This window comes from Corynebacterium sp. A21 (genome assembly GCF_052266655.1).
In the GTDB taxonomy this organism is placed as follows: Bacteria; Actinomycetota; Actinomycetes; order Mycobacteriales; family Mycobacteriaceae; genus Corynebacterium.
Genome location: NZ_JBQPQY010000002.1, coordinates 340,570 through 398,240, shown reverse-complemented (window position 1 = coordinate 398,240; position 57,671 = coordinate 340,570). Strand labels below are relative to the sequence as shown.

At 60.6% G+C, this 57,671-nt stretch carries 53 protein-coding genes (2 of these 53 only partly in view); 31 read left to right on the top strand and 22 right to left on the bottom strand.

The window, feature by feature from the left end:
- The 4 genes from mca to ACTU46_RS05990 form a co-directional block, all read left to right on the top strand.
- On the top strand, positions 1–129 hold the final stretch of the coding sequence (gene mca / locus ACTU46_RS06005; RefSeq protein WP_443380324.1) for a mycothiol conjugate amidase Mca. 741 nt of this gene lie to the left of the window's left edge; the window shows 129 of its 870 coding nt (coding positions 742–870); the start codon falls outside the window, past its left edge; its stop codon occupies positions 127–129.
- A 64-nt stretch (positions 130–193) separates the two neighbouring features.
- The gene (locus tag ACTU46_RS06000) at positions 194–499 is read left to right on the top strand and encodes a hypothetical protein (protein ID WP_443380323.1); all 306 of its coding nucleotides are present in this window, start codon (positions 194–196) and stop codon (positions 497–499) included.
- Positions 500–756: 257 nt separating this feature from the next.
- Positions 757–1,869 carry a 3-deoxy-7-phosphoheptulonate synthase gene (locus ACTU46_RS05995; protein WP_443380322.1) on the top strand — a complete coding sequence of 371 codons (1,113 nt, stop codon included), beginning with the start codon at positions 757–759 and terminating at the stop codon, positions 1,867–1,869.
- Positions 1,870–1,947: 78 nt separating this feature from the next.
- A complete protein-coding gene (locus ACTU46_RS05990; RefSeq protein ID WP_443380321.1) occupies positions 1,948–2,718 on the top strand; it encodes an isoprenyl transferase in 771 nt (256 codons plus the stop codon).
- 15 nt (positions 2,719–2,733) lie between these two features.
- Here the strand turns inward: ACTU46_RS05990 and coaA are convergent, their stop codons facing one another.
- Entirely contained in the window at positions 2,734–3,657 is a 924-nt protein-coding gene (coaA, locus tag ACTU46_RS05985; protein ID WP_443380320.1) for a type I pantothenate kinase, read from the bottom strand.
- 247 nt (positions 3,658–3,904) lie between these two features.
- Between coaA and glyA the strand changes: the two genes are divergently transcribed.
- Positions 3,905–5,209 carry a serine hydroxymethyltransferase gene (glyA, locus tag ACTU46_RS05980; protein ID WP_443380319.1) on the top strand — a complete coding sequence of 435 codons (1,305 nt, stop codon included), beginning with the start codon at positions 3,905–3,907 and terminating at the stop codon, positions 5,207–5,209.
- Positions 5,210–5,380: 171 nt separating this feature from the next.
- Here the strand turns inward: glyA and ACTU46_RS05975 are convergent, their stop codons facing one another.
- From ACTU46_RS05975 to mdlC, 4 genes are all read right to left on the bottom strand, one after another.
- Positions 5,381–6,763, bottom strand: a complete 1,383-nt coding sequence (locus ACTU46_RS05975; RefSeq protein ID WP_443380413.1) for an MFS transporter — start codon at positions 6,761–6,763, stop codon at positions 5,381–5,383.
- A gap of 550 nt (positions 6,764–7,313) precedes the next feature.
- A complete protein-coding gene (locus tag ACTU46_RS05970) occupies positions 7,314–8,765 on the bottom strand; it encodes an aldehyde dehydrogenase (RefSeq protein WP_443380318.1) in 1,452 nt (483 codons plus the stop codon).
- 48 nt (positions 8,766–8,813) lie between these two features.
- Complete coding sequence (locus tag ACTU46_RS05965) at positions 8,814–10,160, bottom strand: MFS transporter (RefSeq protein WP_443380317.1); 1,347 nt, start codon at positions 10,158–10,160, stop codon at positions 8,814–8,816.
- Positions 10,161–10,211: 51 nt separating this feature from the next.
- A complete protein-coding gene (gene mdlC / locus ACTU46_RS05960; RefSeq protein ID WP_443380316.1) occupies positions 10,212–11,861 on the bottom strand; it encodes a benzoylformate decarboxylase in 1,650 nt (549 codons plus the stop codon).
- 103 nt (positions 11,862–11,964) lie between these two features.
- On the opposite strand from mdlC, the gene ACTU46_RS05955 reads away from it, so the two are divergent.
- Positions 11,965–12,882: a LysR family transcriptional regulator gene (locus ACTU46_RS05955; protein ID WP_443380315.1), complete on the top strand. Its 918-nt coding sequence runs from the start codon at positions 11,965–11,967 to the stop codon at positions 12,880–12,882.
- Between the two features lie 206 nt (positions 12,883–13,088).
- Positions 13,089–13,661, top strand: coding sequence for an ABC transporter ATP-binding protein (locus ACTU46_RS05950; RefSeq protein WP_443380314.1), 573 nt, complete (start codon positions 13,089–13,091; stop codon positions 13,659–13,661).
- Here the strand turns inward: ACTU46_RS05950 and ACTU46_RS05945 are convergent.
- A complete protein-coding gene (locus tag ACTU46_RS05945) occupies positions 13,658–14,023 on the bottom strand; it encodes a DUF5997 family protein (protein ID WP_443380412.1) in 366 nt (121 codons plus the stop codon). The genes ACTU46_RS05950 and ACTU46_RS05945 overlap by 4 nt on opposite strands.
- A 63-nt stretch (positions 14,024–14,086) precedes the next feature.
- Between ACTU46_RS05945 and ACTU46_RS05940 the strand changes: the two genes are divergently transcribed.
- From ACTU46_RS05940 to ACTU46_RS05925, 4 genes are all read left to right on the top strand, one after another.
- Positions 14,087–14,800 carry a LysR family transcriptional regulator substrate-binding protein gene (locus ACTU46_RS05940; RefSeq protein ID WP_443380313.1) on the top strand — a complete coding sequence of 238 codons (714 nt, stop codon included), beginning with the start codon at positions 14,087–14,089 and terminating at the stop codon, positions 14,798–14,800.
- 116 nt (positions 14,801–14,916) lie between these two features.
- On the top strand, positions 14,917–15,588 hold the full coding sequence (locus ACTU46_RS05935) for an LGFP repeat-containing protein (RefSeq protein ID WP_443380312.1): 672 nt from the start codon (positions 14,917–14,919) through the stop codon (positions 15,586–15,588).
- 233 nt (positions 15,589–15,821) lie between these two features.
- Positions 15,822–17,195, top strand: a complete 1,374-nt coding sequence (locus tag ACTU46_RS05930) for a PhoH family protein (RefSeq protein ID WP_443380311.1) — start codon at positions 15,822–15,824, stop codon at positions 17,193–17,195.
- A gap of 57 nt (positions 17,196–17,252) precedes the next feature.
- Complete coding sequence (locus ACTU46_RS05925; protein WP_443380310.1) at positions 17,253–17,786, top strand: GNAT family N-acetyltransferase; 534 nt, start codon at positions 17,253–17,255, stop codon at positions 17,784–17,786.
- A gap of 127 nt (positions 17,787–17,913) precedes the next feature.
- Here ACTU46_RS05925 and ACTU46_RS05920 read toward each other — a convergent pair whose 3' ends face one another.
- Together ACTU46_RS05920 and ACTU46_RS05915 are read right to left on the bottom strand one after the other, a co-directional pair.
- Complete coding sequence (locus tag ACTU46_RS05920) at positions 17,914–19,527, bottom strand: MDR family MFS transporter (RefSeq protein ID WP_443380309.1); 1,614 nt, start codon at positions 19,525–19,527, stop codon at positions 17,914–17,916.
- Positions 19,524–20,177 (bottom strand): TetR/AcrR family transcriptional regulator, encoded by a 654-nt coding sequence (locus tag ACTU46_RS05915; RefSeq protein ID WP_443380308.1) that lies wholly within the window; start codon positions 20,175–20,177, stop codon positions 19,524–19,526. Before ACTU46_RS05915 ends, ACTU46_RS05920 begins: the two co-directional genes overlap by 4 nt.
- 190 nt (positions 20,178–20,367) lie before the next feature.
- Between ACTU46_RS05915 and ACTU46_RS05910 the strand changes: the two genes are divergently transcribed.
- Positions 20,368–21,366, top strand: coding sequence for a hypothetical protein (locus tag ACTU46_RS05910; RefSeq protein ID WP_443380307.1), 999 nt, complete (start codon positions 20,368–20,370; stop codon positions 21,364–21,366).
- A gap of 84 nt (positions 21,367–21,450) precedes the next feature.
- On the opposite strand, the gene ACTU46_RS05905 is transcribed toward ACTU46_RS05910, so the two are convergent.
- Positions 21,451–22,854, bottom strand: coding sequence for a class II fumarate hydratase (locus ACTU46_RS05905; RefSeq protein ID WP_443380306.1), 1,404 nt, complete (start codon positions 22,852–22,854; stop codon positions 21,451–21,453).
- A 267-nt stretch (positions 22,855–23,121) separates the two neighbouring features.
- On the opposite strand from ACTU46_RS05905, the gene ACTU46_RS05900 reads away from it, so the two are divergent.
- The gene (locus tag ACTU46_RS05900; protein WP_443380305.1) at positions 23,122–23,868 is read left to right on the top strand and encodes a GntR family transcriptional regulator; all 747 of its coding nucleotides are present in this window, start codon (positions 23,122–23,124) and stop codon (positions 23,866–23,868) included.
- Positions 23,869–23,937: 69 nt separating this feature from the next.
- On the opposite strand, the gene ACTU46_RS05895 is transcribed toward ACTU46_RS05900, so the two are convergent.
- Positions 23,938–25,197 carry a CaiB/BaiF CoA transferase family protein gene (locus tag ACTU46_RS05895; RefSeq protein WP_443380304.1) on the bottom strand — a complete coding sequence of 420 codons (1,260 nt, stop codon included), beginning with the start codon at positions 25,195–25,197 and terminating at the stop codon, positions 23,938–23,940.
- Positions 25,198–25,423: 226 nt separating this feature from the next.
- Here ACTU46_RS05895 and ACTU46_RS05890 point away from each other — a divergent pair, with 226 nt between their 5' ends.
- From ACTU46_RS05890 to ACTU46_RS05860, 7 genes are all read left to right on the top strand, one after another.
- A complete protein-coding gene (locus tag ACTU46_RS05890) occupies positions 25,424–26,185 on the top strand; it encodes a glucose 1-dehydrogenase (RefSeq protein ID WP_443380303.1) in 762 nt (253 codons plus the stop codon).
- Entirely contained in the window at positions 26,179–27,642 is a 1,464-nt protein-coding gene (locus ACTU46_RS05885; protein WP_443380302.1) for an aldehyde dehydrogenase family protein, read from the top strand. The genes ACTU46_RS05890 and ACTU46_RS05885 overlap by 7 nt, the downstream gene beginning before the upstream one ends.
- Complete coding sequence (locus tag ACTU46_RS05880) at positions 27,639–29,027, top strand: MmgE/PrpD family protein (protein WP_443380301.1); 1,389 nt, start codon at positions 27,639–27,641, stop codon at positions 29,025–29,027. Before ACTU46_RS05885 ends, ACTU46_RS05880 begins: the two co-directional genes overlap by 4 nt.
- Positions 29,020–29,910 carry an amidohydrolase family protein gene (locus ACTU46_RS05875; RefSeq protein ID WP_443380300.1) on the top strand — a complete coding sequence of 297 codons (891 nt, stop codon included), beginning with the start codon at positions 29,020–29,022 and terminating at the stop codon, positions 29,908–29,910. The genes ACTU46_RS05880 and ACTU46_RS05875 overlap by 8 nt, the downstream gene beginning before the upstream one ends.
- Positions 29,911–30,014: 104 nt before the next feature.
- Positions 30,015–30,338: a 2Fe-2S iron-sulfur cluster-binding protein gene (locus ACTU46_RS05870; protein ID WP_443380298.1), complete on the top strand. Its 324-nt coding sequence runs from the start codon at positions 30,015–30,017 to the stop codon at positions 30,336–30,338.
- 19 nt (positions 30,339–30,357) lie between these two features.
- A complete protein-coding gene (locus ACTU46_RS05865; RefSeq protein ID WP_443380296.1) occupies positions 30,358–31,212 on the top strand; it encodes an SDR family NAD(P)-dependent oxidoreductase in 855 nt (284 codons plus the stop codon).
- Between the two features lie 33 nt (positions 31,213–31,245).
- Positions 31,246–32,466 (top strand): cytochrome P450, encoded by a 1,221-nt coding sequence (locus ACTU46_RS05860; protein ID WP_443380294.1) that lies wholly within the window; start codon positions 31,246–31,248, stop codon positions 32,464–32,466.
- A 249-nt stretch (positions 32,467–32,715) separates the two neighbouring features.
- On the opposite strand, the gene ACTU46_RS05855 is transcribed toward ACTU46_RS05860, so the two are convergent.
- From ACTU46_RS05855 to glpX, 5 genes are all read right to left on the bottom strand, one after another.
- A complete protein-coding gene (locus tag ACTU46_RS05855; RefSeq protein ID WP_443380292.1) occupies positions 32,716–33,561 on the bottom strand; it encodes an SDR family oxidoreductase in 846 nt (281 codons plus the stop codon).
- An 84-nt stretch (positions 33,562–33,645) separates the two neighbouring features.
- Positions 33,646–34,479, bottom strand: a complete 834-nt coding sequence (locus ACTU46_RS05850) for an N-acyl homoserine lactonase family protein (RefSeq protein ID WP_443380290.1) — start codon at positions 34,477–34,479, stop codon at positions 33,646–33,648.
- 28 nt (positions 34,480–34,507) lie between these two features.
- Positions 34,508–35,737, bottom strand: a complete 1,230-nt coding sequence (locus tag ACTU46_RS05845; RefSeq protein ID WP_443380288.1) for an NAD(P)/FAD-dependent oxidoreductase — start codon at positions 35,735–35,737, stop codon at positions 34,508–34,510.
- A 2-nt stretch (positions 35,738–35,739) separates the two neighbouring features.
- Positions 35,740–37,152, bottom strand: coding sequence for an MFS transporter (locus tag ACTU46_RS05840; RefSeq protein ID WP_443380286.1), 1,413 nt, complete (start codon positions 37,150–37,152; stop codon positions 35,740–35,742).
- A 421-nt stretch (positions 37,153–37,573) separates the two neighbouring features.
- Positions 37,574–38,587 (bottom strand): class II fructose-bisphosphatase, encoded by a 1,014-nt coding sequence (gene glpX / locus ACTU46_RS05835; RefSeq protein WP_443380284.1) that lies wholly within the window; start codon positions 38,585–38,587, stop codon positions 37,574–37,576.
- Between the two features lie 218 nt (positions 38,588–38,805).
- Between glpX and ACTU46_RS05830 the strand changes: the two genes are divergently transcribed.
- Entirely contained in the window at positions 38,806–39,375 is a 570-nt protein-coding gene (locus tag ACTU46_RS05830) for a DUF4245 domain-containing protein (protein WP_443380282.1), read from the top strand.
- Positions 39,376–39,711: 336 nt separating this feature from the next.
- On the opposite strand, the gene ACTU46_RS05825 is transcribed toward ACTU46_RS05830, so the two are convergent.
- Positions 39,712–40,779: an AbrB family transcriptional regulator gene (locus tag ACTU46_RS05825; protein WP_443380280.1), complete on the bottom strand. Its 1,068-nt coding sequence runs from the start codon at positions 40,777–40,779 to the stop codon at positions 39,712–39,714.
- A gap of 646 nt (positions 40,780–41,425) precedes the next feature.
- Between ACTU46_RS05825 and ACTU46_RS05820 the strand changes: the two genes are divergently transcribed.
- From ACTU46_RS05820 to ACTU46_RS05805, 4 genes are all read left to right on the top strand, one after another.
- Positions 41,426–42,577: a C4-dicarboxylate TRAP transporter substrate-binding protein gene (locus ACTU46_RS05820; RefSeq protein ID WP_443380278.1), complete on the top strand. Its 1,152-nt coding sequence runs from the start codon at positions 41,426–41,428 to the stop codon at positions 42,575–42,577.
- 25 nt (positions 42,578–42,602) lie between these two features.
- Entirely contained in the window at positions 42,603–43,199 is a 597-nt protein-coding gene (locus tag ACTU46_RS05815; protein WP_443380276.1) for a TRAP transporter small permease, read from the top strand.
- On the top strand, positions 43,196–44,695 hold the full coding sequence (locus ACTU46_RS05810) for a TRAP transporter large permease (RefSeq protein WP_443380275.1): 1,500 nt from the start codon (positions 43,196–43,198) through the stop codon (positions 44,693–44,695). Before ACTU46_RS05815 ends, ACTU46_RS05810 begins: the two co-directional genes overlap by 4 nt.
- Before the next feature lie 433 nt (positions 44,696–45,128).
- Complete coding sequence (locus tag ACTU46_RS05805) at positions 45,129–45,878, top strand: hypothetical protein (RefSeq protein WP_443380273.1); 750 nt, start codon at positions 45,129–45,131, stop codon at positions 45,876–45,878.
- A gap of 276 nt (positions 45,879–46,154) precedes the next feature.
- On the opposite strand, the gene ACTU46_RS05800 is transcribed toward ACTU46_RS05805, so the two are convergent.
- The 3 genes from ACTU46_RS05800 to xseA all read right to left on the bottom strand — a co-directional run bounded on the left by ACTU46_RS05800 (position 46,155) and on the right by xseA (position 49,166).
- On the bottom strand, positions 46,155–47,558 hold the full coding sequence (locus ACTU46_RS05800) for an L-lactate permease (protein WP_443380271.1): 1,404 nt from the start codon (positions 47,556–47,558) through the stop codon (positions 46,155–46,157).
- A gap of 76 nt (positions 47,559–47,634) precedes the next feature.
- The gene (locus ACTU46_RS05795) at positions 47,635–47,895 is read right to left on the bottom strand and encodes an exodeoxyribonuclease VII small subunit (RefSeq protein WP_443380269.1); all 261 of its coding nucleotides are present in this window, start codon (positions 47,893–47,895) and stop codon (positions 47,635–47,637) included.
- A 29-nt stretch (positions 47,896–47,924) separates the two neighbouring features.
- On the bottom strand, positions 47,925–49,166 hold the full coding sequence (gene xseA / locus ACTU46_RS05790; protein ID WP_443380268.1) for an exodeoxyribonuclease VII large subunit: 1,242 nt from the start codon (positions 49,164–49,166) through the stop codon (positions 47,925–47,927).
- 85 nt (positions 49,167–49,251) lie between these two features.
- Here xseA and ACTU46_RS05785 point away from each other — a divergent pair, with 85 nt between their 5' ends.
- Positions 49,252–50,220, top strand: coding sequence for a 4-hydroxy-3-methylbut-2-enyl diphosphate reductase (locus ACTU46_RS05785; protein ID WP_443380266.1), 969 nt, complete (start codon positions 49,252–49,254; stop codon positions 50,218–50,220).
- Positions 50,221–50,316: 96 nt separating this feature from the next.
- On the opposite strand, the gene ACTU46_RS05780 is transcribed toward ACTU46_RS05785, so the two are convergent.
- From ACTU46_RS05780 to ACTU46_RS05770, 3 genes are read right to left on the bottom strand one after another with little or no spacing between them, the layout of a single operon-like run.
- Entirely contained in the window at positions 50,317–50,985 is a 669-nt protein-coding gene (locus ACTU46_RS05780; RefSeq protein ID WP_443380264.1) for a DUF6542 domain-containing protein, read from the bottom strand.
- Between the two features lie 11 nt (positions 50,986–50,996).
- Entirely contained in the window at positions 50,997–52,166 is a 1,170-nt protein-coding gene (locus ACTU46_RS05775) for a DNA recombination protein RmuC (RefSeq protein ID WP_443380262.1), read from the bottom strand.
- A 34-nt stretch (positions 52,167–52,200) separates the two neighbouring features.
- On the bottom strand, positions 52,201–53,664 hold the full coding sequence (locus ACTU46_RS05770) for an AI-2E family transporter (protein WP_443380411.1): 1,464 nt from the start codon (positions 53,662–53,664) through the stop codon (positions 52,201–52,203).
- 121 nt (positions 53,665–53,785) lie between these two features.
- On the opposite strand from ACTU46_RS05770, the gene ychF reads away from it, so the two are divergent.
- The 5 genes from ychF to ACTU46_RS05745 all read left to right on the top strand — a co-directional run.
- Positions 53,786–54,886, top strand: a complete 1,101-nt coding sequence (ychF, locus tag ACTU46_RS05765) for a redox-regulated ATPase YchF (RefSeq protein WP_443380260.1) — start codon at positions 53,786–53,788, stop codon at positions 54,884–54,886.
- Positions 54,887–54,919: 33 nt separating this feature from the next.
- Entirely contained in the window at positions 54,920–55,438 is a 519-nt protein-coding gene (locus ACTU46_RS05760) for a hypothetical protein (RefSeq protein WP_443380258.1), read from the top strand.
- Complete coding sequence (locus ACTU46_RS05755; protein ID WP_443380256.1) at positions 55,438–55,878, top strand: hypothetical protein; 441 nt, start codon at positions 55,438–55,440, stop codon at positions 55,876–55,878. Before ACTU46_RS05760 ends, ACTU46_RS05755 begins: the two co-directional genes overlap by 1 nt.
- 195 nt (positions 55,879–56,073) lie before the next feature.
- Positions 56,074–56,988, top strand: a complete 915-nt coding sequence (locus ACTU46_RS05750) for a hypothetical protein (RefSeq protein ID WP_443380254.1) — start codon at positions 56,074–56,076, stop codon at positions 56,986–56,988.
- Positions 56,989–56,999: 11 nt separating this feature from the next.
- Positions 57,000–57,671: the 5' portion of a DNA-methyltransferase gene (locus tag ACTU46_RS05745; protein WP_443380252.1), read on the top strand. Its footprint extends 339 nt past the window's final position; the window shows 672 of its 1,011 coding nt (coding positions 1–672); it begins with the start codon at positions 57,000–57,002; its stop codon lies beyond the right edge, outside the window.

Genomic DNA, 57,671 nt, shown 5'->3' with positions numbered 1-57,671 from the left:
GCGTTTTTTGGGACTCCGGTGGATGTGCAGCGTAAACTGTGGCCAACGGAGGAATTTGAGCTTGCCAAGACTCGGGTGACTACCTCCCTCCCTGAGGATGACCTCTTCGCAGGTATCGATCCGGAGTAGAGATCCGGACCTGAACCTCGGGGCGAATCCCACCGCAGGGTCGACGATTTAGGAAGTGCATGCAGTGATTCTCGAGAGCTTCAACACCCTCAACTACGCCGCCTCCACGGTGCTGTTGGCACAGCAGGAGCGGGGCGGCCCGTTGGGTCCGGAGTTCGGTAAGGCCTCGCCGGTGGGCCTATTGGTCATCGTGGCCCTGTTGGCGGTCATCCTGATCGTTGGATGGCGTTTCCACCGCCGTTTCAGTCGTTATAACCGTCGGCTGCTCTTCGCACAGGAGCACGGTCTGGATGTTTTCGATGAGGCGGCGATGGATCAGGCGATGGCTGAGGCGGGGGTATTGGACCGTCGGAAGAAATCGTGGTTCTAGCGGGATCCCACGGAGACTGTTAGGATCGTCGGCATGTTCGTATGGCGATTTTATTTTAGTGGGGCTCCGGGAGCATGCCTCACCCCTTCGCCTACGCGGAATTAATTTTCAGCGCCAACGCGAACAACGCCCGGAGCCTCAAGCAGCACTCCACCTTCACCGGTGGGAGCGCTGCTTTTTTGTTTGCCGGACATAACCACCATCATTCGATACTGCTTCCACTATCCGAATACCTTCCAGAAAGGCTCATCTGCGCCATGAGTTCCCCGGTTTCCCTTCACAATTCGGCATCTACCTCCAATAAGCGCGTCCGTGCCTTCCACGACCTGCCGAGCCCGGCTCAGCTCCTGGCCGAGATGCCGCTGACCGACGTTCAGGCCACCAAGGTGGAGAGCGATCGACAGGACATCGCCGATATCTTCGCCGGCGAAGACGATCGACTCGTTGTGGTGGTCGGTCCCTGCTCGATCCATGATCCGAAGGCCGCCCTGGATTACGCCAACCGACTGGCACCACTGGCCAAGCGCCTCAATGATGATCTGAAGATCGTCATGCGGGTCTACTTTGAGAAGCCGCGCACGACCGTCGGATGGAAGGGCCTGATCAACGACCCATACCTGAATGAGACCTACGATGTGGTCCACGGACTGAAGCTGGCACGGAAGGTGCTCACCGATGTGGTCAACCTTGATCTGCCGGTCGGCTGTGAATTCCTGGAGCCCAATAGCCCGCAGTACTACGCCGACACCGTCGCCTGGGGCGCCATCGGTGCCCGCACCACCGAATCTCAGGTCCACCGCCAGCTGGCTTCGGGTATGTCTATGCCCATCGGTTTCAAGAACGGCACCGACGGAAACGTCCAGGTCGCCATTGATGCGGTACAGGCGGCGCAGAGCCCGCACTTCTTCTTCGGTACCTCCGACGACGGCCGACCGGCCGTGGTGGAGACCGCCGGCAATGACAACTGCCACATCATCCTCCGTGGTGGTACGTCCGGCCCGAACTTCGATACCGCTTCGGTGGCCGCCGCAGAGGCCGCCATCGGTGAGGGAGCCCGACTGATGGTCGATGCCTCCCACGCCAACTCCGGAAAGGACCATGTCCGCCAGGCCGAGGTGGTCCGTGAGATCGCCGGGCAGGTCACCGCCGGGGATGCGGGTATCGCTGGGGTGATGATCGAGTCCTTCCTGGTGGGAGGTGCTCAGAACCTGGATCCGGCGAAGCTGAAGATCAACGGTGGTGAGGGTCTGGTTTATGGCCAGTCCGTCACTGACAAGTGCATCGACATTGACACCACCGTCGACCTGCTCGGCGAACTGGCGGCCGCGGTGCGTGGGCGTCGTCAGGCGCAGGCAGCGGCACAGGTATAAGTGCGGCAGTGCTCCCCGGGTGGCGGCGGAGGGGAACTGGTTCCCCAACTGCTCCCGGGGAGCGCTAGACTGTCAGCTGTGAAACTCCTTCCCCGACTGCTCTACCCCCTGTATGAAGCTCGCCTGCGTCGCGAGCTTAAGGGTTGTGAGCAGCCGAAACACATCGCGATCATGTGTGATGGGAACCGGCGTTGGGCCAGGGAGGCGGGCTTCGCCGATGTTACCCACGGCCACCGTGTCGGGGCGAAGAAGATCGGCGAGGTGGTGGGCTGGGCCCGGGAGTCCGGGGTTGAGCTGGTCACCGTCTACCTGCTGTCCACGGAGAACCTCTCCCGGGAGAGTACTGAGCTGGAACTTCTCTACGGCATCATCATCGATGTCGTCGCTGAATTGGCCCATGGCCCGAATGATTGTCAGGTGCGGCTGGTCGGTCACCTGGATCTGCTGCCGGATGAGGTGGCGAAGCGGCTCCGGGAGGCTGCGGTGGGTACTGACGGCAAACCCGGTATCGCCGTCAATATTGCGGTGGGTTATGGCGGCCGTCAGGAAATTGTCGACGCCGTGCACAACTTCATTGATGAGGAGGCCGCCGCCGGTACCTCGATTGAAGAGCTCAAGGAGAAGGTCACCATTGACTCACTCTCCGGGCACCTCTACACCTCAGGGCAGCCGGACCCGGATCTGGTGATCCGGACCTCGGGGGAGCAGCGGCTATCCGGTTTCCTGCTCTGGCAGGCGGCTTATTCGGAGATCTGGTTCACCGACACCTATTGGCCGGCGTTCCGGCGGATTGATTTCCTCCGCGCACTGCGAGACTATTCCCATCGTTCCCGAAGATTCGGCAAGTAGCCCTACCTTCAGTAGCTACACCTTGCGCATGCGTACGCGCTGTACCAGGTGATCGGCGTCTTTGGTCAGCACCAGTGAGGCCCGCACCCGGGTGGGCAGGATATTCTCCACCAGGTTAGGCAGGTTGATGGACTGCCAGATCTCGCGGGCCTCGGTGCGGGCCCGTTCCTCGCTCAGGTCAGCGAAGTGGGAGAAGTGTGCGCCGGGCTCCTTGAAGGCGGTGCGTCGCAGTTGCAGGAAGCGTTCGATGTACCAGTGTTCGATAACTTCGGTGCGGGCATCAACGTAGACACTGAAGTCGAAGAGGTCGCTGATCATCAGGGTCGGCCCGGTCTGCAGTACATTCAGTCCCTCAAGAATGAGAATGTCAGGCTGTTGGATGGACTGCACTTCAGCGGTGCGGTCGTAGAGCTTGTGGGAGTAGACGGGGGCGTCAACCCGGGCTTTCCCGGACTTCACGTCGGTGACAAAACGCAGCAGGGCCCGCTGGTCATAGGATTCGGGGAAGCCCTTGCGCTGCATCAGGTGGCGGGCACGTAGTTCGGCACCGGGGTAGAGGAAACCGTCGGTGGTGACCAGATCCACCCGCGGATGGGAGTCCCAGCGCTGCAGTAGTACCTGGAGGAGCCGGGCGGTGGTGGATTTTCCCACCGCGACGGAGCCGGCGACACCGATGATGAAGGGAATGTGACCGGTGGAGCTGCCGAGGAAGGTTTCGGTGGCCTGGGTCAGTTCCTGTCGGGCCCGGACCTGAAGGTGGATGAGACGGCTGAGGGGGAGGTAGACCTCGGCGATTTCATCGAGGTTGATGTTCTCACCCAGACCCCGGAGCTCGAAGACCTCTGCCTCGGTGAGCACCTGGGGCATTGATTTACGGAGTTCCTGCCAGGATTCGCGGTCGAAGTCCAGATAGGGAGTGGTGTCTTGGGGACGCGCCATGGATTCCATTGTGCACCTGGGGCCCCGGGAGGTCATGATCCGGGGGTGCCCAGAGCACTTAGGTGATATCAATTGGCTAACCGGTATCCGGGGGTAGGCGGCGACGCGGGCAAAAGACGGAAATTTCGGGGGAGGGAAGTGAATCGCGCTAAACTCTTGATCTGTATGTCGTCCCCGTCGGAAGCCTCTGCCCGGGGACTCCACCGGACGTGGTTCCACTTTATGCGAAAGGCAAGGCGGTTCTGATATGACAGACGCACAGCACAACGACGGCCTACACAAGCTTCCCCTGGATCAGCTTGATCCGGATGTGTACGGCGCCATCCAGGGAGAACTCGCCCGTCAGCGCGAGACCCTGGAGATGATCGCCTCCGAGAACTTCGTGCCTCGCGCCGTGCTGCAAGCACAGGGTTCGGTGCTGACCAACAAGTACGCCGAGGGCTACCCGGGCCGCCGTTACTACGGTGGTTGCGAGAACGTCGACATCATTGAGGACCTGGCCCGCGACCGTGCCAAGTCCCTCTTCGGCGCAGAGTTCGCCAATGTGCAGCCGCACTCCGGTGCCCAGGCCAACGCCGCAGTGCTGATGACCCTGGCTAACCCGGGCGATAAGATCATGGGTCTGGCCCTGGATCACGGTGGACACCTCACCCACGGTATGAAGCTGAACTTCTCGGGCAAGCTCTACCAGGTCGCCGCCTACGGGGTGGACAAGGACACCATGCGTCTGGACATGGACCAGGTTCGTGAGCAGGCCATCGCCGAGCAGCCGAAGGTCCTGATCGCCGGTTGGTCCGCCTACCCGCGTCAGCAGGACTTCGAGGCCTTCCGTTCGATCGCCGATGAGGTCGGCGCCAAGCTGTGGGTTGATATGGCCCACTTCGCCGGTCTGGTTGCGGCTGGTCTGCACCCGAACCCGGTGCCGCACGCGGATGTCGTCTCCTCCACCGTGCACAAGACTCTCGGTGGCCCGCGCTCGGGTCTGATCGTGGCCAAGCAGGAGTACGCCAAGAAGCTGAACTCCTCGGTGTTCCCGGGGCAGCAGGGTGGTCCGCTGATGCATGCGGTGGCTGCCAAGGCCATCGCCTTCAAGCTTGCCGCCACTGAAGAGTTCAAGCTCCGTCAGGAGCGTACTCTCGAGGGTGCGCGCATCCTGGCTGAACGTCTGACGGCCAAGGATGTCGCAGCTGCCGGCATTTCCGTCCTGACCGGTGGCACCGATGTGCACTTGGTGATGGTTGATCTGCGCAACTCGGCACTCGATGGCCAGCAGGGTGAGGATCTCCTCCACCACGCGGGCATCACCGTCAACCGCAATGCCATCCCCTTCGACCCGCGTCCGCCGATGGTCGGTTCCGGCCTGCGCATCGGTACCTCCGCGCTGGCTACCCGTGGTCTGGATGCCGCGGCCTTCACCCAGGTTGCCGATATCATCGCCACGGCCCTGGTGCAGGGCCAGGCGGCTGACACCGAGGCACTCTTCGCCCAGGTCCGCAAGATTGCCGATCAGTTCCCGCTCTACGAGGGCATGGAGGACTGGAAGCTGCTCTAAGCTTCCTTCCCTGGCTCCACTGTCTGAATGAGGCCCTGCCACCGTGAGGTGACAGGGCCTTCGCCATGCTTATCGACGCCGCGCACCCCGTGCCGCGGGCGTCGATAAGCAACCGCAAACCCCCGGTCCCACCTGGTGTGGGGCCGGGGGGCCGAGTGCTGGAAACAGATCTTAGGAGTTGCTGATCTCAGGCTTGGCGCGGTTGAGGCCGGGCTCGATCGGGCCGTCGACGCGGGCGGGGATCTCCTCGATGGTTATTTCGGCGGATGCCGGGGACCGCGGGATCAGGGAGGTGCAGATGGCACCGATGACCGCGACACTGGCGAAGAGGTAGAAGGCGGTGCCCGGGCCGAAGCCGGCGGAGATGATCAGGCCACCGATCAGCGGGCCGAAGATACCACCGAGTCGACCGAAGCCGGCGACCCAGGCCACGCCAGCCGCACGGGCGGAGGTGCCGTAGTAGTTGGAGGCCAGGCCGTAGGTCAGGACCTGGGTACCGAGGACACCGATGCCGGCGAAGCCGATGAGGAAGTAGACCGCGACGATCGGCAGCGGGAAGGGCAGGACGAAGAGGCAGGCTGCGGCGATCAGGAAGGTGGTGACGATGACCTTCTTGGCACCGATCCGGTCAGCGACTGCGGAGGCGAAGAGACCACCGATCACGGCGCCACCGTTCAAGGCGAGCAGTGAGTACAGGGAGTTGTTGGCGCTGGTGCCGTTGGCCTGCATGATCTGCGGCAGCCAGGTGTTCAGGCCGTAGGTGGAGAGCAGGCCGATGAAGCTCATGGCGCCGATCAGGAGGGTGCCCGGCAGGTAGGCACGGGAGAAGAGGCCCGCGAAGCCGGTACGCTGCAGCGCCTTCTCCTGCTCGCTGGCAGGGACTCCCTTGTTTGCGGACTCCTTCGAGACAGCCTCAATGGCCAGGAACTGGCTGGCGGGCAGGTCGTGCTTCTCGACGAGGGCGGCAGCCTTCTCGGTCTGACCGCGGGAGACGAGCCAACGCGGGGACTCCGGCAGGAAGAAGAAGGCCATCGGGAGCAGGAACACCAGCGGGGAAGCACCGATGAGGAAGAGACCGCGCCAGCCGATGGAATCCTCGAGCAGGATGGCGAGGATAGAGGCCAGGACACCACCGGCGGGGACACCGGAGTAGACGATGGCATTGAAGAGGTTGCGGCGGTTGCGCGGGGCGAACTCCGCGACCACGGCGCCACCGGTGGCGACGATCATGCCGACACCCAGGCCGGTGAGGAAGCGGAGGAAACCGAACATCGCGATGGAGTTGACGAAGGCGGTCAGCGCCATGCCGATGGAGAACCAGGCGATCGCGGTGAGCATCACCTTGCGGCGGCCGATGCGGTCACCGACGGCGCCGGCGGACAGTGCACCGATCATCACGCCGATCATGGCGTAGGAGCCGAGGGTGCCGGCGATTGCCGGGCTGAGCTCACCGATGTGGGAGGGGTCAGCGATCAGGGTCGGCAGGACTGCGCCGTAGACGACGAGATCATAACCGTCGAAGAGGATGGCGAGGCCGACAATGGCCAAGACCATGTAGACGGTCCGCTTATGTTTCGGGGACTGCCAGCTGTCACTGTCGTTGACCGGCCGGGCCGATCGGGTCTGGGGTGCGTTCACTGGTCTGCTCCTTGGTGCACTCTAAATACTGGTATTCTCTGTTTTGAGATCTGCCACACAGTTAAGTCCCGGTTCAGGATAGATAACACTAGGGTACCCCCTAAATACTTCTAGGGGGGTCTTGTCCGGGGCGATGAATGCACTTAGTATTCGGGTCCTCGATTCCCGAGGAAAGGGCCAATGTACTGCGAGGATAGAATATTGGCAGGACCTGTCAACTCCATAATGGAACCCTCCCGTGTCTCGTGCCGGATTGAGAACAGGAAGGTCACGGTTTCACCGAGGGGGGGAGATACTCCCCCTGAAGGGTGGGAAAAGGTGCAGTGGGCGAACTCGCCGGACCTGTGCCGCAGCCCTTAATAAAGGTGTTCAGCCGCGGGAATCAGACTGTTGAGGCTACGGCGAAGGCCCTGATGCAGTCATGGCTGCATCAGGGCCTTCCGGCGCCTCAGAGGGGGACTCCCTCTTAGATCGGGTACTGCTGATCGGAACGTTCGATGGTGACCCACTTCAGTTCAGTGAATTCATCGACGACTGCGGAGCCATCAAACTTGCCGTAGCCACTGGCCTTTACACCCCCGAAGGGCGCGTTGGCATCATTTTGAACGGTGGCACCATTGATGTGGACATGGCCAGCTTCGATACGTAGGGCGGCATCCAATGCGCGGGTCACATCAGCGCCGTGCACTGCCGCAGCCAGACCGTACTCGGTGTCATTGGCGGTGGCGATGGCCTGCTCGGAGCCGGAGACCCGGACGACGATGGTGACCGGACCGAAGGTCTCCTGATCGTAGATATCCATCTCCGGGGTCACATGGTCGATGATGGTCGGGGCCAGGGCAGCGCCATTGGCACGGCCACCGGTGACGATGACCGCGCCCTTGGCCACCGCATCGTCGATAAGCGTGTTGATCCTTTCGCCGGAGCGCGGGCTGAACATCGGGCCCACCACGACCGAGGGGTCCTCGGCGGGATCGCCATGATGGAGCCCGGCGGCCCGCTCACCGAACTTGCGGACGAATTCATCCGCGATCTTCTCATCGACGACGAAGCGTTCCGTGCTCATGCAGATCTGACCCTGGAACATGAAGGTGCCGAAGATGGCGGCGTTGACGGCCCCATCGATGTCGGCGTCATCGAGGATGACAAAAGGGGCCTTTCCACCCAGTTCCAACAGCGGCTTCTTCAAATAGCGGCCACACTTTTCCGCGATGATCCGGCCGACATGGGTGGAACCGGTGAAGTTGACCCGGCGCACCGCCGGATGGGCGATCATGGCTTCGACCACGGCATCAGCGTCCTTGGGGGTATTGGTCAGGAAATTGAGCACGCCCGCCGGGACCCCGGCCTCATGGAGGGCCTCCACCAACAGCTGGTGGGTTCGGGGGCTGGCTTCGGAAGCCCGGAAGACGACTGTGTTACCGCAGGCCAGCGGGTAGGCGATTGAACGCATTCCCAACACCCCAGGGGCATTCCAGGGTGCCATGCTGAGCACAACCCCGGCTGGCTGGCGAACTGTCATGGAAAAGACCCCGGGGCGATCAGTCGGAATGGTCTCGCCGACGATGTGGCTGGTCAGACTCGCCGCCTGACGGAGACATTGGGTGGTGAGGTAGACGTTGAACTGGGACCAGCCTTCATTCGCAGAAACCTCGGCATTCATGGCCTCGATGAATTCCCCGGCCCGGGATTCGAGTACTTCAGCTGCGCGGAGCAGGATATCTCGCCGGTGGCTCGGGCCAGTCTTGGACCACTCTGCCAGCGCCCGCTCGGCGGACTCGACGGCGTCGATGGCATCCTGCACGGTGGCGGCGGCACTGGTGGTGATGGTCTCACCCGAAATCGGATGGACATGGGTGAACTGTTCCTGGCTGGCAGCGGGGCGGGCGACATTGTCGATGAGGAGCTGGGTCTGCATGGTGGGGTTCCTATTCTTAGAGGTCATTGAAGGGGGAAACGGGGTGGTTTAGTCATGGCCCTTGGCGGAGCGTGACATGTTCACGAAGGCCATGGCCAAGAGGCCGATCAGGCCGGGGACAGCTACCGCGAGGAAGTTCTGGGAGAAGGGGAGTGCAAGTCCGAGCAGCGCACCACCGAGGACCGGGCCTGCGATGGCACCGATGCGGCCGATACCGGCGGCCCAGCCGATGCCGGTGGAGCGGATGGCGGAGGGGTAGTACTCAGCGGCAAGTGCATGGATCACCGAGAGGGTGCCGACGGTGGTGGCTCCCGCGAAGACCAGCAGAATGTTGACGAAGATGTCGTTCTGGGTCAGGGAGAGCGAGGCAAGGGAAACCGTGGCGACGAGGAAGTAGCTGAGGATGACAGGCTTGATTCCGAAGCGGTCGGAAAGATAGCCGCCGAGCACGGCGCCCAGGAAACCTCCGATATTGAGGACGACCAGGTTGAACAGGCCGCTGCCGAGGGAATAGCCGGCAGAGCTCATCAGGACCGGGAGCCAGGTGTTGAGCCCGTAGCTCAGCAACATGGTGGTGAGGAAGACCACCCAGATCAACACGGTATTCAGGCCATTCCCCCGGCGGAGGATCTCGACGAAGGGAGCGGAGCTCTCGGCACGTACCTCGACCGGCACCACGGAGCCCGGATCAGTTTCCGGGGAAACCCGAGCGATGATCGACTCAAACTCGGCGCGACGGTGCGGGAACCGGGAGAGGAATACCGGGGATTCCGGCAGGAAGAAGATGACCACCGGTGCCAGCACGATGAAGGAGACCGAGACCCAGAAGACGCTGGCCCAGCCGAAGGTCGGGATCAGGTACATGCCCAGCAGGCCAGCGATGATGCCGCCGATGGAATAGACGCTGCAGACGAAGCAGACCGCGAAGGAGCGGATGCGTGCAGGGGCAAACTCACCGGTCATGGCCACGAAGTTGGGGACCATGGCACCCAGGGCGATGCCGACGATGGTGCGGAAGAGGAAGAGCGTCTCGAAGTTCATGGCCAGGGCGCAACCGAGGGAGCCGGCTGCGGAGCCGATGAGACAAGCGATGAGAAGGGGTTTGCGTCCGAAACGATCCGCCAGCGGGGCGATGAACATACCGCCGATGAGCATGCCGATCAGGGCGGCGGCGCCGAGATATCCGCCCTGCTGGGTGGTCATCTCCCACTCCTTGATCAGGGTCTGGACCACTGAGCCATAGGAGATCATGTCATAACCATCGACGATCATGAGCAGGGTGCAGAGCGCGAAAACGCGCTTATGGAAAGGGGTGAGTGTGGCCTGGTTGACTACCTGCGTCACCGGGATCGTCCGGCTGGTCTCCCGGCCGGGCTCAATCTGGAGGTTGGTCATGGTGTTCTCCTGAAGGTGAAGGGGTCTGTATCGGAAGGAGGATCGAGGGGATCAGGGGGAGGTGAGAATGGTGTTGACCTCGATGAGCGTCGGGCGTTTCGAGTCAATGGCGGATTTCAGGGCGGCGGTGAACTCTTCATCCGTGGTGGCGCTGGCTGCCTGGACGCCATAGCCACGGGCGATGGCGAGAAAATCGATTCCGGGGACATCAACACCGGGAACGTCTTCGGTCCCCAGTAGTTCGGAGAACCAGCGGAGCGCGCCGTAGGTGCCGTTCTTTAGGATGATGAACACCACCGGAATGTTGTACTGTGCGGCTGTCCAGAGTGCCGTGATGCCGTAATTGGCGGAACCGTCGCCGATGATGCCGATCACCTGGCGGTCGGTGTACGCCAGCTGGACTCCCACGGCAGCGGGCAGCCCGAAACCCAGGGCCCCAGAGGCTGGCCAGAAGTAGGAGGCGGGGACCTGCAGATCCATCTGCTGCCAGAACGCGGTGTTGGTGGAGGTGGATTCCACGACATAGGCGGTATCGGCCGGGGTGTTCTCCCGGAGCAGGGCGAAGATCCGGGCTGGATCGAAGACCCCACCCACCGGTGCGGTGGTATCCGGGCACCTCTGCTGAGCTGCAGCCGGTGATTTCGAAGCCGGAACTGTTGCTTGGGCCAGGAGCTGCACCGCGGAAGCGAGATCGGCGATGATGGATTCGCCGAAGGGGGCGCGGCTGGCTTCATTGGGATCATCGGTGAGCTGCACCAGCGCGGTGCCCTCGGGCAGGTAATTGTCCGGTTCATATTGGTGGTAGCGGAAGACCGGGGCTCCGATGACCAGCGCCAGGTCATAGTCGGCGAGGGAGTTCTTGATGGCGTGGGCAGATGCCGGGAGAACACCACGGAACTGGGCATGTCTATTCGGGAAGGGCAGCCGATACGGCGAGGGGGCGAGGAAGACATCGGCCCCGGTGTTCTCCGCCAACTCGACAGCTGCGGCATTCGCGCCCACCGAGTCCACCGCGGAGCCGAGAATCAACGCCACCTTGGAGGCCTGGCGCAGACGTTCTGCCAGGGTGGCCACGGCCTGGGGGGAGAGCTGGTGTTCCACTGAGAGGCTTCGGCGGAACAGGAGTTCATCATTGCTACTGGCCGGGTGATCCCAATCGTCATAGGGGATGGAGAGATACACCGGCCCGGGGGCGCTGGCGGTGGCCTGGAAAACAGCTTCATTGAAACTTCGCGGAACATCGGCGGCGGCGGCGGGCTCATAGCTCCACTTGGTGAGTGGCCGGGTCAGCTGGGCGGCGTCCACATTGGAGAGGAAGGACTCCATGCCGATCGTCTCGCGGACCTGCTGGCCGGCGGTGACCACCAAGGGGGATCGGGAGTAGTGGGCGTTGGTCAGCGCACCCATGGCATTTCCGGTACCGGAGGCGGCATGGAGGTTGATGAAGGCGGGGTTTCCGGTGGCCTGGGCAAAGCCATCGGCCATGCCGAGGACCACCTGTTCGTGGAGACCGAGAACGTAGTCGATCTCATCCGGGAGGTCCTTGAGAAAGGGGAGCTCATTGGAGCCGGGGTTGCCGAAGATCCGGGTCATGCCGTGCTTGAGCATCAGCTCGTGGACAACGGTGCGAACTGAGCGCCAGCCCTCTGGAGTGGTGGCGGCGGCGGAGGCTGTGGCAGTGGCCGTGGTGGGGGAGTTCATTCTCATTCCTTCCTGTCGTGTGGAATGAGGTTAAGCTAATGGCCCAAGTCACAATCTGTCTAATGAATTCATTTCGACACTACATAGAGGATTTCTATACATAATGGATAATGACGTAAACCTGAACCTCATCCGGACCTTCTGTTTGATCTATGAGGTCCAAGGAATCAGTCGGGCGGCCGAGGAGCTGCAACTTTCCCAGCCAACCGTGAGCTATTCCCTCAAGCAGCTGCGAAAAACCTATAATGACCAGTTGTTTTACCGAGATCGGAATCTGCTGTACCCGACTGAACGGGCGAAGAAGATATATCCGGATCTCCGGGCGGCGCTCGACCTGATCCGCACCACCGAGATCTTCGGCGGTGAGTTTATTCCCGAGCAGACGCGCCGGGTATTCACCCTGATGCTCTCAGATCTGGGTGAGGTGGCTTTCCTGCCGTGGATCCAGAAAATGCTCGGGCAGCAGGCCCCGCAGGCACAGCTTCGGGTCGATCCATTGGACGTGTCCCTGGTTCACGAGAAACTGGTCTCCGGCGAGCTTGATGTTGCCATCCAGACTCCCTACCTGCACTCGGATCAGGTGGAACGGACGGTGATCTTCCGGGATGAGTACGTGGTGCTCGCCAGGAAGGAGCATCCCCGGATCCAGGGAACAATCACTCTCGAGCAGATGGCTTCGGAGCGATTCATGAAGGTCAACGCCTCGGTGGGGCATGCTGTCCCGGAAGAGAAGATCCTGCATGCGGGGCAGGAATTGGAGACCGGAATCATGGGGACCCGGATCACCTCAATCCCCCAGGTGGTGATGCATTCTGAACTGCTCGGACTGATTCCCTCTGCGGTGATCTACCGGATGGGTCTCAGTGGCCAGCTGCAGTTGCTGGATCCGCCGGGGCATGTCGCACCGATGGAGGTGTCCATGATGACGCGTCGGAAGCGCCGCCGCACCGCGCCCCAGGAGTGGTTTGCCCAGCTCATCAAAGCTGCGGTGCGGGAGATGGAAAGCGAGATCAGCAGGTAGAGCCAGTTGCCGCGCTAAGGCCAGCGGGACCCAAAGCTGGATCGCCGACCCCCTTTAGGGGAGAAATCAGGTCCTGCCCGGATGTCTCGGCAGGTCTTGAGCTGTGAGAATAGAAGTTGAACTCATATCGACTTTCGCGCCGCACCCACACCTCGCCACGAACGCCCAAGGTCGTGTCATGAAAGGCATCAGTTTCCGAGTTCCTGGTGGTGATGGGGGCTTCGGGCTCCGGGGAATCTACGCTGCTGCACTGTCTCGGCGGCCTCGATGCCCTCAGCGCCGGCAGTGTGGATATCGCGGGCCGGGAGTTGTCCGGGATGCGGGAGAAGGAATTGAGCAGGCTGCGGCTGACACAGCTGGGATTTATTTTCCAGCAGGCGCATTTCCTGGTGAATCTGAACATCCGCGACAATATTCTGCTGCCCGGGCTCAAGGCGGCACCCGGAAACCGGGCGGCGGAGTTGATGGTGCACCTGCAGCGTGCGGCCATCTGTCGTGGGTTGATCGCGCGGCCTGCGGTGCTCTTTGCCGATGAACCCACCGGGGCCTTGACGTCCGCGATGAGTGGGGAGGTGATGGAGGCGCTCAGCGCGGTGCCTGAGACAGGTAGCAGCATCGTCATGGTCGTCCATGCTCGGAGCTGTGCCGCCCACGGCGACCGGGTGAGCTATCTCCGCGATGGCCGCGTGGTGGCGGAAAAGCTGGTTACCTGGACCGCTGCGGCGCACTCTGCGCGGGAAGCCAAGCTCATCGCCTGGCTCGACCGTCAGAGCTTCTAGGCTTCGGGAGCCTCAGTCTCGGCGGTTGCCTCGCCCTCGACGGTCTGTTCAGCGCGGCCTTCCGCCAGTGCGGTGCGGGCCTTGCTCAGCCACTCGGGCTGGTTCTCCAGCAGCGCTTTGATCTCGGCGGTGGTCAGCGGCTGGTCCAGGTCATTGCGCTTGAGTGCGGCGATGGTGATGCCGAGCTTCTGGGCAACGATGGGGCGCGGGTGTGGGCCGGTGCGGCGCAGTTCGGCCAGCCACTCCGGCGGGTTGTCTTGGAGCGCCTTGAGGTCCCAGTGGGTCACAGCGCCGTTACGGAACTCCTCTGGGGTGGCCGGCAGATAGATGCCGAGTTTCTTCGCCGCGGTCTGCGGCTTCATCGCAATACCGGACGGGGTGCGGGCAGATTCTTCGTTCACGCTCACAACGGTAGCATTCCAAGCATGCTGACCTTAAGTTTCGTCACCGGCACTGAACCTGGCAAGTGGTTCGAGCGCTTCCAGGAGCGCACCCGCCACGGCCGTTTAGAGGCCTGGGAGTCCGAGGACCCCCTCGCCGCGCTTATCGACGCCTCCGCCCAGCTCGCCCTGGTGCGCCTGCCGGACCACCGCCTGGATCCGGAGCAGTTCCACGTCGTGGAGCTCTACCAGGAGGAATACGGGGTCGCGCTGCCCAGGGACAGCGAACTGACGCTGATCACCGGGCCAGTCTCGGCGGAGGATATCGCCGGGGAGATCATAAACTACCAGGTCCCGGACAACGGCGAGGTTGATGTTGTTGCCGTCCGCGATGCCCTGCAGATCGTCGCCGCCAATGTCGGTGTCGTTATCGCTCCCAAACCCCTGATCAAGGTGCTGAGCAAGAAACTGGTGGTACCCCGCACCTATTCCGCGGACGGCATTCCACAAACCCAGATCGCCCTGGCCTGGCGGCAGGAGGGGGACAGCGACGCGATCCAGGATTTCGTCGGGATCGCCAAGGGACGCACCCTCAACTCCTCCCGGCAGATAGCCCCCAGGCTCAGCGCCCGGGAGAAAGCTCTGGCCAAACAGGCACGTCGCGCTGCGGAGAAGCCGGCTGCCCGCAGCAATAACAAGGGCGGATTCAAGGGAGGTGCCAAGCGGGGGAATGCGCCGCGGCGACATAAGGGAAGGTGACACTTTAGTGTCAACTTGGTAGCGGGATCCTAACGATTTGGACCATTCGTGAAATTTTATGTGATCTACGTCAATAATGGGGATCACTTTCAACCCACTACGAAAGGCTCATGGAGATGTCCCAGAACCGAAAGACCTTGCGCACCCGGATCCTCGCTGGTGCTGCTGTGATGACCCTGTCGATGAGTGTGGTGGCCTGTTCCCAGGCAGAAGACGCCGCCAACCAGGCCGGCGATGCGGCATCTTCCGCCACCGGGGCAGCTGGCTCGGCCATTGACGATGCCACCTCAGGCAATGGTGCCGATTCTTCCGAAGGTGCTGAGCCGGCCGATGGTGCCGAAGGCGCGGACTCCTCCGAAGGTGCTGGGTCGGCCGATGGTGCCGATGGCGCGGACTCGGGAGCAGGTGAGGGAAGCGGTGGGTCCACCGAGGTTGAAGCTGCGGACGGCTCGATGCTCACGGTCCCCACCTCGGTGGTCAGTGCCGCTGAGCAAGCTGGGTTCAGTGCCCCCACCGCAATTGAGGAGGGGCCCAACGGCGAATCCCTGGTGACCTTCGAGGAGGGCTACATCGTCAACTCCGAGGAGGGTGGCGCGCAGCCGTTGATCGGCATGATCGCTGAGACCTGGATCGGTGAGGGTGGCCTGACCGCCGGGGTGGGACTGCCGACCGCTCCGGAGGAAGCCAACGCTGAGGGCACCGGCTGGACCCAGGAGTTCACCCAGGGTGTCATCAACTGGGTCAACGACGGCTCCGGTAACTTCAGCGCCGATATTCAGACGAACTAAGTCTCTTTACCGAGGGTTCATCTTCCAACCATGTAAGTTCCACCTGACCCCGCTAGCCTTTGGGCAACCGGGCGGAACCTAGAGCAGGAAGATCTCCCTCACATTTCGGAGCTGCCCGCCCGGTAGCGTCCGCCGGGTGTCGGTACCGGCTCTGGGCAGGCGTGGCTCCAGCTCTTGCCGTTGTCAGCCGCGGCCCGCCGGGTACCCGGCGGGCTCCGGAGGGAGCCGCACGAATGTTCAACCGAACGACTGATATCGCCGAGCTGGATCGCATCAAAGGTGCCACCACCCCGGATACCGCTATCCGCACTTACGTCATTGACACCTCCGTCCTGCTCTCCGACCCCTGGTCGCTGCGCAAGTTCGCGGAGCATGATGTGGTGCTTCCCCTGGTTGTGGTGACAGAACTGGAGGGTAAACGCCATCACCCCGAGCTTGGCTGGTTTGCCCGTCAGGCCCTGCGGCTGCTTGAGGAACTGCGCTCCACCCACAAACGTCTCGATATCCCCGTACCGGTGTCTGCCGAGGGCGGATATTTGCGTGTCGAACTCAACCACCAGGATCAGTCACTGCTGCCCTCGGCATTCCGTGGTGCGGAAGGTGACGTCAGGATTCTGGCCTGTGCTCTGAACCTCCAGGCCGAGGGCGCGGATGTGGTACTGGTGACCAAGGATATCCCGCTGCGTGTCAAGGCTGGCGCGGTCGGACTGGCCGCCGATGAATACCACGCCGAGGATGTGGTCCTGACGGGCTACTCGGGCATGGTGACCGTGCACACCGATTCCGGGGTCGTCGATAAGCTCTTCAAGGAGGGCGAGGTTGAGCTTGACGGGGCCGAGGCCACCGATGGCACTCCAGTGGAGGACCTGCCCGTCCACTGCGGTGTCACCCTGCTCACCGGTACCCAGTCGGCGCTGGCGCGGGTGGGCACAAACGGTTCGCTGCGGCTGGTGCGGGGCGATCAGCAGGCTTTCGGGCTGCAGGGTCGTTCCGCGGAGCAGCGGATCGCCCTGGATCTGTTGATGGATGAGGCCGTCGGCATTCTCTCCATCGGTGGTCGGGCGGGCACCGGTAAGTCCGCACTGGCACTGTGCGCCGGATTGGAGGCGGTGCTGGAACGTCAGGAGCACAAGCGGATCGTGGTTTTCCGTCCGCTCTATGCGGTGGGCGGCCAGGATCTCGGCTATCTGCCTGGCAGTGAGTCCGAGAAGATGAACCCCTGGGCACAGGCGGTATTTGACACCCTTGAGGGGCTGATCTCCCAGAATGTCATGGAGGAGATCATGGAAAGAAACCTGATTGAGGTGCTTCCGCTGACCCATATCCGGGGTCGTAGCCTGCATGATTCCTTCGTCATCGTCGATGAGGCGCAGTCCCTGGAGCGCAATGTCTTGTTGACCGTGCTCTCCCGCCTGGGCAGGGGAAGCCGGGTGGTGCTCACCCACGATGTCGCCCAGCGCGATAACCTCCGGGTCGGACGCCATGACGGTGTACAGGCGGTCATCGAAACGCTGAAGGGGCATGAGCTCTTCGCCCACGTCACCCTGCAGCGTTCTGAGCGTTCCGCGATCGCGGAGCTGGTGACCAACCTGCTGGAATCGCACTGATCACATTTTCGGCCCAGAGATTGCAGAGACCGAGGGGGCAAGGGGACAATTGTGGGCATGGCTGAAGTAACTTTCAACATCCGTCCAATCCGACCGGAGGATTTCCCACAGGTCCAGGAGATTTATGTCCAGGGCCTGGAAACCGGACATGCCACCTATGAACGGCATGCGCCGACCTGGGAGGAGTTCAAGAGCCGGAAGATTGAGGGAACCGTCCTCGTCGCGGTGGAGCTCGAGGATGAGAGCCGGGTGATCGGCTGGGTGTCAGCGGCCCCGATCTCCCATCGTGAGGTCTTTTATGGTGTCGTCGAGGATTCGATCTACATCCGTAAAGGTGCCCAGGGTCGTGGCATTGCCGGTGGACTCCTGGACCGGCTGATCGAGGAGTGCCAGCAGCTGGGCAAGTGGGGTATCCACTCCTGGATCTTCCCGGAGAACGAGGGCTCAGTGAAGCTGCACGAGTCCCGTGGTTTCGAGAAGGTGGGCACCCTGCGCCACCTGGCGAAGATGCCCTATGGGGAGTTGAAGGGCCAATGGCGAGACACCGCCATCTGGGAGAAGCTGCTGCCCAAGCCCGACATCAGCGTCTAGGAAGACGGTCTAGGAAGACGGTCTAGGAAGAGCGTCTGGGAAGACACTGGGAATCCATTTCTGAACAAGACAACAGCTCCGGCCCCACACCTTCATGGTGTGGGGCCGGAGCTGTTGGGGTCGCAGATTATGAGTTGTCGGCAGTTTCCGCCGGTACGACCGGGGAAATGGTCTCGACTTTATTGCTCAGGGTCTTTTCCTTGATGCCGAGCAGCAGGGCCGCGGACAGGAAGGCCAGCGGGAACATCATCAGGAAGACCGGGGTCAGCGCGTCATTGTAGGACAGTTGGATGGCGTCCTGCAGGACCTCCGGAAGCTGGGAGATCAGAGCCGGGGTCAGGCTGTTGGCACCTTCAGCAGAAGCGAACTGCTCCGCGTAGACCGCGCCTTCCTCACCCATACCGGCGATGGCCGGCTGCAGGTTCTCCGGAAGATTGGTGGTCAAGTTGCCGATGAACATGCCACCAACCAGGGCGGAACCCAGGGATCCGCCGACCTGACGGAAGAAGTTGTTGGCGCCGGTGGCGGTACCGACCATGGCCATCGGGAAGGAGGTTTGCACGATCAGGACGAGGACCTGCATGGCGCAGCCGATACCGAAACCGAAGATGAAGAAGAAGACGCCGATGGTGAGCAGGGAGGTCTCCGGGGTCAGCGTGCTCAGCAGGATCAGGGCGACTCCGGTGACGAGCATACCGACGAAGGGGTACCACTTGTAGCGGCCGGACTTGGAGATCAGGTTGCCCACGATGATGGAGGTACCCATCAGACCGACCATCATCGGGATCATCATCAGACCGGCGTTGGTCGGGGTCATGCCGTGGACCATCTGCAGGAAGGTCGGCAGGTAGGCCAGGGAGCCGAACATGAACACACCGATACCCAGGCCCACCAGGGTGGTCAGGATGAAGTTGCGGTTCTGGAACAACGTCATCGGGATGATCGGGTCCTTCGCCTTGAGCTCGACGAACACGAAGAGTACGGCGAAGATGATGAAGGAGATGATCAGGCCGATGATTATGGGATCGGTCCACTCGTAGTCATTGCCACCCCAGGTGACGAAGAGGACCAGCGAAGCGGTGGAGATGGCCATGGTCAGGGTGCCCAGCCAGTCCGCCTGGAAATGGCGCTCACGGTGCGGCAGCTTGAGCAGCAGGGCAATGCTGATCACGGCGAGCAGGCCCAGCGGGATATTGAGCCACAGGCCCCAACGCCAGCCGGGACCATCGGTGAACCAGCCGCCGAGCACCGGGCCCAGCACGGAGGAGACGCCGAAGACCGAGCCCATGATGCCCATGTACTTGCCACGTTCACGCTGGGTGGTCACCTCGGCGGTGATGGCCTGGGAGGTGATCATCATGGCGCCACCGGCCAGACCCTGGATAGCGCGGGCCGCGATGAGGACCCCCATGTTCGGGGCGAGCCCACCGATCAGTGAACCGATCATGAACACGATGATCGCGCCCATGAACAGTTCCTTGCGGCCGATCTGGTCGCCGAGCTTGCCGAAGATCGGCAGTGCGATGGTCATGCCCAGCAGGAAGGCAGTGATGACCCAGGACATGTGGTTGACGCCGCCAAGTTCACCGACGATGGTCGGCAGGGCGGTGGAGAAGATCATCTGGCTCAGGGAGCTCATCAGCATGGAGAGCATGAGCGAGGCGATGATCAGGTTCAGGGTGCGTTTGGATTTCGGGTCACGTTCCAGCGCCCCGACCTCGGGGTCAGTGGTAATGCTCATTCGGGTCGTCCTTTGATCAGGGTGGTGATGTCGGTCAGGGCTTTGGCGCAGGCATTCCCCAGTGCCGCCGGGGAGCTGTCGTTGCCGGTGAGCCAGTTCATGTAGCCCAGTTGTAGAGCGGTGGAGGCGATGGAGATCAGTGCGGCGGATTCCTGCTCCACCGCGGAGCCGGTGATCAGCGCATCCGGGTAGGACTGGTAGTAGTCCTTCAACAGATCACGCAGTGCCTGGTGGATCTCATGGAAACTGGCGTGTCGTTGGAGTATCAGTTCGGGGCTGCGGTGGCGGATTTCCTTGCGGCGGCGCAGTATCTCGGCGCCGTGCGGGCTTTCCAGAAGCTGAGTGGAGAGCACCACCGCGGAGCACAGCTCGAGGACGGTGCCCAGCAGGTTTTCGTGCCGTCGGCCAAGGAAATCATGGCGCTCCTGCTCGGTTGGGAGCCGGGGAGGATCGCCGAAGATGGCGGTTTCCTTGGAATCGACGTAGTTGAAGAAAGTTCGCTTGGAGATCCCGACCACTGCGCAGATATCTTCCACGGTGACATTTTCAATGCCCCGTTCGGCCACCAGGGTGGTGGCGTGTTCTTCGATGGCGGCGCGGGTTGCCCGACGCTTGGCCTCGCGGAGGGAAAGTTCTTCAGTGTCGTTCACAAGGAGTAAACTTAGTGCAATTGTGCACCGGGTGCAATATTGCACGCAGTGCAATTGGGTGGTCGGGGAGGCGCTTGTGGATCAGGTCACAATGCCCCGGGTGAGGGTCCTGTCAGATGCCCGCCTCCGGTGCTAACGTCGCGGAGAGAGGGCTACCCGCTCCGAAGTGCCTTAAGACAGGGAGTTTCACATGTTCTTCAAGAGGTTCCGCTCCCGGAAACCGAAGCCGGCCACCGGTGGTACCAGCACGCCTGCCAGTCAGAAGGGGCAGCCGGTGGTGCCGGGACTGAGTCAGGAAAAGGGCCTGGAACTGCGCAAGGCACTGCGTCACCAATTTGCCGAACATGGGGCCGCCATCCACTTTGAGGGCGCCGCCGGCGTGATCACCCACCCCACCAAGGGACGGATCCGCATTAACTTCGACAATCTGGTGCGCGCCCTCGCCGGCAATGAAAATCCCTATTCCATCCCGCAGCATGCTGCGGCCTTCGTCCAGGCGATCATGACCGAGGACGGCACCGAGAACATGCGCGACCCCGAGATCTACGCCGGGCTCCGCCTGAAACTCACCCCGGTCGCCGGACTCAGCGAGCCGGAGCGGGAGATTGTCGACGCCGCGACCATCGCCCCCTTCACCCGCGATATCGTGGTAGCCCTGGTGCTGGACACCGAGAACACCATCCAGACTGTCTCCCTGGACCGCGCCGAGGAATTCGATGACCTCCCCAGCCTGCATCGCGCCGCCGGGGCGAACCTGCGCAGTGAACTTCGCGCCGCTGAGGTCGAGGTCGTGCACTACCAGGGCACCGAGAATGCGCCGGGAGCGCACTTCTGGTCCTTTGAATCCAATAGCTTCTACCTCGGCAGCGCCCCGCTCTACCTGGAGGAATTCCTTCGGGATCGGGCACCTGACCTGGATCAGTCCAATGGCATCATCTTCGCCGTGCCCAACCGGCACCTGATGCTCGCCCGGGAGGTATCCACTGGCACTGACCTATTGGACGGGCTGCAGCGTCTGGCGATGATCGCTGCCCGATTCGCCCTGGAACGTGCGCACCCGATCTCGCCCTCGCTCCACCTCAGCTACGCCGGGGGACTGGACACCATTTCAGAGATTGACCAGCGTGCCAAGGAACTGAAGATCACCCCGACTGCGCATCTGACCCACCAGCTCGGCCTGCAGAACTAATACGGGGGCGTCGATAAGCAGCTGATAGACAACGCCCGGCCTCCCCAAGAAGGGGAAGCCGGGCGGACTGCTTCTCAGCGGTGCTTACTTGTCGCGGTCGGTGTTCGCCATCGCGAGGACGTCCAGACGCTTGTCCAGCTCTTCCTCAGTCAGGGTCTCACCGTCGACGAAGCCGAGATCGATGACGGTCTGGCGGATGGTCTTGCCCTCGGCCAGCGCGGTCTTGGCGACCTTGGCGGCGTTCTCATAACCGATCGCGGAGTTCAGCGGGGTCACAATGGAGGGGGAGGACTCAGCCTGCCGCTTCATGTGCTCGACATTGGCCTCCAGGCCGTCGACCAGGCGCTCCGCGAAAATGCGGGAGGTGTTGGCCAGCAGATTGATGGACTCCAGGACGTTACGGGCCATCATCGGGATGAAGACGTTGAGCTCGAACTGGCCCTGGGTGCCACCGAAAGCGACGGCGGCGTCATTGCCGATGACCTGGGCGGAGACCTGGGTGGCGGTCTCGCACAGCACCGGGTTGACCTTGCCCGGCATGATGGAGGAACCCGGCTGCAGGTCCGGCAGGCGCAGCTCGCCCAGACCGGTCAGCGGGCCGGAGCCCATCAGTCGGATATCGTTGGCGATCTTGTAGAAGGACACGGCGACGGTACGCAGTGCGCCGGAGATCTCGACCAGGGCATCGCGGTTGGCCTGGGCCTCGAAGTGGTTCTCCGCCTCGGAGAGCAGCTCGATGCCGGTCAGCTTGATCAGCTCAGCGGTGACCTTGGCACCGAAATCCGCCGGGGTGTTCAAACCGGTGCCCACAGCGGTGCCGCCGATCGGCAGCTCACCGACGCGCGGCAGGGTGGACTCAACGCGCTGGATACCCAGCTCGATCTGGCGGGCATAACCGGAGAACTCCTGGCCCAGGGTGACCGGGACGGCATCCATCAGGTGGGTGCGGCCGGACTTGACCACGGACTTCCACTCCTTGGACTTGTTGTCCAGGGAGGTGTGCAGCTGCTTCAACGCCGGCAGCAGCTGCTTGACGGCAGCCTCGGTGGTGGCCACATGGGTGGCGGTGGGGAAGGTGTCGTTCGAGGACTGGCCCATGTTGACGTGATCGTTCGGGTGGATCTCCACACCATTGCGCTTGGCGATGGAAGCGATGACCTCGTTGGTGTTCATGTTCGAGGAAGTGCCAGAACCGGTCTGGAACACGTCGATCGGGAACTCGGCATCATGGATGCCCTCCGCGATCTCCTTGGCAGCGGCGACGATCGCATTGCCCTTCTCCTCATCAAGCAGGCCACGCTCCACGTTGACGGTGGCGCAGGCGGCCTTCAACAGACCCATGGCGCGGATCTGCGCAGACTCCAGCGGGCGGCCGGAGATCGGGAAGTTCTCAACGGCACGCTGGGTCTGGGCACTCCACAGCGCCTGGGCGGGAACCTTAACCTCGCCCATGGTGTCGTGTTCGATGCGGAATTCCTGCTCGGTCATGAAATCACTCCAATTAAATGTGTGTCTGTTGGGACGACCCAAGCTTACCTTTCCAGCGAGGGCTCCTCACCGATATGCCTGCTCAATCCCGGCTCGGTCGCATTCAAGTATGACCGAATCAGGGGAGGGGTGGGGGGAGTTGTGGGCAATACCCGGCTCAAAGCTTGAATTCACACACTTTCATGGGGTGCACCCGCCGGAATTCACGCTCAGAGTGGCGCAAGGTACTCTCCGGTTAAACAAAGTCCGGATCGACGAGGAGACGAGATGACCACCGTGGATTCGACGGGGGAAGGCAGCGACCCGCAGTTCCTGGAGGGACTCAAGCTGTTGCTGATGCGCAATCTCGGGGTCAATGACCGTGAGGAGTCCCTGGTCGCGCAAATCGCCTGCGATGTCGGATTCCGGATCATCGAGGGCAAGTTACTGCCCGGTGAAGAAGTGAATTCAGTGGACTTGGCGAAACAGTTCGGTACCAGTCGAACTCCGGTCCGAGAGGCCCTGCTGCTGCTGGAGAAGCAGAATATGGTCATCGTTCCGGCCCGTCGCCGCCCCCGAGTCGCTGATTTCATGGAGGTGCCGGTTGAGCAGATCTATCATGCCCGAGCACTTCTCACCGGTTTCATGTCAGCGGCGGTGTGCCGCAATTGGCAGGGAAATGATCTCGACCCGATGCGGGAGAAGGTCCAGCAGATGGTTGATGCCTGCGAATCCGGGGATGTTAACGCCTTTTTCTGGGCGAATATTGGTTTCGGTGAGTGTGCCACCTTAATCGCCGGCAATGATCTCATCGCCGGTTTCATTGACTCCATTGGCCTCTCAAGTCTGCGGCTTCGCCGAAAGTCCATGTCTCTCCCCGGACGGATGCTGGAGTCCTCCCGAGACCACCAACGTCTGATCCTGGCTTTTGAACACCGAGATACACAGCTCTCCCAGGCACTGTCTATGGGAATCATCCGGGATGCCTATCTGACATTGACCGGAGATGATCCCAGGAACTGGCCCTTCATCTGATTTGGGCTAAAAAACAGTGCCATTCCCACGGAGGAATGGCACTGAAAGTTCAGTAGCTGACGGTGAAATCTAGCGGGAGAGATCAGGCTCCTTCAGCGGGGAGCTCTGGACAATTCCTGAGGCGATAAGCTCATCAATCTCAGCAGAGGATTTCTGCAGGACATCGCGCAGGATCTCACCGGTGTGCTCTCCCAGGGTCGGCGGAAACGTATCCGCGGTCCGCGGCGAACGACTGAGTTTGATCGGATTTCCCAGGGTTTTGACGGTTGCGCCGTTTTCCCCCTCAAGCTCGACCACCATATTGCGGTGTAGCACCTGCGGGTTGGACAGCGCCAGGTCAAGGTCATTGACCATCCCGACGGGAATGCCGGCCTGATTGAAGAGGGCGACCCACTCTTGGGCGGGCTTAGCCAGGAACGCGGGTTCAATAATCGCCCACAGTGCCTCCTTGTTGCGTAGGCGGTCACTGTTTCGGAGGAAGCGGGGATCTTCGACCAGTTCCGCATGGCCGAGAACCTCTGCCATCGCCCGCCACATCCGTTCGGTGTTTGCCGTGGTCACGATGTCTCGGCCGTCCTGAGCCGTGAACTGGCGGTAGGTGGGGATGGCATCGTGACCACTGCCCTGACGTCCGGGCACCTCACCGGACTCCAGATAGTAGGTGCCCTGGTAACTGAGCATCGCGACCAGGCAGTCGAGCATGGAGATGTCGATGAACTCTCCCTGGCCGGTTTCTTTTAGGTTGTGCAGTGCAGCGAGGATGCCGATGGCGGCGTGCAGACCAGCGGCCAGATCTCCCACCGGCAGGCCAGTGCGGACCGGACTTCCGCCGCGCTCACCGGTCAGGCTCATGCTTCCTGATAATGCCTGGACGATCATGTCGTAGGCAGGGAGGTCGCGGTCGGGGCCGGTCTGGCCGAACCCGCTGATGGAGGACCAGATGAGGGAGGGGGTGCGCTTGAGTTCTTCATCACGGTCGATACCGAGTCGGGAGAGCACCCCGGGGCGGAAGTTTTCCACGATGACATCACAATTATCGATCAGATCACGGACGATATCGGAGGCACCGGGTGCCTTGAGGTCGATGACGATGGACTGCTTGTTCCGGTTGATGGTGTGGAAGTAGGCGCTGTCACCTCGGATGAAGTGGGGCGGAACGGTACGGCTGAGGTCACCTGCCGGGGCTTCTACCTTGATGATCTCGGCACCCATGTCCCCGAGGAGCTGTGTTCCATAAGGGCCGGACAGGAACTGGGTGAAGTCAAGGATCCGGATCCCGTTCAGGGGGCCGTTGCTCGGGGTTACGGGGGTGGTAGGCGATTCAGTCATGTTTTCTGCGCTTCTCTTCTCTCGGGACTTCTGGCAATGATGCAGGTCATGTCGTGCTGGCTCTGTGACTTGAGCCGCGTGGGGTCAGCTTAGGGGAAAAATTCTTTTGTGTCGACACTTGACGAGATGCGTGTCACGTTTGTAGGGTGATTGTCATGTTCGATACGCAGAAATGCTCGAACAAGTCGACACTAAGTGGTGTTGGTCAACTTTGAAAGGAACAGCTATGCGTTTGGAGAACGAAGTCGCAATCATCACCGGCGGTGGATCGGGCATGGGCCGTACCGGCGCTATCCGTTTCGCCACTGAAGGCGCAGAGATCGTGGTTGCGGACCTTAACTTGGCAGCCGCACAGGAGACTGTGAAGCTGGTTGAGGCAGCCGGTGGTCGGGCCATCGCGATTAAGTCCGATGTGGGAAGCCTTCAGGGCAACCAGGACGCAGTTACCGCAGCTCTGGACACTTATGGCAAACTCTCCATCGTTTGGGCCAACGCCGGTGTGGCCACTTCCGTCAAGCCCCTCATCGAGGCAGAAGACTCTGATGAGAAGCACTTCGATTTGATGCACGCGGTCAATGTCAAGGGCCCGTGGCACATGGCGCGTGCCGCCATGCCGCACCTCAAGGAGCAGAACGGCTCCATGGTCATCACGGCCTCGCTCTCCGGCCTCACCGCTCGCCCGGGAAACTCGGCCTACTCCGCCACCAAGGGCGCAGCTGTCCAGATCACCCGCGCGCTGGCCATCGAGTTCGCTCCGCATGTCCGGGTCAACTCCATCTGCCCGGTCGCCACCGAAACCCCGATGCAGGCTGTATTCACCCCCGGTGACATGGCAAAGGTCATTCAACCGAAGATCATTGCCGGCATCCCGATGGGCCGACTGGCTACCACTGACGATATGTCCAACGCTGCGCTCTTCCTCGCCTCCCGCGAGGCCAGCATGATCACCGGTCATAACCTGCCGGTTGACGGAGGTTCCCTGTGCTAGACACCAAGGTTCGCCAGATCAACTCCTTCTACGGTTCTTTCATCGACGGTCGAATGGCCGAAGAGGGATCCACCTCCACCTTCGAGAGCATCAACCCGGCCAACGGCGAAGTGCTGACCTCAATCCAAGCCGGTGGCCAGCGCGAGGTTGATGACGCCGTCGCCAATGCTAAGGCTGCTTTCCCCGCTTGGCGCGACTTGCCGGGCGTCGAGAAGGGCCGCATCTTCCTCGCCATCAGCGAGAAGATCAAGGAAAATGCTGAGCGACTGATCGTCCTCGAGTCTCTTGACAACGGTAAGTCGCGGATGGACGCCCAGTTCGACGTCATGACCTCCGCACGCTACTTCGAGTACTACGCCGGCCTGGCAGACAAGCTCGGTGGCGAGACTATCCCGCTGGGAGATTCCCATATCTCCTACACCCGCTCAGAGCCTTTCGGCGTCACCGCCCACATCGTCCCTTGGAATGCCGCTTTCCAGCAGGCCGCCCGTGGCGTCGCCCCTGCACTGATCGCCGGCAACACGGCCGTGGTCAAGCCTGCGGAGGACACGTCAATCACCACCGTTGAATTGGCCAAGATCGCTCTTGAGGCAGGCTTGCCAGCCGGCGTGTTCAACGTTGTTACCGGGCTGGGCAAGGATGCCGGTGCCGCCTTGGTCAGCCACCCGGACATCGGTCGCGTAACCTTCACCGGTTCCGTTCCCACCGGTCAGGAGATCATGCGGGCCTCCGCAGCGAACCTGAACCCGCTGACCCTGGAGCTCGGTGGAAAGGCTCCCAACATCATCTTCGAGGATGCCCCGCTCGAAGCTGCCATCCGTGGCTCACTCATGGCAATTAACATCAATGCCGGTCAGGTCTGTGCGGCCGGCTCCCGCCTGCTGGTGCACAGCTCCCTGCATGACCAGGTCGTCGATAAGCTTGTTGAGCTCAACAGCAAGATCAAGCTCGGCCCGGGCACCTCGGATGCCCAAATGGGTCCGATCACCACTGCTGCCCAGTTCCAGAAGGTTCAGGAATACCTGGAGATCGGTCGCGCTGAGGGCGCAGAGGTCGCCGGCGGCGGTGCCCGTGCCACTGGTGAAGGGCTGGACGCCGGCCAGTTCATTCAGCCGACCATCTTCGTCGGCGTGAAGAACAGTATGCGCATCGCGCAGGAAGAGATCTTTGGCCCGGTGCTCTCGGTGATTAAGTTCGACACCGAGGAGGAAGCCGTCCAGATCGCTAATGACACCCAGTACGGTCTCACCGCAGGCCTATGGACCCAGAACCTGGGTCGTGCCCACCGCGTCGCCGCACAGATCCAGGCTGGCCAGGTCTCCGTCAACGACTTCTTCGCTGGCGGTATCCAGGCACCTTTTGGTGGCTATAAGCGTAGTGGCTTCGGTCGCGAGAAGGGCACCCACGCGGTGTCTGAGTACCTGCAGACCAAGACTGTGAGCATGAAGCTGACATGATCGCACGCGCTGAGCAGCAGCAACTCGAAACATCGCTGAACGAACTGGTTGAGCGATGCCGGAACCTGGGGCGCAATGATCTGAGCAGCCGGGCGGTGGAGACCGCGCGTCACAGTCTCCTGGACTGGCTGGGATGTGCGATCGCCGGGGCCAACGAGCCTGCCGCTCAGCGATTCTTGAGCGTGCTCGATCCTGCCACCGGAGATTCCCCGGTGATCGGTACAGCTCAGGGACTGCACTGGCGGGATGCCATGATGGTCAACGCCTTCAACGGTCACCTCCTGGACTTCGATGACATGCTTCCCTCCTATTCTGGTCACCCCAGCGCCGTCATTCTGCCGGCAGTCCTGGGGGTCGGATTCGATGAGGGCTCGAGCATCTCGGAGATCATCACCGCGCTGGTTATTGGGACCGAAGCAGGGGACTGGGTGGCACGCCAGGTGATGCCGGGGCATTATGACTCCGGTTGGCATGCCACCGGGACCATCGGAACCTTTGCCGCCGCCGCCGCAATCAGCTACCTCCGGGGACTGGATCACGTCCAGTGGATCAGTGCGCTGGACACCGCAGCCACCCAATCCGCCGGACTGAAAGCGATGTTCGGAACCCTGGCCAAGCCCCTGCACGCGGGAAATGCCAGCCAAGCAGGGGCCATGGCCGCCGGGCTCGCTGAGATCTCTGAGTCATCGGGCCGCGCCGTCATCGGTGACTTCGGTTTCATCTCCAACTACCGAGGTGAAACCGGACCCTCCAACGTTCCTTCGCACTTCGAGTTCGCGATCGAAGGAATGCTCTATAAGACCTATGCCTCCTGCTTCATGACACAGGCCTCGGTCGACATCGGCCATCAGGCAAGAGCCGAACTCGGCTCACTCGAAGGAGCAAGCATTGAACTGATCGCGAGTCCCAAACTCGCCGATGTTTGTGCCATCGAAGATCCCCAGACTCCTCATGACGCGAAGTTCAGCCTTCACGCCACCTTCGCACTCGCTGCCCTCGGCCATGATCTGAGTACCGAGAAGTCATTCTCCACCCCCAATCTTCAGGATAAACAGTACCGCGAACTCCGGAAACGGATCCACCTGAACTTCGACCCGGCATTGATCGGTAACGAAACCAGGATCCAGGTAAACATCCGGTTCCCGGATGGACGGGAGTGGATAGCCAGCATTGACAGGGGCGAACCTGCCAGCGACCTCAACTCCCGCGGGGAGACCCTCACCGCGAAGTTCCGGCAGTTGGCGCTCCCGCACTTGGGTACTGTCCAGACTGCCCTGGTCACAGACCTGGCGCTACAGGGCAGTGAGCAGCTGGTCAGCGAACTCATCAATTACACCCGCATCACCGACACCATCCCATCAAAGGAGAACCAGTCCCATGGCTAGCGAGAAACTCACCCTCGATCAGGTCTACGCGATCGACGTCCACGCACATGCGCTGAACAGCAGCCGTGCGGTGAAAGAGGGCAAAGACGAGGTGGGTGATGCCACGCGCGCGGATCAAGCCAAGCGATGGAAAACCGACCTGGTCAACATCGACCTAGACGGCACCGCTGAGTACTATCGCGAGCGCAAGATGATGGCTGTGATCTTCGGTGTCGACTCTGAGCGACACATGGGCGATGTCCGAGTTCCCAATGATGAGGTCGCTGAGGCTGCACAGCGGCACAGCGATGTGCTCATTCCCTTCGCCTCGATCGATCCCTACCGTGGAAAGTCAGGTCTGGCTGAGGCCCGTGACCTGATCGAGAATTACGGCATCAAGGGCTTCAAGTTTCACCCGAGTGTCCAAGATTTCGAGCCTAATGATCCAATGGCCTATAAATTCTATGAGCTGATCGCCGAGCATAACTTGGTTGGCCTCTTCCACTCGGGTCAGACCGGCATTGGCCGAAACTCACCAGGTGGTGGCGGCGTCCGACTCCGCTACTCCAACCCGCTGTACTACGACGATATTGCGGTTGACTTCCCGGAGATGAAGATCATTATCGCCCACCCGTCCTTCCCCTGGCAGGACGAAGCACTGGCGGTGGCCCGCCACAAGCAGAACGTCTACATCGACCTTTCCGGCTGGTCACCGAAGTACTTCGAGGACAAGCTGGTCCAGCACTCAAACACCCTGATCAAGGACAAGGTGCTCTTCGGTAGTGACTTCCCCCTGCTGACCCCGGACCGTTGGCTCGAGGACTTTGCCAAGCGTGAGTTCAAGGAAGAGGTCAAACCGCTGATCCTCCGGGAGAACGCTATTCGACTTTTCGACCTCAAGTAGACACAAAACCGACCCCCAATTCCGGCCCTCAGGGGCAGGAAACCCTAGGTCAACTGCAATTCCCGGCACACCGCAGGAACGAGAAGGAGCTAAAAGTGAGCCTCATGTCTGATACCAAGCCACAGGACACCAATACCGAAAATGATCAGGAATCCGGGAACACCGCTTTCCAGGTCTACCTCGCGCTCAGTGAGAAAGAGTACGAGGTCCCCGCGGATAAGTCCATCCTCCAGGTCCTGTCTGAAGCCGGTGAACCGGTGATCTCATCCTGCCAGGAGGGCACTTGTGGCACTTGTGAAACCCCGGTGATTTCTGGCGAGGTCGATCACCGCTGCCGAGTCCTCGACGAGGAAGAACGCGAAGCCAATGAATCGATGATGATCTGCGTATCTCGGGCACGCTGCTCGCGGCTCGAAATCGATATGTGACAGATGAAGGAGAATAACCATGAGTGACTTTCGCAACCGCACCGCGGTGGTGACCGGTGGTGCCAGTGGTATCGGTTTCGCCCTCATCGAGGCCTTCCTTGAAGCCGGAGGAAACGCCGTGATCGCCGATATTGAGGATGCCGCGCTCGACCGGGCGTTGGCAGCCCTCCTCGAGAAGGGATATCCCGCCGAAAGGGTCATCGGTGTCCGCACTGATGTCCGCAAGGTTGAGGACCTGGAAGACCTGGCGAAGCAGACCGTTGAGACCTTCGGCGCGGTGCACGTGCTGTGCAATAACGCTGGCGTGGAGACCGGCGGTAGCTTCGGCCAGATCCCAGCGGCCGCGTGGCAGTGGGTCATGGATGTCAACTTCTTCGGGGTTCTCAATGGTTGCCGCGTCTTCCTGCCTTACCTTGAGCAACAGGACAGCGCCCATATCGTCAACACCGCTTCGGTGGCGGCATTTGCCTCCGGCACCGCGACGATGATTCCTTACTGTGCCTCGAAGATGGCGATTCTCGGTATGAGCGAATCTCTGGAGATTGAACTTCGGGCGAGAAATAGCCCGGTATCGCTGTCGGTGCTGGCTCCCGGTCCGGTCAAGACCAATATGACCAATGCTGAGCGCAACCGCCCCTCGGATGTACCAGCTGCGGAAGAAGAAGCACGTAAGTCGGAGATCGCCCGGCTGGCGAAGGTGACCGAGGAAAAGGGCATGGAACCCAGCGAGGTCGCCCGACAGGTGCTTGAGTCAATCGAGCAGAAGAACTTCTTCATCCTCACCCATCCGGAGATGGCACTCCAAGGTGTCCGTACCCGTTTGAACTGGATGGAGACCGGCAAAGCCCCGGAACCTCGCACCGCCGGAACCTAAACACCACCACCCCAATAGATAAGGAATGAGACCATGACCTCCACCATTGAAGTTATTGAAGCTCCCGTCTACGAGGGCGATCCCTTCGCCATGGAATCCCTATTGAACCCGCATGCAGCTGATGGCGAGGTCCGGGAGCTCGGCCCCGTGGTCTACATCAAGAAGTACGACTACTACGCCATCACCCAATTCGCTCCAATGCAGAAAGCCCTGCGTGATTTCCGCCGCATCGGTTCCTCGGATCGACCCTTCTACGAGGACAATCCTTTCCGCCCGAAGGTTCTGGTGCTGGAGGATCCGCCGACACACACGGTCTCCAAGAACGCGGTGATGTCGGTGCTCTCCGGTGAGAACCTGGCGAAGTTCGAGAAGTACTTCACCGCCGAGGCGGAGCGCCTCGTCGATGAGCTGCTTATCGACGGCCCCGTCGAGGTCGACGCCTTCAGGGATCTCGCCGTCCGGTATGTCCTCAAAGTCTTCCCCGACATGCTCGGACTCCCAGCGGAAGGCCGTGACCTGCTGCTGAAGTTCGGTGAGGGCGTGTTCAACGTCTTCGGCCCGCCGAGTGAGTTCCAGAAGCAGAAGTTGGCCCTGGCCGCTGAAGCCCAGCAGTGGGTAGAGGAGAACACCTACCGAGATCGTCAGGCTGAGGGAGGAGTGGGTGACCAGCTCTACAAGATGGCTGATGAGGGCACGCTCACGGAGGAGAATGCCCGTCAGATCCTCAAGTCCATTTTCGCGGCAGGTTTCGACACCACCACCGCCTCACTCGCCTCGATGTTCCGTGCCTTTGCGGATAACCCGGACCAGTGGGAGTTGCTGAAGACGAATCCGGAGCTGCTCGAGAATGCCTGGGAGGAGGCCATCCGTTTCTACCCGGCTTCCCGTTATGGTGGCCGCTACGCCAAGGAAGAGGTCGTCGTCGGTGGAACGCGGATTCCGGAGGGCGGCAAGATTCTGACTATGTGGCTCGGTGCCGGCCGCGACCACCGCCAGTACGAGAACCCGAATGAGTTCCATATCGACCGTGACATGAAGAAGGGTCATCTTTCCTTCGGCTTCGGCATCCACACCTGCGCCGGCAATCTGATTGCCCGTCTCGAAGCACGGGTACTGCTCAAGGCAATCCTGGAGCGGGTCGACCGCATCGAGCTGGTCGGTGAGCCTCGGCAGGCCGTCGCTTATCAGGCCTTCGGCCACGATTATGTGCCGATTCAGCTGGTTCCACGCGAGCAGAAGCTTGATCTAAGCTGATCCAGATCTCCATGGAAAAGGTCCCCGGTTCCGCACAATGCGGAGCCGGGGACCACTATTTCCGCAGTTAGTAGGAGTGTGGCTGGAGGAATATCCCGTCACTGACGAGGCTTCGGAGGGTGAGGAAGAACCGCTGAATATGGGGCAGCGGAGTACCCGGGAGATCGTGGCGTCGCTAAGTGTGGCTCAGAGTTCGATACCCAGACCAAAGCCGTCGCCTCAGGTGCTGAGGCGACGGCTGCGTTTCGGTCAGACTTCCGGATACAAAGAGGTGGGGCCGACATGCTGACCGCCACCGTCAATGTTGAGGACCGCTCCGGTGACATAGCTAGAAGAACGGGAGGCGAGGAAGATGGCGAGTCCCTCAAGCTCCGCGAGCTGTCCGGAGCGGTGGAGTGCCGACATCTTGGCGAAGGCCCCGTCTAAGGCTTTGGCCGCCGGGTTATTCTTGCGGATATTGGTCTCGAAGAGCCCAGGGGCGATCGCATTGACGGTGATCCCCTTGCCTGCAAGCTCCAAGGCCGCATTACGCACCAGGCCGATCACTCCCGTCTTAGACGCCGCGTAGGCATAGCCAACCAGCGGATCTGCCCTTACTCCAGCAAGTGAAGCGGTGACGATGATCCGGCCCCGACCCGCTGGAGCCATATGGCGGCTAGCCAGGGACATGGTGTTGACAGCCCCGGTCAGGTTGACGTCAATGACATCCTGCCAGCGCGCCCGGTCGAAGTCAGCGAGGGTACCGGTGCTATTAATGGGTCCGGGGCCAGCGGAGATACCGGCATTGGCGAAGACCACCTGGAAAGGATGTTGTGCTGCCAAGACCTGCAGCTCCCGATCGAAGGCCTCAAAGTCGGTGATGTCTACCTCGACTACGCGGGCGGTAATTCCTGCTTCGTCCAGGATATCCAGGGCGGCCTGCAACTGTTCCGGGTTCCGGTCCAACAGGGTGACCTCGGCGCCGACCTCCCCTAGGGTCCGTGCGATGTGGAATCCGATGCCGCTGGCACCGCCGGTGACCAGTGCATGGGTACCGCGGAGATCGAAGAGTTCGAGCAACTTCGAGATTTGTCGTTCAGTGGTGGGGGCGCTCATGTTGATCTGTTCCTTTGAGTTGGTTCCAGAGAGAAAGGGAAAGCGCGAGGAGACGATGCCCCCTCGCGTGCCTGCGCCCGGCTACTAGCGGACCGGGGTGCGCGGTCCGCCGAACTCAGCCCAATCTCGGTAGTCATGGATGATCCAGAGCTTGGCATCCTCTTCTTCAGTGATTTGGATCAGCTTCTTGATGCTCTCGACCGCGAGCTCCGGGTCAGCGTCAGTAGGAGCGGGGGAGAGGAGTTCGACAGCTTCACGCAGGTGGACCACATCTGAGGAGAGGACGATATTCTGGCCGGGCAGCCGAACCAGGACCGCCATCTGCCCCGGAGTATGACCGGGGAGGTGGAGCAACTCAATAGCGCCGTCGCCGAAGAGGTCATGGCGATCGGAACTGATGGTGGTCCAGTTGAAGGACAGCACTTCATCGGAAAGGAAGTCGTGGTCCATTACCAAGTGAGCGGACTCCGGGTTCGGATTCCTGCCGTACTCAAGCTCGCCGGGGCCGACGATGAATTCAGCATTCGGGAACTGGAAGAGCCCACCAGCATGATCGGTGTGGAGATGGGAGACGATGACATGGGTGATATCGGCCGGGGTGTAGCCGAGCATTTTCAGCTGAGCTTCGACGGTCTCTTCCGGCTTGGACTCGATCATCGAGGTCTCTGGGCGGTCACCGAAGAGCAACGCGGGGTCCTCGCAGACACAGGGGTGGAAGCCGGTGTCGACCATGATCAGGCCTTTGTCATGCTCGATCAGGAAGGTCGGCAACGGGATCTCCACTGGGCCACTGGCACCGACGACCATGTGTTCGGCCTGCATGGTCATATTCGGGGAGTCGAGACCGTAGAGAATATTGGCGGTCTTCTGCGCCTGGCTGGTGGTGGTGAGGGTGCGGGGGACAGCAGGAGTGGACATGGTGGTTCTCCGATTCACGTAGAGGGTTCTAAGAGGACGCCACAGTGGCGAGCTTGAGGTGCTTTCGCAGATCGAAGTCCGGGGACTCCGCTTCCGATAGCGGGAGGCGGATTTGCTCGGTGAAGAGCCTTCGGACGATGGTCTGATCTGCGGGGGAGTTCACTGACTCGGCCCCGACCAGCTCCCCGTTCCGGAAAGCCAGGACGGAGAACTTCTTCTTCCCGGGATCACCCAGGACCAGGATCTCGTCCTCGGGGAGAACCAGACCGGTCATCTGCAGTCGGTACCGTCCCTGGGTGGACCAAAACCAGGGAATGACCGCATAGGACTCCTCCGTGCCGAGGATGGCATTGGCGACGTGCCTGCCCTGATCGGTAGCGTTCTGCACGGATTCCAAGCGGATCCGCGCCGGGCCGGAGGTGAATGCGGCGCAGTCTCCAATGGCGAAGATGGCAGGGTCAGAGGTGCGCAGGGAATCGTCGACCACGATCCCGTTGTCCACGCTGAGATCGGCTTCGAGAGCGATCTCGACATTGGGGGCCACGCCGATACCCACGACAATGAGGTCAGCCTCGTAGCGATCTCCGGTGGTGGAGATCGCCGCGATGGCTCTGCCGGACTCATCGGTCTCGATGGATTCCAGTCCTTCATTGAAACGCATGCTGATGCCGTGTTCTTCGTAGCGCTGAGCGAACCAGGTGCCACTATAGGGAGTCAGCGCACGGTTCATGGGACGATCCGCAAACTCTAGGACAGTGACCTCACACTCGTGCTTGAGGGCAGCGACGGCGAACTCCATGCCGATGAATCCGGCGCCGATGACCACCACCTTCGCCGCGGCATCGATGCCCGCCTTAAGTAACTCGGCGTCGGAAAGCGTCTTGAGGGTGTGGACTCCGGCGGCCTCGGCACCTTCACAGCGCAAGAGACGAGGGCGGGCACCGGTGGCGACCACCAGGTTGTCATAGTCAAAGACCCCGGCGGAGGTATGAAGTTTCTTAGTCGCGCGGTCGATATGCTCTGCGGTCGTCTCAAGAAGCAGCCTGATGTCGTTCTCGGCGTAGAATTCTGCCTCCCTGATGGGAAGTGGAGCAGCCTCGAAATCAACCCTCATATAGTCCTTGGACAGTGGTGGACGCTGGTAGGGAAGCTCGCGGCCGGCATCGACGATGATGATCGGTTCCCGGTATCCTCCTGCCCGGAGGGTTTCTGCAGTCTGGACACCACCGTGTCCACCGCCGATGATGATGGTGCTCATGATTAACGTCCTTCCACGGTTGCAGGAACCGGTGTGTTGGCGATTACCGCTGTTCGGAGGGCGTCGGCGGCAGCGAGTTCGGCCTCCATGGTTTTACGCTGATTAGCTAGGACGACCAGCCAGACCAAGCAGATCAGGGAGACCACCAGAGTCAGGACCACGAAGATCGCGACAGACCAGATGCTTCCGGTGATCTGGTACAAGGTGGCCGCGATCATTGGGGCAAAACCAGAGCCGATGACGTTGGAGACCTGATAGCCCAGGGACATGCCGGTGAAACGAACCGGGGTGGGGAAAGCGTCGGCGAATAGTGCCGGCTGTGCACCATAAGTGATGGGGTAGAGGATGCCGAATCCCACCGCATAGGCACCGATGATGATGAAGGTATTGGTGGTCTGGAGTCCCGCGATCATGCCGATGATGGCGACCATGGCGAGCAGGGTACCGATCGCGACCTGCTTGCGACGGTCGATTCTGTCGGAGAGATTTCCGAAGAACAGGACGGTGGGGATCTGGAGGATGAAGGCCACCAGAGTTGCCGTCAGCATGACATTTGGGGCGATACCCAGGTTGTTGGTGCCGTGGTTGACCAGGTAGACCATGATGATGATGGAGAAGGTGCCGTAGCCGAGGAATCCGCCGATAACGAGCAGGACCGGCTTCATGTGGTTCTTCATTACCTCGGTCAGCGGAACCTTGACCTCTTCGCCGCGGTCCTTGGAGGTCTGAAAGTCCGGGGACTCCGCGATCTTCATCCGGATCATCAGACCGACGAACACCAGGACAATGGAGAAAATGAAGGGGATGCGCCAGCCCCAGGAGTAGAGGTGTTCATCGGGGAGGAAGGTGACGGCCAGGAAAGCAGCGTTACCGAGAATGGAACCGGCAGCCGGACCCACCTGGGGTACCGCGGCGAAGAAACCGCGGCGCTCCTCGGGGGCGTACTCGAATGCCATGAGGATGGCTCCACCCCACTCGCCACCGAACGCGATGCCCTGGATGAAACGGAGGGTGACCAGCAGGATCGGAGCGAGCATCCCGAGGGTGGCGTAACCCGGCATGAAGCCGATGCAGACGGTGACGGCGCCCATCATCAGCAGAGTGATCACCAGGATGGGCTTGCGGCCAATCTTATCGCCGTAGTGGCCGAAGATGATCGCGCCGAGTGGTCGGGCAATGAAACCGACGGCCAGAGTCGCAAATGTCAGCAGCGTCGAGATGAAAGGATCAGATCCGGGGAAGAAGAGCTTCGGGAAGATCAGCGCGGCGGCGAGACCGTAGATCGAGAAGTCAAAGTACTCGATTGCATTGCCGGCGAGGCTGGCACCGGCGACGGTACGGAGCTTCTGCCGGGTTTCTGCCTTATTCGCTGGCGGATCTGTCGACACAGTTTGAGGGTCTGACGTCGGGGCCATGGTGTTCTCCTTGGTTAAAGGGAGGCTTGGGGAGCTATTTTGCCTGAACTTGAGTATCGACGGGGCATGAACCGGAGGGAAGGCAGCTTCCCTGGGATTTTGAATGTGAGTCCTGGATCACTTAAAGAGTCGACACTTCATCAGTGGCTCAATCTTGTTGCACGGGACACATTTTGTCAAGAGATGTGACTCGGACTATCTGTTTTCCTGACTGTGAATGGCTATTTATCCAAGTAAATGCAGAGTTTCTCGTCCATGCCTGTCCGTGGACCGCGCTCTCGCGGCAGGCTGCCACAGGAAGAACCGCCCAAAAAAGTAGCTCAGGGTCGACACTGCTGGGGGTAGGCATAAAAAAACCAGGCAGGGCCATTGGGGCCTGCCTGGTTTTTCGCTGACTGGTTAAGAGTCAGGGGTAGAGAGTTTAGATGCCGGGAGTGCCGGAGTAATCCACCACGGAGTACTCCTGCAGCTTGGCCAGCTTGTGCACCGACTCGATGTGGCGGACGGTGCCGGACTTCGAGCGCATGACCAGTGAACGGGTGGTGGCACCATTGGCGCGGTAGCTCACGCCGCGGAGCATGTCGCCGTTGGTGACGCCGGTGGCTGCGAAGTAGCAGTTGTCGGAGTTGACCAGGTCGTTGGTGAACAGCACCCGATTGAGCTCGTGGCCGGCATCGAGGGCCTTACGTGCTTCGGCCTCATTCTGCGGGGCGAGGATGCCTTGAATCTCGCCGCCCATGGCCTTCATGGCGCACGCGGTGATGATGCCCTCCGGGGTGCCACCGGTGCCCAGCATGATGTCGATGGAGTTTGAACTCTGTGCAGCGGCAATGGCACCTGCGACGTCGCCATCGGAGATCAAACGGACCTTGGCTCCGGCGCGACGGATATCGGCGATCAGATCCTTGTGGCGGGGGCGGTCCAGCACCACGACGGTGACGTCGGAAGCAGCGACGCCCTTAGCCTTGGCCACCGCGTTGATGTTGTGATCCACCGGAGCGGCGATGTCCACCTTTCCCGCGGCCTCGGGGCCCACTGCCAGCTTCTTCATGTAGTAGACGGCGGAGGGGTCGTACATGGAGCCCCGCTCGGCGGCGGCGATGACGGAGATGGCATTCGGGCGGCCCTCCGCCATCAGGGTGGTGCCATCGACCGGATCGACGGCGATATCAACCTCAGCGCCCTCGCCGGTGCCGACCTTCTCACCGTTGAAGAGCATCGGGGCTTCATCCTTCTCGCCCTCGCCGATGACAATCACACCGCGCATGTTCACGGAGTTGATCAGCTGGCGCATGGCATCGACGGCGGCACCGTCACCTTCGTTCTTCATGCCGCGTCCGACCCAGCGGCCGGAAGCCAGGGCTGCAGCCTCGGTGACTCGGACCAGCTCCATTGCGAGGTTACGGTCCAGGCTTTCGCTGGCTTTTGCGTTCATGTGTGTACGGCCTCCTGAAGAAGATGGATTCGCATTGGCGATATTTAGGGTGAGGGTTGGCTCGGGGTCAACCTGCCTGGTCCTACGTTCGCCCATTCTTCCACCTTCTGCGTCCGCTTTTGGGAGATTGACCACCCGAAAGAGGGGGATAGGTCACGTATGTCTCACTCTGGGGCGGAAATTCCGTGCCTTGGGCAAGGCATGCCATACTGGCTGATGTGGCTGATGAAAAACCTCGTATCCTCCAAGGCGGCAAGGACATGCTCCTTTCCGTCGGTGTGGTCGTCCTCGTGATGGTGCTCATGGTCGGTTTCACCGGCATGTGCACCTGGAACCCAGGCGCCCCGAAACAAGGCCCCGTGCAGGAGGTGGATGCAGAAACTTTCACCTCGATGGAAGCCCGGGCAATGAATTTTCCGGTTCGTTTTCCGGAGAACCCGGAAGGGTGGGTGACCAACTCGGCCCGCCGCAGCTTCCTCGGTAATACCCCGGCGGTCACCGTCGGCTGGGTCACCGTCGATGGCGGCTACTTGCAGCTGACCCAGAGCGGGGAATTGCTCGAGGATGCGGTGAAGGGCATCGACCCAGATCCCCGCACCTTGGAGCGCACCCAGGATATCGCCGGTGAAGAAGTCCAGATCTACAGCTCCGAGGACAATGACGTCCGAGATCTTTGGGCGGTAGACCTCGAGGATGTCCGGATCCTGCTCACCGGTGCCGGCACCGATGAGGAGTTCAGCACCTTGCTTGAAGCAGTCATTGAGACTGAGCCGCTGCCGAGCGAGTAGAACTCAGCACTGAAAAGCTCCAGCCGCAACGCGGTTGGAGCTTTTTCGGGCTCTAGGGGAGAGTGCGCCTTGGATCGGGGCGGGAAACCCGGCCAAATCAAGTCGTTCTGAAGGTCTCGGTGCTTGGGCCCAGTCAGATTGAAAGCAGATGCTCGTTCTCGGATCTAGCGACGTTCATCCTGGCCCGAGCGGGTAGGGGTTTGCCCCATGGGGGTGAGAGTAAACTCCGAGCACTATTGGATAGGGCAATTAATGTGCTCGTTGGATGGTCTGTACCGCCAGGCTGATCAGATAGCTCCGAGGAGGTCTGGAACTTTGGGGAAGGACATGTCTGGCTCAGCTCCGGGTGATGAATCTGATGACTCTCGGCAAGGATGCGGCGACGAGAAGAATGAGAATCAGGCGAATTAACTGAATGGCTACAACCTCGGGGCTGGTACCAGTCTCGCTGGAGATGGCTAGGACGGTGTCCATGGCGCCAGGGCTGGTTGACAGGTAAGCATCGTAGTAGGAAATATCGAGCCAGCCTGCGAGCGGATATGCAAACAGAGCACAAGCGCCGATCAAAATCGCGATAAAGGTGAGAGTGATGGGCAATTGATGGCCGAAAAGCTTAAGTGAGGCCATGGATAGGGTACCGCCGCAGAGCCATCCGATCGAGAGAAAAGCGATAATTCGAAGAGTTTCGGGCGGCTGCAGACTCAGCTCCTGAGGAAGGAGCAGGGAGACCCCAATTGAGAGAGCCAAAGGGCCGAGGATGGCGGGTACGGGAAGCCTCAGTAGTTTTGCGAGTGGTCCTCCACCCACGGCCATCGCTATGACTGCTAGGACGATCCACCAGGGTTGCTCTCCTGCGCTTAGCGCCTCAGGTCCACGAGGCAGGGGAGCAGACAAGAAACTCGTCACTATCGGCAGCGACAGTGCCACCGCCAGCAAGCGAAGATACTGCGTGAGGGCGACATAGCGAGTATCAGCTCCTATCTCTTCTGCGATCGCGGGCATGAAAGCAGCTCCGCCAGCAAGCATGGACAAGGCACCTGTCTCGCGACTGATCTCCTTTTGCGACCGCGCCAGGAGCAGGCCTCCGGTGAGTCCAATGCTGATGGTCATGGCAGCGACCATGAGGCCGGGAAGAAGGAAACTCACCAGCGTGTCTAGCGATTCTCCTACCAGCGGAATTCCCGCCATGATCCCGACGATGCCGGCACCGAAGGTGTAGAGAGTTCGGTTGACTGGCAGCGTATTCCCATTGAGCAAAGATGATGCGCCGGCGGCAATAATTCCGGCCAAGATCCAGGCGGCTGGGACGTGCCAGCGGGAGAATAGCCAGCCAAGCAGTAGCGACAGTGGAACCACCGCCACCCATCGGAAGGCCGTGGCACGGTCAAAGCCCTGATTGTTCATACTTTCAGCTCGCTCCTATTCTCTGGATCTCGAGATTGTCGTTTCAAGATGCGCGGGATATGCGTCGGCCTTCGGGGCTGGCGGTTGCCCGATTTCCTGGCAGTTTGGGGCGGAAGGGTGTGCCGGTATTCGTCATTATTAAGGTATTGGTTGATGCGTTTTCACATATAGGGCACCTGAAAAAGGGGTGATGGCTGGCATAGGGTTCTCGGTGGGGCCAGGAAGTGGCTGGTGACAACATTCGCAGGCAAGGATCCGGCTGGCGCAGTCATGATGAGTTCCTCATGCTCGCCCTTGAGACTTGCGCTTGCTGCAGCTGGATGGGCCGTCATCTGACCCCGTTGAGGGTTGGGCGCCAGCTCCTTGGGGGACCCTGTTGCGTGGTAGCACGGGACTGAACCTGGGGATAGCTGAGATTTTGATGACAGTCATCCATTGATTGTGCCTTGAGTCACTTGCGTGATTGGGGTCACGGACTTAAACTGTCGACACATCGAAATTTTCATCCATCGATCCTTATGAGGGGCCTTCTGTGAAAAACAGTACCAAGAGTCAGCCTTTCCACCGTCAGCGCAGTTCTTTTTGGCCAGTTGCCGCCATTCTATCCTTGACTGCACTGACCCTCGCTGCCTGTGGGGGAGGTGGGATGTCGACAGATAGTGGTGATGTGTCAAATGCCAGTGCTTCCGGCGAGCAAACCTTGGTCAAGGCAAACCCGCCTTATGGTCCGGACCATATGATGAGCACCGCCATGACTCAGTTCGCCGATATTGTGTCCAAGGACTCGGATGGCCAACTGGCCTTCGAGCACTACTTTGCGGATTCTCTGGTTAAACAGCCTGAGGTTGCCACCAGTCTCGACGGTGGAGTCATCGATCTGGGCTATCTGGGAATGGCCTACACCCCAGCTTCCTTCCCCATCGATGCCTGGGCTGCACAGCTCGGTTACGGGAGTGATGAACGCCCAGTCGTCGGGCTACTGGCCAGTGCGGCAGCAACCGTCGAGTGGGCCTACACCGTCCCCGAGCTGTCCGCGGAACTGGAAGACGCTGGTAGCTACCCGCTCATCCCGCGTTTTCAGAACCATGATAACTACCAGTTGCTGTGTAAACAGCCGGTTGAATCGCTCGCGGACGCAGCCGGGAAGCGTGTTCGGGTCGGCGGAGAACTCTACGCTGATGCCGTCGAATCTCTGGGAATGACACCGGTGACCTTATCGGGGGCCGAAATCTATGAGGGTTTTGAACGCGGAGTAGTGGACTGCTTCGTTGGAGCTGAGCCAGATATGACAGGACTCGGGCTCTGGGAAATAGGCAAGAACTTCACCAAAGTCGATTTCCCGGGATGGAACAGTATCTCCTTGGCTTCGGGCACAAGCTTCATGAATTCTCTGAACGAGGAACAGAAATCTGCCTTTGATGAAAACCGCGCAGAATTCATGCAGATCTACTATGAGGGCTACTTCAATGAGCAGAAGCGATTCCACCAGAATGACTCGGAAATGGAACTGGAGATAATCCAACCCGAGGAAGACCTGCAAAAGGCACTCGATGACCATTTCGCCGGAGTTCGAGAGAACATGATCACCAATGCGCCGGCGAGTATTGAAGATCCGGAGGCTGCTGTCCTCCGCTTCGAGGAGCTCCGCGATAAATGGACCAAGATCGTTGTGGATCTTGGCTACGACAAGGGTTATGCCACCCACGGTGAGTGGGCCAAGAACTTGGGCGAAGAGTCAATCGACCTGGAGCCATGGTCCGACAAACTGGACGAAGAGATCTTCTCCAAGTTGTCCTGACCGCTAACTTCTTTGAAGGATAACAATGGGTAACACCGCAACAAACCGTCTCACAACGTCGTCGCCGCTCCTAGATCGAATTGATAAAGCGGTCAACGTACTTGTCCGCGTTTCCCTATATATCGGCGGCGCAGCTGCCCTGGCCATGGTCATTAATGTGTTTCTCGATGTCGTCCTGCGGTTTTTGTTGAACTCGCCCATCCAGGGAACTAATCAGTTTGTGTCCTTCTGGTGGATGCTACCGGTGGTGTTTTTTGGGCTAGCTGCAGCTCAGCAGTATGGAGAGCACACCGATCTGCCGATCGTCCACGACCACCTCTCCGATAGGGGCCAAGCAGTCATCGCCTTGGTCGCCTTGACCTGTACCGGACTATTCGCGCTCCTGATCGGATGGTTCGGTTTAGGCAACGCTCTCGACCAAGCCATTGTCGGCGAATACGACTCATCTACGGGGGTTACGATCTGGCCTCCACGCTTCGCTATTCCCATCGCTTGTCTGGCCTTCGTCATGATCATCATTGCGCAGATGCTCCGGGAAATCAGCAGGCTATTGACCTCTCCCAGAACCAGCTCAGATCCGGATTCCGTCCTGGATGACAATGAAATGGAGAATGCCCGATGAGCATCGCAATCGGTGAAAAAGCCCCTGAGGATCAACTGAAGTCCCCGTTGGTGGGATCGAAACAACTTTCATCGCGTCCTTCTTCCATTGTCCTGACCGTACTATTGGCTGTCTTACTCGGTGAGATCGTTCTCATCTTGTCCGGGGCGTTGGAGACCAAGACACAGGTCGCCCTGGCCTGCATCATCCTACTTCTCACTCTGATGGCCTGCCGAGTACCAATCGCAGTGGCCATGGGACTGGCGGGTCTGCTCGGTATCTGGCGGATCAGCGGATCCTCCGTCATGGAGCGCAGCCTGGTTGACCTGCCTGCTTCCAATGGAGCCAGTTGGTCCCTGAGCGTCATTCCGATGTTTATCTTCATGGGGCTGCTTCTCTGGAAGAGTGGGTCCACCGCCCGCATTTTCGATGCCGCTCGTGCCTGGTTGAACTGGCTCCCCGGTGGCCTCGCCATTACCACCAACATAGCCGGAGCTGGTCTGGCTGCCGCGAGTGGTTCGACCATCGGTATTGCCTACGCAATCAGCCGCATCGGCATCCCGGAAATGCTGAAGTCCGGTTATGATAAACGGCTCGCAGTCGGGTCGGTGATCATGGCCGGACTACCGGGCCAACTGATTCCCCCAAGCCTCTTGTTGGTTGTCTATGCAGGCATAGCTAATCTTCCAGTTGGTCCGCAGCTGCTTGCGGGTGTTGTCCCAGGAATTCTCCTGGCGCTGGTCGTTAACGTTGCCATTCTTATTCTCGCCCTCGTGTTCCCCGGCCTTGCCGGAAAGAAGCTGGAGGGAGCTGGATGGTCTGCCCGATGGGAGTCCTTGGCCCAAGTCTGGCCTATGCCAGTTCTGGTAATGGTGGTTCTCGGTGGTCTCTACGGTGGCTTCTTCACCGCTACCGAGGCCGCAGCCGTGGGATGCATAGGTGCCCTCATCATTACGGCAGCCTACATCCGGGGTAAGGAGTTCTGGAAGGCCGTCGGGAGTGCTCTCAGTGGTACTGTGCTGGCAACCGGTTCGGTGTTCTTCCTTCTCATCGGAGCCGCGTTTGTGACCCGTATGTTGGCTCTCAGTGAAATCCCATTCATGTTCACACAGTGGATCGATGGGATGGGATTGACCGCCACGCAGTTCGTCATCGCTGCAGTCATAGTCCTCATCGTGCTGGGTATGTTCATGGACCCGATTTCCCTGATGCTCCTGAGCATCCCGGTCATGCTGCCGACACTGAATACCCTTGGCATTGATCTGCTGTGGTTTGGTGTCATCGTCGTACTTGCTGCCGAAATCGGCATGTTGACACCACCGGTTGGTGTGCTGGTCTTCCTGATCCACAAGATCGCGCAAGCTCCGGAAGTCAACCTTGGCCAAAACATCACCTTAGGGACGGTATTCGGGTCAGCGTTGATGGGAGTGCCACTGGCACTTCTTGTGATCGCCCTATTGATAATCTTCCCGGAGCTGGTGACCTGGTTGCCATCTGGCGGAGATGTTGTGAAATAACTCGGATCGTGCCCCGTCGTTGTCTATTTTGGCTTGGATCCACCGGTGAAGTTAAGTCCCAGTGTCCCGAGAGGAGAGTACAACCCTCCTGGACTGGAATAATGCGCCTTGCCGAAGGTCTTTGCCGCCAGACCAGAAGAGTAGCTCCACGATGAAGCGGGTTTGCTCTCTCGCGACCGAATCAGCATCACCTGATGATCTCAACCTCTCCTGAATCTCTCTGACAAAACAGGTCAGGAACCGGATTCCTGGATCCTGCAGAGGAGGAGTTCAGCACCTTGCTTGAAGCGGTTATCGAGACTGAGCCGCTGCCGAGCGAGTAGAACTCAGCACTGAAAAGCTCCAGCCGCAACGCGGCTGGAGCTTTTTGGGGTCTCCGGGAGAATGAAACGTCGAGCCCGAGGACGCTGGGTTATGATGCAGCGTTTGAGGTTTGCAGTTTGCGTTGGGGCAGTACAATTGCCCCCAGTACACCTATAATTCCGACCTGTGTGAATTCCCTGCAAACGTCGATGATCATACAAAATATCAAGAGGTCTGCAATATGATCGAGAGCAAAGCTTGGGAGCATTTTTGCCGTCAGCAGCAAGTTGTCAACATTAAACGGGATGTTGACATCCTTGAATCTGGAGCGCTCACAGTTCTCATGAGCCGTTCCTCCGCAGCCCGGTTGAGCTATCAGGCGCTGTGGCATAGTCGCCCGGGTGATGCCGGAGTTGCTTATGATGTGGTGGCATGTCCGGGGCAATCTTCGTGGAAGATCAGTCGCGATGGAGAGGTCATCGATGATCGCTCACCCGAGTGTAAAGGAGACGTTTTCATTCCCCTAGGTCGTCTTCAGACGGGGATCCTGTCTCCCCTCTGCCTGCTGTTTTTTGGGGATATTCCGGAGGTATGGGGGTTTCCAGTGAGTTCTCCCGGTGGTTTCCTCTTTCCCCGTAGTCTCTCGATCGCCGACGGCAGATTTTATCACTTCACTAGTTTTAGCGGTGACGAAGAAGGGAAAGCTGCAGGTGAGGGGGAATATTTTGAGGTGATCATTGACCGCCACTTTTCTGTAGCGGTCTATCATGCGCGGCACGTCCAGAGGCAGGTCGATACTGTGTGGAAAATGCTGGAAGTACATGAGAACCCGCATGAAAGTCATAAGACTGGAACTAAACCTGTTCACTACAGGTGGTAACTGTAGGTTTTGATCAGCGGCTTTTATGGGTCACCTGATGGTCTAACAGAATGTCCACCTCGCTCGAGGGCCTGCGGATGCTTTCTAAATAGCGGTGGTCACCAATACCACGCTTAAGACATTGCCACCTGTTAGGACAGGATCGGAAGAAGACCCTGGATCCCAGCCGGACGACTGGATCCAGGGTCTTCGCCTATTTCTAGAGATGCCCACGGATAAGGAGAAGCCCGAGTACCGCGATCGTCGTCAAGTTCCTGCCAGATAAAGGGCGGGCGCTCAGCCAGCCAGCAGTACCGTCACCACCGAGAGCACCGCCACCAGCGCCACGCAGACGGTCAGCACCAGGCGGAAGATCGGCTGCCGATCCGGCTGGTCAGGGCAAAGGCGGACGGCCAATTCGATGCGGGAGGGGGAAGCGAGGGTCAGCAGGGAGGAGGAGACATTCTGCGCCGCGACGACTGGCAGCACCGAGGCTCCCAGGGCATTAGCCGCCTGGGCTTGTGGGCCCGCGAACATGGCGTTGGCCCCGCTATTGGATCCGGTGAGGAAGCCACCGGCGCCGCCGAGCACCGGAACCAGGAAAAGATAGACGCCGCCAAGTCCGGCGAGTGCGGTGGCGATCTGCGCCGACATCCCGGCCACGGCCATCACCACACCGAGGATGATGAACAGGCCGGTGGCGGGTCCCACATGCGCCCAGGTCCGGGTGGCGTGCACGAAGATCGGGCGCAACTCATGCCGGGTGGAACGCAGTGTGAACAACACCGCCACCGCCAACCAGAGGGCGGGGGAGCCGAGATAGCTCCAGGGGGCACTATCAATCGAGGCCAGACGCAGGGCAACCTTTACCAGGAGCACTCCGCCGAGCAGTACCCCATAGGGTGCCAGTGCCCGCCAGACGCGGGCCGAGGCGCGCATCGGCATCCCGCGGAGACGGTGCACCAAGAGGTGGATGGCGAGGGTGAAGGCGGCACCCAGAGCGCCGGCGGTGGCGGTGCCGAAGAGGATATTCGAACCCCAGATACCCACCCAGAGCAGTAGCCCGGAGGCGAATGCCAGCGCCATGCCCCGGGCACGCTCGCCGGGGGAAGCGACGATGAATACCGCGGCGATGCCGGTGCCGATGAACACCGGCAGACTCAGGATCGCGCACATCACGCCGAATTCATCGAAACCGACCTCCGCCAGCCGCGCCGCGATCAAGGTGCCCGGCCCCATCGCACCCCAGGGCACCGCGCACAGTCCGAGCAGCCCCAGCGGAGCGGCCTGCCGGCCGGCGTAACCCAGGCCGAGCAACAGCGGGACCGCGATCGCCACGCCGACTCCGAAGCCGGTCAGGGATTCTGCCATCGGGGTCACCCCATGCACCACCGCGAGCGCCGGAGCCACCCCGGTGCCCAGCCGGGAACGCAGCCAACCGGATAGCTCCATCTGATCGCCGGTACGCCGACCCGCCTCTGCGAAGGCGATGCCACCGCCGACGATCAACATCACCTCCAGCACCAGCGGCCACCAATTGTCGGCCGCGCTCAGCCCTTCCCGCCAACTCATCCCGAACCAGGCGATGGCGATGACGAGGGCAGCGACCAGTCCGAGAACCGCGGAGCGCAGCGTGGATTGGCGTGCCACCAGGGCGCCGATGACCAGGACCAGGGGAAGGAGCGCGAGGAAAAGATTCACGGACTCATGCTAGCCACCAGGGTGACAGGCCGCGGGTTAATGGAGAGGTAGTGCGACTACCCCCTTGGGCTGCAGCCTATTCTCCCGCTTCGCTCCCCTTGCCCAGGGCGTCCTCCACCCGCCGGGAGGCGTTGGCCAGGTGCTCCTCGCATCGCTTGGCCAGGGCTTCGCCGCGTTCCCAGTACTTCAGGGACTCATCCAAGCCCATCTGACCGAGCTCGAGGATCTTGACGATCTCGATGAGCTCGTCTCTGGACTGCTCATAGTTGAGTTCGCCGACCGGGGTGAAGATGTTCTCGCCGGGCAGGCCGGTGCCGAAGGAATTGGGCTGGGTCATCTGGGTGCTCTCTTTCTAGGACAAGCGTGTTAGTTGGCGGGAGTGGTGGACATGGCGGCGGCGGTGATCGAACCATCGGCCACGCGGATCCGCAGCTGACTGCCGGGCGGGGTCTGCTCGATGGTGGTCACTACCTCCGGTTCGGAGCCGTCCCGGGGAACCACCTGTACTACGGAGTAACCGCGCGCCAGGGTGGCGGCGGGCCCGAGGGTGGCCACCTGGGCGCGGAGCGAGGAAATTTCGGCGGACTCCTGAGCCAGCAAATGAGTAACATCCCGCCGGATGATCGCGAGGATCTGATCGAGCTCATCCTGGCGTCGGTTGATCGGGGTCATCGGGTCCGCCAGGATCGGCCGGGAGCGAAGCGATGCCAGCCCCTGCCGCTCCCGTTGCACCCAACCTCGCAGGGCGGCGGCCGCCCGGGCCCGGGCCTCAGCGATCAGCGCACGCTCCTCCATGACATCGGGGACCACCCGCTTGGCGGCATCCGTGGGGGTGGCGGCCCGCAGGTCGGCGACATTGTCCAGGATCGGGGTGTCGGGCTCATGTCCGATCGCGGAGACCACCGGGGTGTGGGCGGCGGCGACGGCGCGCTGCAGTGCCTCCTCAGAGAAGGGCAGTAGATCCTCGACCGAGCCGCCACCGCGGGCGATGATGATGACATCGACGCGGGGGTCGTCCTCAAGTTCTTTGAGGGCGGCGAGGATTTGCGGGACCGCATTGGCACCCTGGACGGCGGTGTTGCGGACCTCGAACTGCACCTCCGGCCACCGGTCCCGGGCCACCTCGATGACATCGCGCTCGGCGGCGGAACCTCGGCCGGTGATCAGACCGACGCGGGTCGGCAGGTAGGGCAGCCGCTTCTTGCGGGAAGGATCGAATAAACCCTCCGCAGCCAGGGACTTCCTTAACATTTCGATCCGGGCCAGCAACTCGCCGATGCCGACGGGTCGGATCTCGGTGACCCAGAGGGAGAAGCTACCGCGCCCGGCGTAGAAGGCGGGTTTTCCGTAGACCACGACCCGGTCACCATCGCGCAGGGGGGTGGGGGAGTTCCTGATCAGGGTGGTCGGGCAGGTGATCTGGACGCTGGCCTCAGCCTCGGTATCACGGAGGGTGAGGTAACTCAGCTTCCAATTCGGCTTCATGTTGACCTGGGTGAGTTGGCCCTCCACCCAGAGGTGTCCGAGGCGTTCTATCCACCCCTTGACCTTCGAATTGACCTCGCGGACCGGCCACGGGGTATCCGGAGTGCTGGGGGATTCGGACAAAGTGTTCCACCTCTCGGTGTTCGCTGCTGGAGATGTGTCTCGCCTATTCTAGGCTTTTGCTCAGACCTTGGATACTCTGGGGAGTATGAGCTCTGCTGAGAAGAAGGTCCTCCTCGCGGCCCCTCGTGGGTATTGCGCTGGAGTTGACCGTGCGGTTGAAACAGTTGAAAAGGCGCTCGAGACTTACGGGGCGCCGGTCTATGTCCGTAAGGAAATCGTCCACAACCGTTATGTCGTGGATTCCCTTGCGGAGCGAGGTGCCATTTTCGTCGAGGAAACCGATGAGGTTCCCGAGGGATCTCACCTGGTCTTTTCGGCACATGGTATCAGCCCGGAGGTCCGTAACCAGGCCAAGGCTCTGAACCTGCAGACCCTGGATGCCACCTGCCCGCTGGTGACCAAGGTCCACAATGAAGCCAAGCGCTTTGACCGCGATGGCTACCACATTCTGCTGGTCGGACATGAGGGCCACGAAGAGGTGGAGGGCACCGCCGGCGAGGCTCCGGAGATCACCCACCTGGTGGACGGACTTGAGGGCGTGGACAAGCTCCCGGACTTCCTCAGCGATGAGAAGCTGGTCTGGCTCTCCCAGACCACGCTCTCGGTCGATGAGACCATGCAGATCGTGGTCAAGCTCAAGGAGCGCTTCCCGCATCTGCAGGACCCGCCCTCCGATGACATCTGCTACGCCACCCAGAACCGTCAGGTCGCGGTCAAGGCGATCGCCCCGAATTCCGATCTCTTCCTCATCGTCGGCTCGCAGAACTCCTCGAATTCGAAGCGGATGGTCGAGGTGGCTCTGCAGTACGGCGCCAAGGCCTCCTACCTGGTTGACTTCGCCAACGAGATCGACGAGGCCTGGCTCGAGGGCGTGGAGACCGTCGGACTGTCCTCTGGTGCCTCGGTCCCGGAGATCCTGGTCCGCGGGGTGCTCGATTTCCTCGCGGAGCGTGGCTTCGCCAATGTTGAAGAGGTGACCACCGCCAGCGAGAAGATCGTTTTCTCCTTGCCGCGTGAACTGCGCCCGGCACGCATCACCTTAACGCCCCTCTGATACAGCTATAGGCACCGCGAAGACCCCCTCTCGATCCTGGTGGATCGAGAGGGGGTCTCGTTGTTTCTGCTGCGTGGGGACTCTTAGCCGGGCGAACTAGTCCCGGTAGAGATCATCACTGATGGAGCGGTTGTCGCGGTCGACATTGCGCTGCATCAGCTCCTCCACCGTCACCCGCTCGCCGGTGCGCTCAGCACGAGGCTGGCGTGGAATCCGGGTGCTGGTCTGGCGGGCCCGGTGCGCGGTGGCACGGTTGACGCGCTCAGCTTCCGCGTCTCGACGCCGCGCACTTCGGGCGGACCGCTCCCGTTCCCGCTCCCGACGGTTGAACAGCCACAGCCGGAGAAGTGCAATCGCGGCGGATCCCAGGGTCACGGTGAACAGCAACGGAAAGAACTGCAGCAGGGGAAAAATCGAGGTGACCACAGCGGTCGCGGAGAACTCGGCGTTGGAACCGGTCAGGGTCTGTGAGACAAACCAGCTGGCCACCGGGGTGACAAGGGAGAAGAGCAGGGGCAGCGCCGCCACCGTCAGGAAGAGTCCGCGTAGTTCCACCAGGAGGGCGACGGCGATACCGGCGATGGCGAAACAAGCCAGATAACCGGCCCCGATCGTTCCCATGGCCACGCTGATGACCAGGCCGGTCACCAGGGCCGCAAAGACGATGGCGATCCCCGACCAGGCAGGTAAGCCCGGAAAAGTTCCCGCGGCGGGGCGGGCGCTACCGGCGCGGGGTTTCCTGGTCTGCGGGGGAACATTCGACACGGGAAGTCATTCTAGCCGGTCGATAACCCGGGGGAAGAGTCCGCTCCGCCGTGATCAGGGTTGCCTCGCTCACTTTCTGAGCAGAGATGCTTCTCGACGCCCTCCCCGCGAGCATGCCGCGGCCTCGAGATTGCCGGCTCCAGAGGCGTTGGGTGGTGCTTGCTGCGGACCGGGATTTCCAGCTCCGCAAGTCGGCGAGCCGTCACCATCACCCGGGAATCCAGGGAGTCGAGGGTGGCGTTGTAGGCCTGTGTGGTCTTATCCAGATTCATCCCGATCTCATTGAACTGATCCGCCATCGAGTTGAGCCGGCCGTAGAGATCCTGGCCGAGCCGGTTGACCTCCCGGGCCTTGTCCGTGATCTCCTCCTGTCGCCAGCCCAGGGAAAGGGTGCGCAGCAGCGCGAAGAGGGTAGTCGGGGTGGCGAGGACGACATTGCGCTCAAAGGCGAACTCGAGCAGCTCAGGATCCGCGGAGAGCGCGGCATCCAGGAAGGGGTCCGCCGGGACGAAAAGCACCACGAACTCCGGGGTGGGGGAGAACGCTTCGGCGTAATCCCCGGCCGCCAGCTGACTCACATGATTGCGCAGCTGGTGGGCGTGGCGACGCAGAAAAGCAGACTGCTCCTCCGCATCGGAGGAGTCCATGGCATCGAGATAGGAACCGAAGGGAACCTGGGCATCGATGATGATCTGCCGCTCCCCGGCCAGGTGGACAACCAGATCCGGGCGAAGGACTCTGCCACCCAACCGGACGTGGAGCTGGGAGGAAAAATCACAGTGGCGAACCATGCCGCCCAGTTCCACCACCCGCTCCAGCTGGATTGCGCCCCATCGGCCGCGCACCTGCGGTGATCGAAGCGCCAGGACCAGATTCTCTGCCCGATCATTCAACTTCATGGCGGTGCGGGTGATGGCCTGGATCTGGGTAGCCAGGGAGGTGTTGGCGGAATGTCGATCGCGTTCTAATTCGCGAACCTGTTCGGCCAGCTCGGAGACAGCCCGATTAACCGGGTCAAGGCTGTGTTCGAGACTCCGCTCGAAGTGTTCGGTGTTGGTTCGCTGTAGTTGCACCGGATCAACCGGGTCGGTGCCGAGGTCTCGTTCAGCCAGGTTCCCCCGCGCTAACCAGCCGATGATCGCTCCGACGGCCAGCCCGAGGAGGAGATAGACAATGCCCATGCCACCAGCATTCCAGATGGGGCGGACACGGGGTTTATTTGTGTCCCTCTCTTCCGAACAAACGTGTGAGAGTGCTGGTGGCTTCATTGAGCCTGACGAGTAGGTTGGTGGCCTCGTCCTGGTTCACCGGGGGCTGATCCATGCGTTGGTCGGAAACCACCACCGGCGGGTCCTCCCGCTTAGCACGCATCCGTTTGCCCGCCTCTTCGGTGTAGCGGCCGGTCCAGATGCCCGCATTGGTGGCGAAGTCGATGTCAGCGGTCTTGCGCTCACCGGAGCGAAGCATGGCCATGTCCTGGACGTACCGGAATCCCACGGCGATCATCGCGGCCACCGGGACCGCGAGGAAGGCGCCGATGATATTGAACAGGCCGCCGCCGACGGTCACCGAGATCAGGATGATCACCGGGTGCAGATCCATCGCCTTGGACTGCAGAATCGGGGAGAGGATATTGCCCTCCAGCTGCTGCACCGCCAGGATGAGGATCAACGTCAGCACCGCTTCGGTAAAGCCCAGTGAGACCAGGGCGATTAGCACGGAGAAGGCGCCGGCGGTGATCGCGCCGATATAGGGGATGAAGCCCGCGATGAAGGTGATCACGGCCAAAGCCAGCGCCATGGGCACCCCGATGAGTGCGAGGCCCACGCCGATGAAGATGGCATCCACAAAGGAGACTGCGGCCTGCGCCCGGATGAATCCACCCAGGGTGTTCCAGGCGCGGGTGAGCAGCTCCGTGCCATGCCGGCCCACCCGACGTCCCGTTGCCCGACGCAGCCACGGGAGGAAGCGGTGGCCATCCTTGAGGAAGAAGAAGATCAGCACGATCATGATACCGAGCGTGACCAGTAGTGATGTAGCGGTACTGAAACCACTGAAAATACCGCCGGCGATGGTGCCGGCCTGATCCTGCAACCAGCTCGCAGCCTGGTTGACCACGTCATCGAGATCTGCGGAATCCAGGTTCAGCGGTGGACCCTGCAGCCAGAGCCGGAGCTGTTGGATGCCATCAAAGCCCTGGTAGTAGAGCGTCTGGGACTGCCTGGCCACATCCGGCGCGATAATCAGGAATAACCCCACCACCACGCCCAGCGCGCCGAGCATGGTGGTCAACGCTGCCAGGGAACTGGGCCACCGGTGGCGGCGTAGCCAGCCGGCAGCCGGGGCAAGCACGGTGCACAGCAACAGTGCGAGGACGACCGGAAGGATGCCGGCCCAGAACTGCTTCAGCAGGAACCAGGCACCATAAGCCGCGATGGCGATGACCAGCAGCCGCAAGCACCACATGGCGACGACCCGGAGGCCCTCATCGAAGACCCGGGAACGGTCGATCTGATCGGGATATCCACCGGAATCCTCGGAATCCAGGTCGGAGAACTGACCGGAGGCGTCCAGGTCACCGGGTGGCACAGATCTTTCAATGTTTTCAGGAGATTTGGCATCCGAAGACGAGGCCTCCCCGGCGGGTTTTCCACCGGTGGTGCTGCTGACGTCCGGGATGCCGTCGGCTGCTTGCTCAGGCTGTTCACTCACACCATCTATCTTGCCTGATGCCCCGGACTTCGGTGCTGCAGCACCACCGCGAACCTGCTGTGAGGTTGAGTTGCTAGGATCAGGACTCGTGAGCCTAACTCTTGGAATCGTCGGTCTGCCCAATGTGGGCAAGTCCACCCTGTTCAATGCCCTGACCCGGAACGACGTTCTCGCCGCGAACTACCCCTTCGCGACGATCGAACCCAACATCGGTCTGGTCGAGCTGCCCGATGAGCGACTGAGTCGTCTGGCCGAGATCTACGGCTCGGAGCGCATCCTCCCGGCAACCGTCTCCTTCGTCGACATCGCCGGCATTGTCAAGGGCGCCTCGGAGGGCGAAGGCATGGGTAATGCCTTCCTCGCGAACATCCGCGACGCCGACGCCATCTGCCAGGTCGTCCGCGCCTTCTCCGATGAAAACGTCATCCACGTCGAAGGCAAGGTCGACCCGACCACCGACATCTCCGTGATCAACCTCGAGCTGATCCTCGCCGACCTGCAGACCATTGAAAAGGCACTGCCGCGTCTGGAGAAGGAAGCCCGCAAGGACAAGTCCCTGGCCGACACCGTCGAAGCCACGAAGCAGGCCAAGGACATCCTCGAAGATGACCGCACCCTCTTCTCCGCAGCCAAGGCCGGCGAGATCGACCTCGCGCCGCTGCGCGATTTGCACCTGATGACTGCCAAGCCCTTCCTCTACGTCTTCAACTCCGACGAGGCAGTGCTTACCGACGACGCGAAGAAGGACGAGCTCCGCGCCCTCGTCGCCCCAGCAGACTGCGTCTTCCTCGACGCCCAGACCGAAACCGAGCTGCTCGAGCTCGAGGCGGAAGAAGCAGCCGAGCTGCTCGACTCCGTCGGCCAGACCGAGCCAGGCCTGTACTCCCTGGCCCGCGCCGGATTCGAGACCCTTGGCCTGCAGACCTACCTCACCGCAGGTCCGAAGGAAACCCGCGCCTGGACCATCCGCAAGGGCGACACCGCCCCGCAGGCCGCCGGTGTGATCCACACCGACTTCGAGCGCGGCTTCATCAAGGCGGAGATCATCTCCTTCGAAGACCTTGATGAGACCGGCTCCGTTGCCGAAGCCAAGGCCAAGGGCAAGGTCCGACAGGAAGGCAAGGACTATGTGATGGTTGACGGTGATGTGGTGGAGTTTAAGTTTAATGTAACCTCTGGCAATAAATAGAAGGTGGGGGTATTACTCAGCTAAGGGTGTGGAGTGGGAAAAGCTGATCTAGAAGGCGAAAAGACGTTTCACCTGAGCGTGGCACAAACAGTAGGCCTCATTGTTTGCGTTGTTTTGCTCGTTCTATCCGTGGTGTATGGACTTTACTTCGGAGACCAGCACGGAAGATGGTGGTTGATTCTTTCTACGCTGATCCAGATAGTGTCACCTATTGTTGTCACTTTGATCTTGGTCCCTAAAGGGAAAAGTGAAGATTATTCCACCGTCGCCACGATGGCAGTCGATCGGCTCTATGACCTTTACCGTGCCCAAGATGCCTTGGCCGACAGTCTCGGGGAGCTGTCCTCTCGGGAGAGTCGGGCAGAACTAGAATTTGCTGTCGCGGTCAGTCAAAGGGACCTTCGAGAACAGAAAAAATTAACAGAAAGCAGCATTGGTCTTTGGTCTGAAATCAGTGAAAAAGCGGCGAGAAGTGTGCTCGACCGGCATAAGGCGAATGCACAGATTCTAGCGGAAATGGAAGCCGAGTTAGGGAAGAAGGCGGAAAACTGATGGCCACCGAGATTAGAGGCGCAGTCGCTAAAATTCTAAGCGACCAAGAATTGGTAATTAACAAGGGTACGAACGACGGCATTAAAGAAGGGGACTATGTAGCAGTTCTTCCCTTCGCCCCGGAAACTGTGGAAGATCCTGTTTCAGGTGATGAGCTGGGGCACCTGTACCGCTTTAAGGCGGCACTAAGAGTAACCCAAGTATCAGCTTCCCTAGCTATTGCTTCGACATATAAGCTTCGCTCTGTAAAGGTCGGGGGGCAGGGCATGGGCGCATTGGGAATTAGTTTCCAACCTCCGAAATGGATAGATGAAGTAGAGTCGTTTGATTTTGATGACTCTGCTGATGTTAGTGATTCACAATCAAGCGATGCGTTACGGGTCGGCGACGAGTTTGTAGTCGTACCGAAGAGGACTGCGGACGCCGGTAATATGCTTTAATCCTGAAGTTATATTCATGCATTAATCAGTGCCGGAGATAAATTTCTCAAATATCTTTTCCGGCTTTTAAGTGGAATGAGAAATGACTCAATTCGAAGCAGTAGAGTTTAAGTTTAATGTAACCTCTGGGAGCAAATAGGCGGGCGGGCCCGCTGTCGATCGGGTGTCATTGAGTGTCAAGGCGGAGGAGTAGGGATGTCAGAAGGACTATGGCGGCCACTTGGCATCGATTCTGATGATGCGATCGCCGAGTATGACGCTTTACATGACGGAGTTACCGTCTGGATGAAGGAGGCCCTCTGGCGATGGGTTAGGGAGGGACTTACTGAGTATCGCGCTAGCTATGACAGAAAGTCGCGATTCAGATTTCTTGATGAAACATTCACGGAGAAAATGTGTCAGCGTCTCCAGATATCCTTTCCAAATCTGAGATCCGCAAGCCAGGATTACAGCGTTGGCAAAGACCAGATTGCCAGAGCTATGTCGATATTGCGGACAAAAGATGACGGCCTCCAGATTGCGGATTACATATTGGCTCATAAGCCTGACGTCAGAGAGACGGATCTCGATGAGCTCCTCGACCTGAGCAAGTCTGCCTGGACAGTAGGCGAGCGAGCTGGCAAGCCAGGGCTCGTCCGACGCGTTCCTCTAGGCGTTCAGCTGGGCGCTCAGAACGTCATGGACAGGGCTGGTCGGGCCGGGGTGCATCTGGCTACGGCCTGGGGACATCTCTACGGTCTAGATCCAGACCCGAGCGCCGCATACCGCTTCGCCATTCTTGCGGTCGAAGATGCGACGATTCCGGTCGTTTGCCCTAACAATGATAGGGCTACGTTGGGCGTCGTGGCTAGGGATTTGGCGGCTCAAGGCGATTGGCATTTGCCGATGACCCGAGAAGACACTCGCTCCCCATCAAAAGATGTCGTGCTTGGAATGATCCGCGTCTTATGGTCCGGGCAGCATGACAGGCATGCGGGGCAGCCGTCGACCCCGGGAAACGTCGATGCTCAGGAAGCAGCCGTCGCAGTCAGCCTTGCAACCAGCCTTGTGCAGCTGTTCGACGCAGGCTTGGTGAAACGGAATCTCGATGATACGAACCGGGGGAGTTAGTGAGTTCGGCTATGGACAGTGAGTCAATTTATATACTTAGCGAGGATAATCCTATGGAAGGCCTTTTCGAGGTGCCAAAGAAGGACATTCGCGTCGTCGAGGATTTGTCCCAGAACTCTGATTTTGTCACGGTGGGTGCTGGTGAGTTTCGGGCCCAGGTTGTCGCACCCGAGGGTACGATCTTTCAGGGTGATTCCATTGCTTGGCTGAAGTCGTTGGAGACGGGGTCCGTTGATTTAATCTTCGCTGACCCGCCCTACAACATTAAGAAGGCTGACTGGGATAACTTTGCGTCCCAGGAAATATACATCGAGTGGTGTATGCAGTGGATCGTGGAGGCTAGCCGGGTGCTGACCCCCACCGGAAGCCTGTACATCTGCGGCTTTTCTGAGATCCTTGCCGACGTGAAACACCCAGCAACCAAGTATTTTGCGGCCTGCCGGTGGCTGGTATGGCACTACAAGAATAAGGCGAATCTTGGCAGCGACTGGGGTCGCTCGCACGAGTCAATTTTGCACTTCAGAAAGTCGAAGAAGCAGAAGCTTCATTCTATCGATTATTTGCGCATCCCTTATGGGGCTCACACTCTAAAATATCCGAGTCACCCCCAAGCAGAGACGTCTGCGTACGGGAAGGGACAAGGTAAGCGTGATGATTGGCAGCCGCACCCGATGGGTGCGAAA

Coding starts and splice junctions, on each gene's coding strand:
- ACTU46_RS05875 (WP_443380300.1), top strand. CDS start 29,020: ATGGCTAGCGAGAAACTCACCCTCGATCAGGTCTACGCGATCGACGTC.
- ACTU46_RS05930 (WP_443380311.1), top strand. CDS start 15,822: ATGTTCAACCGAACGACTGATATCGCCGAGCTGGATCGCATCAAAGGT.
- ACTU46_RS05820 (WP_443380278.1), top strand. CDS start 41,426: ATGTCGACAGATAGTGGTGATGTGTCAAATGCCAGTGCTTCCGGCGAG.
- ACTU46_RS05850 (WP_443380290.1), bottom strand. CDS start 34,479: ATGTCCACTCCTGCTGTCCCCCGCACCCTCACCACCACCAGCCAGGCG.
- ACTU46_RS05910 (WP_443380307.1), top strand. CDS start 20,368: ATGTTCTTCAAGAGGTTCCGCTCCCGGAAACCGAAGCCGGCCACCGGT.
- ACTU46_RS05895 (WP_443380304.1), bottom strand. CDS start 25,197: ATGACTGAATCGCCTACCACCCCCGTAACCCCGAGCAACGGCCCCCTG.
- ACTU46_RS05860 (WP_443380294.1), top strand. CDS start 31,246: ATGACCTCCACCATTGAAGTTATTGAAGCTCCCGTCTACGAGGGCGAT.
- ACTU46_RS05840 (WP_443380286.1), bottom strand. CDS start 37,152: ATGGCCCCGACGTCAGACCCTCAAACTGTGTCGACAGATCCGCCAGCG.
- glyA (WP_443380319.1), top strand. CDS start 3,905: ATGACAGACGCACAGCACAACGACGGCCTACACAAGCTTCCCCTGGAT.
- ACTU46_RS05810 (WP_443380275.1), top strand. CDS start 43,196: ATGAGCATCGCAATCGGTGAAAAAGCCCCTGAGGATCAACTGAAGTCC.
- ACTU46_RS05940 (WP_443380313.1), top strand. CDS start 14,087: ATGCTGACCTTAAGTTTCGTCACCGGCACTGAACCTGGCAAGTGGTTC.
- ACTU46_RS05855 (WP_443380292.1), bottom strand. CDS start 33,561: ATGAGCGCCCCCACCACTGAACGACAAATCTCGAAGTTGCTCGAACTC.
- ACTU46_RS05815 (WP_443380276.1), top strand. CDS start 42,603: ATGGGTAACACCGCAACAAACCGTCTCACAACGTCGTCGCCGCTCCTA.
- mdlC (WP_443380316.1), bottom strand. CDS start 11,861: ATGAACTCCCCCACCACGGCCACTGCCACAGCCTCCGCCGCCGCCACC.
- ACTU46_RS05975 (WP_443380413.1), bottom strand. CDS start 6,763: ATGGTCTTGGCCATTGTCGGCCTCGCCATCCTCTTCGACGGTTATGAT.
- ACTU46_RS05825 (WP_443380280.1), bottom strand. CDS start 40,779: ATGAACAATCAGGGCTTTGACCGTGCCACGGCCTTCCGATGGGTGGCG.
- ACTU46_RS05775 (WP_443380262.1), bottom strand. CDS start 52,166: ATGGGCATTGTCTATCTCCTCCTCGGGCTGGCCGTCGGAGCGATCATC.
- ACTU46_RS05945 (WP_443380412.1), bottom strand. CDS start 14,023: ATGAAGCCGCAGACCGCGGCGAAGAAACTCGGCATCTATCTGCCGGCC.
- ACTU46_RS05880 (WP_443380301.1), top strand. CDS start 27,639: ATGATCGCACGCGCTGAGCAGCAGCAACTCGAAACATCGCTGAACGAA.
- ACTU46_RS05890 (WP_443380303.1), top strand. CDS start 25,424: ATGCGTTTGGAGAACGAAGTCGCAATCATCACCGGCGGTGGATCGGGC.
- ACTU46_RS05750 (WP_443380254.1), top strand. CDS start 56,074: ATGTCAGAAGGACTATGGCGGCCACTTGGCATCGATTCTGATGATGCG.
- ACTU46_RS05920 (WP_443380309.1), bottom strand. CDS start 19,527: ATGAGCATTACCACTGACCCCGAGGTCGGGGCGCTGGAACGTGACCCG.
- ACTU46_RS05865 (WP_443380296.1), top strand. CDS start 30,358: ATGAGTGACTTTCGCAACCGCACCGCGGTGGTGACCGGTGGTGCCAGT.
- ACTU46_RS05970 (WP_443380318.1), bottom strand. CDS start 8,765: ATGCAGACCCAGCTCCTCATCGACAATGTCGCCCGCCCCGCTGCCAGC.
- ACTU46_RS05905 (WP_443380306.1), bottom strand. CDS start 22,854: ATGACCGAGCAGGAATTCCGCATCGAACACGACACCATGGGCGAGGTT.
- glpX (WP_443380284.1), bottom strand. CDS start 38,587: ATGAACGCAAAAGCCAGCGAAAGCCTGGACCGTAACCTCGCAATGGAG.
- ACTU46_RS05935 (WP_443380312.1), top strand. CDS start 14,917: ATGTCCCAGAACCGAAAGACCTTGCGCACCCGGATCCTCGCTGGTGCT.
- ACTU46_RS05900 (WP_443380305.1), top strand. CDS start 23,122: ATGACCACCGTGGATTCGACGGGGGAAGGCAGCGACCCGCAGTTCCTG.
- ACTU46_RS05870 (WP_443380298.1), top strand. CDS start 30,015: ATGTCTGATACCAAGCCACAGGACACCAATACCGAAAATGATCAGGAA.
- ACTU46_RS05755 (WP_443380256.1), top strand. CDS start 55,438: ATGGCCACCGAGATTAGAGGCGCAGTCGCTAAAATTCTAAGCGACCAA.
- ACTU46_RS05785 (WP_443380266.1), top strand. CDS start 49,252: ATGAGCTCTGCTGAGAAGAAGGTCCTCCTCGCGGCCCCTCGTGGGTAT.
- ACTU46_RS05925 (WP_443380310.1), top strand. CDS start 17,253: ATGGCTGAAGTAACTTTCAACATCCGTCCAATCCGACCGGAGGATTTC.
- ACTU46_RS05965 (WP_443380317.1), bottom strand. CDS start 10,160: ATGACCAACCTCCAGATTGAGCCCGGCCGGGAGACCAGCCGGACGATC.
- ACTU46_RS05955 (WP_443380315.1), top strand. CDS start 11,965: ATGGATAATGACGTAAACCTGAACCTCATCCGGACCTTCTGTTTGATC.
- ACTU46_RS05995 (WP_443380322.1), top strand. CDS start 757: ATGAGTTCCCCGGTTTCCCTTCACAATTCGGCATCTACCTCCAATAAG.
- ACTU46_RS05795 (WP_443380269.1), bottom strand. CDS start 47,895: ATGACCCAGCCCAATTCCTTCGGCACCGGCCTGCCCGGCGAGAACATC.
- ACTU46_RS05845 (WP_443380288.1), bottom strand. CDS start 35,737: ATGAGCACCATCATCATCGGCGGTGGACACGGTGGTGTCCAGACTGCA.
- coaA (WP_443380320.1), bottom strand. CDS start 3,657: ATGGCGCGTCCCCAAGACACCACTCCCTATCTGGACTTCGACCGCGAA.